This window comes from Verrucomicrobiota bacterium, assembly GCA_016200005.1.
Taxonomy (GTDB): Bacteria; Verrucomicrobiota; Verrucomicrobiia; order Limisphaerales; family PALSA-1396; genus PALSA-1396.
This window is the reverse complement of sequence record JACQFP010000078.1, coordinates 1-57,671: the sequence shown is the minus strand read 5'-3', so window position 1 is coordinate 57,671 and position 57,671 is coordinate 1. Positions and strand designations below refer to the sequence as shown.

Below are 57,671 nucleotides of genomic sequence, written 5' to 3'. Positions count from 1 at the left end.
TTCGCCTGGCTGCCCGTAGTTCAGGAAATCCGTCGGCGGAAAGAAGCAAGCCACCGCTTGCACGGCGCTGCTTTCGCGGTCGACGGGGTCTTTGGCGTCGTCCTTGCCCGGCTCGCCCTGCGTTCCCAGAGTCAGCGAAAGATGACCGCCTGCACTGCCGCCGGTGACGCCCAGATGATTTGGATCAACACCATACTTCGCCGCGTTGTGACGGATGAACCGCACGGCGCGGTGCATGTCCTGGGTAATCTCGGTCACTTGAAATTTCGGTTGCGACCCGTGAACCACTGCAAAGATCGTGTAGCCGCGTTCCAGAAACGGCATGTAAGAGTTCGGATTGATGGCGTCGTGACTGGAAAACCACCCGCCGCTGATCACAAAAATGATTCCGAAGCCGTTGGAATTGGCCGGCTGAACCACATCCAGCGTCAAAGCCGTGCCGAACTTGCGCCCATAAATCACATCCTCCGTGCGCTTGAAATCCACCTTGGTTTGTGACCATGTCGTGGTGATCGTGAGCAGCGCAAGACAGCCAATGAGCAAAAGTTTTTTCATATCGTTGGGAGGAAAGTAAAGGGGACCCGGCGCTTGATGGCGAGTGTGAATTTGGCTGTCGCCGGGTGCATCGTTGGAGTTCAAGCTTCAGCTTGTCCAGCGGGCACGGAACAACCTGAAGGTTGAACTCCAACCCGGTCGCGCCTAGACATTGAACTTGAAGAGCATCACATCGCCGTCCTGCACCACGTATTCCTTGCCTTCCATCCGGTAGAGTCCTTTTTCCCGGGCGGCGGCGACGGAGCCGCAATTTACGAGGTCATCGTAGGCAACTGTTTCGGCCTTGATGAACCCGCGCTCGAAATCCGTGTGAATGACACCAGCAGCTTTAGGCGCGGTGTCGCCCGCGTGGATGGTCCAAGCGCGGACTTCTTTTTCACCGGCGGTGAAATAAGTTCGCAAACCAAGCAAATGATACGTGCTGCGAATGAGCGCGCCGACGCCTGATTCGTTCACGCCGAGTTCCTTCAAGAATTCCTTTGCCTCCTCCGGCGAAAGGTCGATGAGGTCGCTCTCGATTTGCGCGCTGATGACCACCGTCTCGCAAGCGTGATGCGTGCGCGCGTATTCGCGGACCTTGGCCACGTGCGGATTGGCGTTGGCGTTGGCCAGATCGGACTCCTTCACGTTCGCTGCGAATATGGTCGGCTTGTCCGTCATCAGGAAAAAGCCCTTGGAGACAACCTTTTCTTCGGGCGTTAGATTCAAAGTGAGCGCCGGCTTTCCGGCATCGAGGTGCGGCTCCAGTTTTTTCAGCACGGACTCTTCGGCAATTGCCACCTTGTCACCGCGCTTGGCGTCCTTGGCAACGCCGGCGAGCCGCTTCTTCACCGCTTCAAGGTCGGCCAGCACCAGTTCGGTGATGATGGTTTCAATGTCGCGAATCGGATCAATCGCGCCGGCGACGTGATGAATGTCCGGGTCTTCAAAGCAGCGGACGACCTGCACCATGGCATCCACTTCGCGGATGTGAGTCAGGAATTTGTTTCCGAGTCCTTCCCCTTGGGACGCGCCTTTGACCAGACCAGCGATATCAACAAACTCAATCGCCGCCGGAATGATGACGGAAGTTTTGGCAATCTTCGCGAGAGGTTCAAGCCGTGCATCCGGCACGGTAACGATGCCAAGGTTCGGGTCAATGGTGCAAAAAGGATAGTTCGCCGCCTCCGCCTTGCGCGTGCGCGTGACGGCGTTGAACAGGGTGGATTTGCCGACGTTGGGCAAACCGACGATTCCAGCTTTAAGCATAATGATTTTGAAAGGAATTCAACGGGAAGTAGAATCGTCCCACGGATTGAAAACGGGATGAAAGAAATCGACCTGATTGCGCGTGACAACGGTCAAACCGAAATGGATGGCCGTCGCCTCAATCTGGCTGTCGAGGACTGATAAATTGCGTCCACGCTTTCGGGCCTCAGCCACGAGGCGTCCCCATTCAACCGCAACCCCCTCGGTGAAATCCAGAATCTTACCCGCGTAATCCTCACGCAAAAATTTCAAAGCGCGTTCAAGCGAACGACGCCGTTTGCCTTCCGGCAATCTTTCCAGCCCAGCGACCATTTCACCGACACTGATCGCGCTGAGTGCGGTTTCCGGTTCGTTCACCTCGAGCCAATCGAACAGACCAGCGAAGGGCGACGGTTTGGTGAGTTCGGAAAGCGCATTGGTATCCAAAAGCCATTTCACCAAGCCACCTCCCGCACGCGTTCGGGACTCCGTTCCAAGGACAGTCCGTGTAATCGCCGCAAATGCCAGGCCAGCGACCTTTTCGGCGCGCGGACGTGTCGGAGCAGGATGTCGCCGTTGGAAAGCTCGAAGAGCAGGAAGTCGTCGCCGGGCCGAATCCTGTGCCGTTCACGCACGGGTCGCGGAATCACAACTTGGCCCTTGCTGGAGATCGTTGTCGTCACGAAGTAAGAATGTCTTACTCTACAGATCTGTCAAGCGGGCCGTTTCATTTTGCCGGGTCAACAGGCGTGGAAAAGCAAAATTGGTTTCCTTGAGTCCCCTGCACAACATCGCGAAACATCTTTCTTAATTGTTCAAACCCTTGATCGAACGCGTCGGAGATTGGCAGCACGGTCTTCCACCATGACGGATCACGGTTTGGTGAGCCGGAAAAAGCGGATGCCGACAGCCGGGCCGATGGTCACCGCATTCTGGCCGTTCACCGGCACAGGTGCGTTGGTAACATCTGTCCAGGAGGCGGGCGGCATCAGCGCGTCAATGGTTTGAAGCTTGAAACCCGTGGCTGAAATGGGCCAGGTGAGAACCACGTTCGGGTTCGAAAACGAAATGTTCAGATTTACGGAGTTCGTTCCGCCAATGGTGAGGATGCCGGTGGCGCTGGTTGCCGATTGCGCGTCCGGGTTGATCACGGTCACGGTCCGGGCGCCGGACGCGGCGTTCGTGGCGATGGTCAAATTCAGCGTCACGTGGGTTGGGTCCGTAAACACCGCCTGGTTGACAGTCACTCCGCCACCCGTGACGGTGACCGAGAGATGATTGGGAAAGCCCGGGCCGGGATCAAAAAAACCGGAGCCATCGGTCGAAACGCCGGAGACGGTTACATTCACACCGGTGTCGCCCGGCAGCACCGAGGCCGGGTCGCAACTGCTGGGTGTGGCCGGCGGCGGCGCTTGATACTTGATCACGCGAATGCCCCAGACATTTTGCGCGCTACAATATTCCTGAACGGTCCAGAACGTCATGTCGTCGCTGGGATCAACCGTGACGATGGAATAATCGCCCCAGCGATAGGGATTGGAAATGTCTCCCGGGTTGTACGAAGTGGAACTGGCTTTCGCAACGATGGGCGCACGAAGGGTGCCCAAAGCATCGTCCGCCAGCCGTTCGGCCAGCGCAATTTCGGCAAACTCGTTTGCGCCCGCCACACTGCATCCGAGCAGCGCATGGCCCTGACCGGACATCGCGCAGGTGGGAATCCAGAAACTGCGCAGAGTCGAACTGGCGGGATCGAACAGCGTACCGGATTGCCGCAACATCGGCGTGGCGGTCAAATTGGTGATCTCGTACCAGCGAGCGCCGTCACGGCCGCCACTCGAACTGGCCACGCCGCTGGTGTTCACCTGGATATTGTGCGCGGTCCACAGGCTGCCTTTGTGCATTCGCGCCGCAAATAATCGATCGTCGAGATCATCCAACGCAGGCGAACTGCCTTGCGCGGGAACCCCGCCGAGCGGAGACGCAGTCGCCGGCACCGTGAGATTCAAGTTGCCCGAAATGGCCGGTGTTCCGCCCGGATTGGTGACGCGACGCACGACCAACTGCCCGAAAACGGATTGCGCCACACCGATAAAATATCCCTCGGTCGAGGCCGGATCATCATTGTCCACACCTTGCGGAGTGGTCGGGCCGCCGGAACTGCTGACGGAACTTATTCGCCTGAAGGCCGTGACGGTGAGCGTTCCGGTCAACAGATTGGATTTATTAATCACGAAAGCGGTGGATCCCAGCCGGCCCACCCCGATGGCGGTGAAGACATTCACACCCACATAAAGAGCGTGGCGGTCCACGCCCAACGTCGGGTAATCGGCAAAGTCCCCCAAGTCATCATTCGGCACTGTCCCGACCATGTCGTGCTCGAACTGGAAAAAGGTAAAACCGGAACTGCCGGTAATCGTCGGGCCAGAACTGACCGCGATGAGGACGCGATTGACGGTGGCGACGTTGATCATGACCACCCACCAGCGGCCGGTCAGCCGGTCGTAACGGACGCGCGGATCGCTGGTGCCAGAGTTGTTGCGGACCGACTGAAAGAAATTGTCCGTGGTGGTGTTCAACGGCCCGAGGTTGCCGTTCTTATCAAACACTTTGATCCGTCCATTTACACAAAGCAAAATCTGGGTGGGACTGACGTCGCCCATGCTATCGGGTGGGAAGAAATTGGATTCCGTCAGGTCGGTGCCCAGGAAACTGGTGGTGACATTGTTGGTATCTGTTCCAGCGGCCGGATTTCCACTCGACGGCCCGGAAATCGGAAAATGCGCGGCGTAAGGGGAGTCCGGGTTCTGAGGCAGATTATTGCGGTCAGAAACCGACCGGGGCAACATCCGGTCCGGCTCGATCCCCAACGGATCGTCGCGCGCCATGATTGCTTCGATGGTTTCAGTAACACCCGATTCGCCTTCCCACGGCACGCCCGGAATGTCGCCCTGACTCCAGCCGGTCAACGGCCAAAGCCCGATGACGAGCAGCAAAAGCAACAGCGTTTTGTGGATGGCCGGGCGCACACAATCCTTATTTGAATAGCAATTCATGGCATCGGTTTTGTTTGTGCAACTCCTATTTGAAGACTCATGCTGCCACGTCAGCGACAAGAACGCAATCCTCTCATCAACCGCGTCAATCTCTCAATCACCAATCCCGGCCTGCGCGACGCGCTCGCGAATGGTCTTTTTGAATTTCTCGATGCCTTGATCAAACGCAGCGGCGATGGGCAGCACGGGCGTCTTGCGAACCTTGCGTTTGAACTTCCTCAAGTTTTCCTCGGCCACGGTTTCGTCCATTTTGTTGGCGACGACAAGGCGCGGCTTTTCCAGCAACGCGGGATCGTAAAGTTCCAGTTCGCTGAGGAGTTGCTGGTAATCGTCCCACGGCAGGCGGCCATCGACACCGGCCATGTCGAGCAGCAACACCAGAATCTTACAGCGCTCGATGTGGCGCAAAAAAGCGTGGCCAAGGCCGACATTGTTATGCGCGCCTTCAATGAGGCCGGGCACGTCGCAAACGGTGAGCCGATGAAAATCGGGATACTCGACGATGCCGATTTGCGGATGCAGCGTGGTGAACGGATATGGCGCGACCTTGGGGCATGCGTGCGAAATGGCGGTCAGCAAGGTCGATTTACCGGCGTTAGGAAAACCAACAAGGCCGACCTCGGCCATGATGCGCAGTTCCAACAAGAACTCGCCCTCCTCGCCCGGTTCACCCGGTTGGGCAAAGCGGGGGGTCTGGCGCGCGGCCGTGGCGAAGTTGCGATTGCCCAAGCCGCCGCGTCCGCCTTTGCACAGCACAAACTGACGTCCGTGTTCGGTGAGGTCCGCGACCAGTTCGCCCTTCGACGCGCCCGCTGTGGACGGCCCGGCAGTTCGTTCCTTGCTCAAATCAATTTCCATCGCACTGCCGGCACTGGTGCTGCGCAGCAACGGACGCTTGCTTGCGCTCGTGGCCATGACAGAGCGCGGCCCCTCACCATGAACCGCTCGGACAGTTTCATGTTGCATATGCAACATAAATTTGTCCTGGCGGTTCTGGGGTTCAATGCGCGAATCTTTCGGGGAATTCTCACGCCGACCCCCTCCTCGTCCGACGGGGAGAGGGTGGTCTTCAGGCCAGGTGAGGGGATTGCCGTGGTCTGGTTCACTTTCTGCCACCAGTCGCCAAACCAGAGTGCCGCACGGAACTTTTACGACGAGGTCTTTGCCGGCGTGGCCGTCCATGCCTTTGCCCAGGCCTGCTTCACCCGGTTTGGCAATCAAGCGCGGCAAATAATATTGCGCGATGAGATTATTCAAGTCGTGGTCGGCCTGGAGAATCACACTCCCGCCGGCGCCGCCGTTCCCGCCGTCCGGGCCACCCTTGGGACGATACTTCTCGCGACGGAACGCCACGCAGCCCTTGCCGCCGTGCCCGGCGCGGGCGAAGATTTTGATTTCGTCGATGAACATGATCGTTTGTTGGAGTTCAATCTTTAGATTGTCTCAATGATGGCGGGAAGCGCGGCAAGCTAAAGCTTGAACTCCAACAAAAAAGGCGAGGCCGATGACCTCGCCGTGAAATATTTCAAGGCTGGCTTAGTTGTTAACTGCTTCCGCCGGAATCACGTTGATGCGCTTGCTGCCTTTGTCGAACAGCACCTTGCCATCGACGAGAGCGAACAACGTCCAGTCGCGTCCGGTGCCGACATTCCTGCCGGCGACGAACTTGGTGCCGCGCTGGCGGACGAGGATGCTGCCGGCAGTGACAACTTGACCGCCAAATTCCTTCACGCCGAGCCGTTTGCTGACGCTGTCGCGCCCGTTGCGGACACTGCCTTGACCTTTCTTATGTGCCATAAATTAAGCTTTGATCTCTTTGACTTTGACCACCGTCAGTTCCTGCCGGTGGCCGATGGTTTTGTGATAGCCTTTCCGGCGTTTCATTTTGAATGTCAGTTTCTTATCGCCGCGAATATGCTCGACGACATCGACGACCACGGTGGCCTGCGGCACGGTGGGCGAACCGACCGTGACTTGGCCGTCGTTGTTGACCAGCAATACGCGGTCAAATGTAAACGGCTGCCCGGCGGCGGTGTCCAGGCGTTCGATTTTCAGCGTATCGCCCGCGGCGACACGATACTGTTTGCTTCCGGTTTCCAATACAGCGTACATAATTTCCCTCGAAAGGGAGCGCGATAAGACCAGAACCGCGAATGAGTGTCAACTTTTCATTTCGCTGGGATAGAGGCAACTCTGAGATTGGCTTCACTCAGGCAGGTCGCGAAAGGCTTGTATTTGCTGGGCTGCGCGGACGCGTTCCTGTTCGGAATAATCTTCCTGCGGATCGAAAAAGATGATCTGACTGCCCGAAAACTCGAACTCAAACGGGACATGGATCAGTTTGTTGAGGTGCTTACGCACGGCCTCCTGCTTTTGCGGTGGCACGAACAGGAGAATAAATCCGCCGCCGCCGGCGCCCAGCAGTTTGCCGCCGAGTGCGCCCGCGGCCCGCGCCGTTTCGTAAAGTCCGTCCACCTCGGAGTTTGAAATCTTGTCGCCCAGACTGCGTTTGGCGACCCAGGTTTCGTGCAGCAGTTCGCCGAATTTCGTCAAGTCCGCTTTGCTGCTCAAAATCTCACTGCTTTGTTCCACCAGATCCTTCATGCGTGTCAACAGCGCGCTCTTGGAGTCCATGCTGGTGACGTAACTCGCCGCGATGTTGGAGGCCGTTCGCTGGATGCCGGTGTAGAACAACATCAGGTGGGAACTCAACTCGCGCAAACGACCGGGCAACAGCGTCAGCGGTTGAACGGACACCTCGCCGCTGGGCAGGAATCTGATTTGATTGACTCCGCCAAACGCCGCGCAGACCTGGTCCTGCGACCCCACGGTTTCCCGCAGGAGGTCCTGTTCGATGTGGATGCTCTCGCTGGCGAGTTGATATTTGCCGGTGATTTGACCCTGCAACCCGCGCAGCGCGTGCAAAAGCCCCACGGTGAACGCGGAACTCGAACCCATGCCACTGCGCCCTGGCAGGTCGCCATCGTGGTGAATCTCCACGCCGCGCTCCAGCTTCAGATATCCCAGGATGGCGCGCACGGCGGGATGCGCAATTTCCTCCGGCTTCTGGCACATCTCGATTTTGGAATAGACAACGCGGATGCGGTGCTCGAAGAACGGCGGCAGGTAACGGCAGGTCAGATAGCAGTATTTGTTGATCGTCGCCGCCAGCACCGCGCCGCCGTGCTGGCGATACCAGGCCGGGTAATCCGTCCCGCCGCCAAAGAACGAGATTCGGAATGGTGTTCGACTGATGATCATGGGCTTTAAGGTATCACGCCGGTCAACCCATGAAGAAAATCAGCCATTGGAAGGCCGCCACGCTCAGACAACTTCAAGCCCATCCCAACACCGCTGCGAGTCATGGTGGCCGCTTTGTGCTTCGAACAGGTGTGTTGTGTTGTCGGCTTCACGCTGGATAGGTCCGGATCAATTTTCAATCGGTCGCGAATTCATCGATATGTTGCCGGATAAATGAATCCGCCAAGGCGAGCGAGTCCGGCGTGCCGATGTCCAGGAACGGCGCCTGCGTCACGCACACTTTCAACCCCGCCTGGCGCGCCGTCAATGCCGGGAACACGTCCACCTCGAAACTCAATGGCGCACGAGCCGGAAATACTTCGATGGCCGACGCACGAAACAAATAAACTCCCGCGTTGATGATACCGGCGCCGGGTTTCTTCTCGTTGAAGCTGCGCAACCCGCCTTCTGCGTCGAGCGTGATTGTCCCATAACGCGAGGCATCCGCCATCGGCACACCGAGAACGACGCCTTCGACGCCCGAACCACTCAAGGTTCGAAACATGTCGCGCAACGGCGCCAAAGCCAGCGAGTCCCCATTCAACACCAGCCACGCCACCGGTTCTCCTTTGGACACCCGAACCGCATTGAGGAATCCCCCCGCCGTGCCCAGAGGTTTCGCTTCTGCCACACAACTCACTTTCACTCCTTTCACCGGCTGCGGCCGAAAATGGCGTGCCACCATTTCAGCCAGGTAGCCGGTGGAAATCACGAGGCGGCGAACCCCTTGCCGCGCCAGGTAACGCACGACCCATTCGATAAACGGTTTTCCCGCAACGGGCGCCATCGGCTTGGGGAGGTTCGGCAACAGATGCTGAAGGCGCGTGCCGAAACCGCCGGCGAGAATCACGGCCGTCACTTGATCAGGAGAAAGTTTCACAGCAGCGCCACGCGATTCAGACGTTCGAATAAATCGTGTTGCGCAAAATGGTGAAACCCTTGATCAACTCCTGAATGCCCCGATCCAGATTCCACTCCGGCTTGAAACCCGTGGCGGCGATGCGCGTGTTGGAGACGATGTAATCCCGCTTGTCCGGGTCCTCCCCAATGGGTGCTTCGAGATAAACGAACTTGGGCAGATGCTCTTGGATCACCGCGCAGAGTTCCAGCTTGGAGAGGTTCGCATCATCCAGCCCGACATTGTACGGCTTGCCGCGCATCGCCTCGAAATGGTTCAGCCCATGCACAAACACGCGGGCGACATCCCGGATGTGAACGAAGTTGCGTTTGAAATGCCCTTCAAAAATCACCACCGCACGATCGTGGACGGCGCGATAAACAAAATCATTCACCAACAAATCCAAGCGCATCCGTGGCGCCATGCCGAACACCGTGGCCAGCCTGAAACTGATGCTGTTCTCGCGTTGGAGAATGGCTTCCTCGGCTTTGACCTTCGTCACGCCGTAGAGCGAGATGGGCCGCAGCGGAGAGTCTTCCGTGCAATGCGTGCCCTTCTCGCCGATGCCGTAGCCGCTATTGGTTACGGGCATCAGGAAGCGCTGCGTCTTCCCTGCCAGGCGGCAAAGCATCTCCACTGCGTCCTGATTCGTGGTTTGCGCGGCGACCTTGTCCTGATTGCAAAGCGGCGCGCCCACCAGCGCCGCCAGCGGGATGATGACATCGGCTTTCGCCACCAGCGGCTTCACGATCGCTTCCTCCCGGCAATCGCCGCGCGCCACGTGAAAGGTCGAATACTGACAGCAATCAGTCAGGCTGTTCTGCCGGAAACAAAAATTGTCCAGCACGGTGACTTCGTGACCGAACGACAGCAACGTGGGAGTCAACACCGAGCCAATGTAACCAGCGCCGCCGGTAATGAGAATGTTCATCGTGGGCTGGGTACTTAACGGTTGGGCATGGCAATCGGCAACCAAATTTGTGCGGCCCGCCCTGGAGGTTCGGGGCGTCAACCTTAAGCCATTGCGAAACCGGATTTGGCCGACGGCGAGTCTGACACACCCAGCTCTACCGCAGGCGTGATGGACTAACTGGACTAATGTGGTGGCAATGTAAACGGTGAATGTTCACGAGACGAAAACCAACTTTTCCAGCCTGCTGGCCAAACTGGAAAAGGACAGAGAAACCATCATCATCTGCCGCAATGGCGAACTGGTGGCCGTCCCCGGCCAGACCGCTGCGGCCAATCTCCAGCGAGCGCAGGGGAGCGCACGCGCCCTCGCGTGCATCGGTCAGCGCCTCGCTGAACGAATCCGATGCAGTGGAAAATGGTTTCGACGAGGCGTCGAAACCGACACGCGAGGCGCGTGTGCTCCCCTTCCTTGAACGTGCGGCCGATGGCCATCGCTTCGCCCACGCTCTTCATCTGCGTGGTGAGCGTGGGGTCGGCCTGCGGGAATTTCTCGAAGGCAAAGCGCGGAATCTTGGTGACGACGTAATCAATGCTCGACTCGAAGCTCGCGGGGGTTTCGCGCGTGATGTCGTTCTTGAGCTCGTCGAGCAGGTAGCCGACGGCGAGTTTGGCAAAGGAAACCTTGCTGCCGGTTACGCTGGAACTAATTCACGACGGCGGGAATTCGCTTTCTTGTGAACCGGAAATTGCTTTTTCGGTTTGTAAGCAGGCAAAGCAAACGAACCCGTCGGATTGCCTGCGGAAAAAGGATGCTTCTCCTCAATCTTCAGCAGGCTTTCCCACGTCATTTTCATTTTGCGAACTTTCTTCATGCGAAAACTTTCTCACAAATTTTCAAGCCACGCAAGCGGCATCATCGCCAAGCCACAAGCTCGAACTGTCGAAGACAATGTTGGCGCGTGCGGCCTCTGATGAAGAAGTGGTCGGCCACATTCCGAACCGCCAAGGTCTTCACATAAAACTTGGCGGAATTCTTGGTCGCCTCGCCCCAAATGATTTTCAAGCCGATGCCGCTGGCCATTTGAACGAGCGAATACAACATGCCCGCGCCGACGCCCTGCACTTCGCCACCGGCTGGGCCAATGGCGTTCGGGTGCGACGCTGCGAAATCCAGCACGACATGATGACACCACGTTCTTCGGCAAAAACAGAATCCAAGAATCGGCGAAGGTTTGTGCCATGCGGCACGCGCAAGCATCACAAATACAACCTCGGTGCTTGCATCCTTTTGAATTGCGCGCTTGATCTCCTTCAAAGACACCGCCGTTCGGCCAATCGCCCGGTAGGTTTTCCATCGCTTGTTTGCAAGCTGGCAGTATTCGAGCGCATCTTGAACGTGCGGATTATTACGTAGCTGTTCTGGAGATGGAGAGCGCCAACGAGCCAACCGGGTCAGGTCGCGTTGCGTCGCGAAAGTGAATTCGACAGGCAAATCATCGTTCCCGACGCGCACGCGAAATTTCATGGTGACGATTTGATAGCTGATCCGCCGATGAATGGAAACCTTGTTCTGACGCGAGGTGATTTTCCGTGCCGATGCGCCAGGGTTAGCCGTCGCCGCCCAGGCCGCTGCGGCCAATCTCCAGCGAGCGCACTGGGGAGCGCACGCGCCCTCGCGTGCATCGGTCAGCGCCACGCTGAACGAATCCGATGGGGGCGAAGGTGGTTTCGACGAGGGCGTCGAAACCGACACGCGAGGCGCGTTTGCTCCCCATCCTTGAACGTGCGCCCGATGGCCATCGCTTCGCCCACGCTTTTCATCCGTAGCGGCGTCTCGGCAGAGCGCCGCAAACTAAAAGATTTCTTGAATGGCGGCTTTCTGCCGAAAGCCGCTACGCCGGCTTGTGGGAATTTCTCGAAGGCAAAGCGCGGAATCTTGGTGACGACGTAATCAATCGTTGGCTCGAAGCTGGCGGGGGTTTCGCGTCCCGCCATCGCGGGATCGTTCTTGATTTCGTCGAGCAGGTAGCAGACGGCGAGCCTGGCGGCGAGAATCGCCAACTCGACAATTCAAGCCAAAGCAAATAGCCTCTCTGGCAGTCAATGAATTACATCAGCCAAATCATCAACTGCGTCCGCAAGGCGCAGGAGATTGCGACTGAACATGGATTCAAAAATTTGCTCCAGCCGGGTCTCGTCAAGGAAATGATCGTTGCAGGCCACCTCCCTGGGCATGAAGTTCACAAAACAAAGCACGAACCAGACGCTTTCGACTCGACGAATCCTGACCGAAAGTTTGAATATCTTACCTGCTCCAAAGGAAAGAAGAAGGGCACATTCCAACTAGACAGGATGTTTAGCAAGACACCTGAAAAGCGGGCAAAATCTTTGGACCGCATCACGCGCAACACCGCCATTTACTGCGCGGTTTTCGATCAGGACAGCCCAATGGATGTTCTCGTGATATATGAAGTTCCGGTGGATTTGGTTTTGAAAGAAGTAGAAAGGAAGCTTGATGCGAGCAAGAACGATATTTCCCACATTGGACTCAGCATCAAGTGGGCTGAACAAAATGGAAAGGTTGTTTACACCAAGCAGGCTTGAGAAGTAACGGCGTGTCCGTTCCGGCCCACAGTGGAAAACTCAAACAGATTTTCCGACGATTCGACGCCGTTTGCTGTCTTAGTCATTCGCACTTCGGCAAGTCGGCAGTAGTCTGCATTGATTTCACAGGCAACAAATTTGCGGCCAAGCCGCTGGCAAACTACGGGCACAGTTCCCGAACCGCAGAACGGATCGAACACCAAGTCAGCCGGATTTGAACTGGCCTTGATGATTCGCTCCATCAGCTTTTCCGGTTTCTGAATCGTGTTCAGCATTTCCCGGCTGACCAGTTCCTTCGACTTGTAGGTGAGTTGCTTGATGTCGCCCCACACGTCGCCGGGATTCTTGCCGTCGGGATGGAACACCGTCTTGCCATATTTGCCATTGCGCACCGACGGCACGCGTTCACAGCGCAGCCGATGCTCCAACTCCACCAATTGCGGCACGCGAATGTCGTCAAGATTGAATGTCTTGGCTTTGCCCTTGGTGAAGTAGCAGATCACGTCGTAATTGTTCGTGTAGGAAATGCGGCCCTGCGCGAGCCGGCTTGGCTGATACCAAACAATTTTTGACTGCAATGTGAGAAACGACCGGTAATCAATGAAATCAATGCAGTCCGGCTTGCCGCACAGATAAGCCGCGCCGCCGGGCTTGAGCAGCCGGGAAAAAGATTTCAGCAGTTCGAGATTGAAATGCTGGATGTCCGCCACGTTGTCCCAATCGTGCGTCGTGACCGCGTAAGGCCCGTCGCAAACGATGAGGTCAACCGACGCATCGGGCAACTCGCGCATGAACGAACGCGCATCGGTTTGGTGAATTTTGCCGGAGACTGAATCAAGCTTGCGCATGAATGTTTTGTAGCACACAGGCCGCGCGTTTGAAACATCTTCTTGCGGAGCGCGACTGTGTCCGCAGGACCAGTCGCAGCGGGTGGATGGGCGGAGGCGGTTGAAAATATTTTGCGGCGTGGGTTTGCGAACGTGCTGCGGCTGGGCTTTGCCACAGCCGGGCTCCTGACGCGGAATTTGTGGGGACGGTTTCCCAGGGTAGCACCGAATGCTTTCGGGGCAACCGCTGGGCTGATGGATTGGACTGGGAGACGGCGAAAAGAATTTTCCGCAGTCAAAGGCCCGCAAGGGCCGAACGAGCGGGCGCGAGTGAGTCCGCCCTGTTGGGATTCGCGAGCGGAGCAGAGAAGGGATGCACTAATGACTAGTCAGTCTTCGTCCAGCGTTGTATCACCGCTTTCGCAATATGCCCTGCTGTTCAAGCAAGGCCCTAAACGTCTGTGCATTAGTCCCACCCTTCGAGATTGTCTCTTGAATGAATTTTTGCGCTTCGTCATCTCGACCTGATTTGATCAACGCAGCGGCCAAAAGGGCGTTCATTTCAGGCCGCGGATCATTCTGAACACCGGCACGTGCCCATTTCAGACCGACTTCATTCTCGTTTACCATCAAGGCACTCTTTGCCCCAGCCTCATACATCATAGAGACTCCGTCCTTCGATAAAACGACATCACCTACGGAGGCTTGCATCCCTTTGGTCATAGCAGCCGATTCTTCATAGCGCCGCACACAATCGCGAGCGATGTCGAAGGCTTCTTTGGGTTTTCCTTTTGAGAATAGAGCCACAAGGTTTGTCACACCATCGATCAACACGGAAGCTCGACCGAGAACAAAACCGCCGGTCATAATTCGGCCGTCTGGCAATTGACCAAGATCAGAAGTCTTTCCCTCCAAAGCTCGCAGTTTCTTGTCCGCAATCGCATTTTCATTTCTGAGTTCGCCCAAGAGACGCTTTGCGTCCGCAGATTCTTTTGCTACCAGGTCAATCGTGGCTGCCTGCGCCTCCACTCTTTGACGGACGGCTGCAATTTGGTCGGCGTCTGACTGCGCCTGCGTGACCGCCGCTTTCAGAGTTGCCAGTTTACCGAAGCTTAACTCCGAAACCCGCTTGTTCAGCACCAGCGCAACTCCAATAAAACATGCAAGAACCAAGAGGGCCAAGCCGCTTCCTGGTAATTTTCGACCTTTGAAAAACCTCCAGCATCCGATCCCCAATGCGAGGACGATCATCAATAGACCAACGAACTCTGCCATAGGGTTGGGAGCATAGAACACAGCTTCGCGCGTGTTAAGCTGATTTTAATTCAGTTCATCGCCCCCGCCAGTTCCTCCTCAAAATCCACAATTTCTTTAATCTGCACCAAGAACCAGCGGTCTATCTTGGTCAGTTGGAAGATTTCCTCAATCGTAAATCCGGCGCGCAGCGCGTGGCGGATGAAAAAGATTCGCTCGGCGTTGGGGACGGAGAGTTTTCGGGAAATCACGTCGCGGGGAAGGATGTCTCTGTCTCCGTAAACTTCTGTTCCAATTCGCCACGACTTTCCATCACCGCCGAGTCCGCTGCGGCCGATTTCGAGGGAGCGGAGACATTTCTGGAGAGACTCTTTGAAGGTTCGCCCGATTGCCATTGCTTCACCGACGGATTTCATCTGGGTCGTTAGGGTTGGATCGGCCTGGGGAAATTTTTCAAACGCGAACCGGGGGATTTTTGTCACCACGTAATCAATGCTCGGCTCGAAGCTCGCTGGCGTTTCGCGCGTGATGTCGTTCTTGAGTTCGTCGAGCAGGTAGCCGACGGCGAGTTTGGCGGCGATTTTCGCGATGGGAAATCCGGTGGCCTTGGACGCGAGTGCGGAGCTGCGGCTGACGCGCGGGTTCATCTCGATGATGACCATGCGGCCATTCTCCGGGCTGACGCCGAACTGGATGTTCGAGCCGCCGGTCTCGACGCCGACCGCGCGGATCACTGCGAAGCTCTGGTCGCGCATGATTTGAAATTCCTTGTCGGTCAGCGTCTGGATGGGCGCGACGGTGATGCTGTCGCCGGTGTGGACGCCCATGGGATCGAAGTTCTCGATGGAACAGATGATGACGCAGTTGTCGGCCTTGTCGCGCATGACTTCCATCTCGTATTCCTTCCAGCCGAGCAGGGATTCTTCGATGAGAATTTCGTTCACGGGCGAAAGCTCGATGCCGCGTTTCGCGATCTCCTCGAATTCTTCGCGGTTGTAACCGATGCCGCCGCCTGTGCCGCCGAGGGTGAACGCCGGGCGAATGATCAGCGGGAAGCGACCGATCTTGTCGGCCACGGCGCGGGCTTCGTCCATGTTGTGGGCCGTGCCGGAGATGGGCACGTCGAGGCCGATGCTCAACATGAGGTCTTTGAAAATCTGGCGGTCTTCGCCTTTCTGGATTGCCTCGGCCTTTGCGCCGATCATTTCAACGCCGTGTTTTTGCAGCACGCCGGAGCGGTGCAGCGACATGGCGGTGTTGAGTGCGGTCTGCCCGCCGAGGGTGGGGAGGAGGACGAGTTTATTTGGAACATTGGGGAGCACGCGCGCCTCGCGCGTTGTCGAAGCCGCCCCGGCTTCGACTTTTCCCGAACGCGAGGCGCGTTCGGGTGCGCCCGGGGCGGGCGCGCTCCCCATTGCAACCGGGACGCCCATGCGCTTCATCTCCTCCAACTCGCGCACGATGATTTTCTCCACGCACTCGGGCGTGATCGGCTCGATGTAAGTGCGGTCGGCGAACTCCGGGTCGGTCATGATGGTGGCCGGATTGGAGTTGACGAGGACGACGCGGTAGCCTTCTTCCTTGAGGGCTTTGCAGGCTTGCGTGCCGGAGTAATCGAACTCGCACGCCTGGCCGATGATGATCGGGCCGGCGCCGATGATGAGGACGCTGTGAATGTCGGTGCGTTTGGGCATCTCGCTGAATTTACGATTTATGATTTACGATTTACGATTCGTAAACACATCGCAAAACGGCGGAGAGTGAAACGGATTTGGCCGCGCTTGTCATTTTCTTTCTCCGCTCCTTTAGTTCACTTTGCGCGTTGCGTTTTTCCGGCAGTGCGGTTTACTGGTCAGACAAACCATGAAATTGCGACTTTATTTCAGCCTGACGCTGTGCGCTGCACTCGCCACCCAAGCTGCTCAATTCAAGTTTCCCACGCAAACCTTCACCGTGCCCGACGGGTTCGAGGTCGAACTGGCTGGGGGCACCAACCTGGCCCCGCGTCCGGTCAGCGCCAGTTTCGATGACCACGGCCGGCTTTACGTGACCGACTCGTCCGGCTCTAACGCAAAGCCGGTTGAACAACTCAAGGACCCGACGGCCCGCGTGCTGTGCCTCGAAGACACGGACTGCGACGGCAAATTCGACAAGGCCACCGTGTTTGCTGACAAAGTGATGTTCCCGCAAGGTTGTCTGTGGCATGACGGCTGGGTTTATGTGGCCGCGCCGCCAAGCATCTGGCGCTTCAAGGACACGAACGGCGACGGCCTCGCCGACGTGCGCGAGGAGTGGTTCAAGGGCGGCACACTCACCGGTTGCGCCAACGACATTCACGGGCCTTACCTTGGCCCGGACGGTTACATCTATTGGACAAAGGGCGCGTTCGCCGAGCAGACCCACAAGCTCGGCAACGGTCGCACATTGAAAGACAAGGCGGCGCACATCTATCGTGCGCGGCCCGATGGCTCAGACCTCGACGTCATCATGACTGGCGGCATGGACAACCCGGTCGAGGTCGCCTTCACACCTGAAGGCGAGACAATCTTCACGAGCACGTTCATTGATTTCAGCCAGCCCGGTTTTCGCGACGGCATTGGTCACGCGGTCTATGGCGCGGTGTTCGGCAAGATTCACGACGTGATCGAAGATGGCCGCGTGAAACGGGCCAGCCCCGAGGTCATGCATCCGTTTTACCAGGCCGGCCCCGCTGCCGAATGTGCGCTCTGCCGTTACGAAAGCGATGTCTTTGGCGTTGGATTTCGCGACAACTTTTTCGCCACGACTTTCAACCTGCGCAGGGTGACGCGACACATCCTCAAGCCGAATGGCGCGACTTACGCGAGCACCGACAGCGATTTCCTCGTGTCCGATGGCGTGGATTTCCATCCGACGGATGTCTTGCCGGACGCCGACGGCAGCCTGCTCGTGGTGGACACCGGCGGCTGGTACAAACTTTGTTGCCCCAGTTCGCAACTCGCGAAGCCGGATGTGTTGGGCGCGATTTACCGGGTGCGAAAATCGGGAGCGCCAAGGTTGACTGGCAAGGGTCGCGCTGCGGCGTATGCAAAGCTGGTCAGGCCACCAACTCTCGACCTGAAAAATCCGTCGGCCGTATTGCAAAAAGCTGTTCTGACTGCACCGCAAAAAAATCGTTCCAAGTTTGTCAGCGTGCTTTCCCGTTACCGCTCAGAGCCGGATGAGCAAAACGCTCATGCGCTACGAGCCGCCGCCGAGGGTTTAGGCCGGATGGGCGACAAGAAATCCGTTCCTTTGATGCTGGATGTGATCGCCGTTTCGGGCAAAGATCGCGTACTCGAACAAGCGTTGATTCGCGCCTTGATTGACATCGACGCCGCCGAACCAACCCGCGCCGGACTGAAATCCGACCAACCGAACGTCCGCCGTGCCGCTCTCATCGCCCTTGATCAGATGGACGGCAGCGACCTGAAACCGACCGAGGTCGTGCCGTTCCTGACCGCGGCCGACGAGCGCATGAGCGGCACAGCGAATTGGATTCTCGGTCGCCACTCCGATTGGGGCGGCGAACTCGCCGGCTGGTTTCGTGAACGTCTCACTGCGCCCGGAATTGCCGATGCCGAACGCAAGGCTTTGAACAGCCAACTCCGCATCGTCACGCGCGCCGAGGCCGGTCAACAGTTGCTTGCCGATTCAGTCACGCAGTCCGGATTCCGTGACGACACGCGCGTCGCAGCTTTGGATGCCATATCCAACGCTGGTTTGAAGCAACCACCGGAGAGCTGGAAGGCGGCGGTGCAGTCGGTTCTTTCGGGAAACGACTCCGCCTCGAAACCGTCCGCCGTTCGCGCCGCCCGCACCTTGAACAGCGACACAAACATCGTCGCGGCGCTGAGGGCGATTGGTCACGAAACCAAACAAGCCGGTCAACTTCGACTGGACGCGCTCGTGGCATTGCCGGCCGGCGCTTCGCTCGACACCATTGAATTTGATTTCCTGCGCGCCAGCCTTGCCGCCGACAACGCGCCGACCACTCGCAGCGCTGCGGCGGGCGTGCTCGGGCATTCGAGGATCGAGGCGGAACAGCTTGCGGCGCTCACCGACAACTTGAAGTCCGCCGGGCCGCTGGAATTGAACAAACTGTGCGAGGCCTTCGACGGCGGTGGTGATGACGCGCTGGGAACAAAGTTCGTCGCCTCGTTGCGCGAATCGAAGAGTGCGAAGGGACTGATCCCCAGCCAGCTCAGACCACACTTCGCGAAATTCCCCGAAGCCACGCAAAAGGACGCCGAGGAGTATTTCGCGACGCTCGACGTGGATGCCACGAAGCAGGCCGCCCACCTCGAAGAATTGCTCAACGAGTTGAAGACGCTTAACGGCGACATCCGGCGCGGACAGTTGGTGTTCAACAGCACCAAGACCGCCTGCCTCACCTGCCATGAGATCGGTTATGTCGGCGGCCACGTGGGCCCGAGTCTCGGCAACATTGGCAAGATCCGCACCGAACGAGATTTGCTCGAAGCCGTGATCTATCCAAGCGCCAGTTTCGTGCGCAGCTTCGAACCGGTGGTCGTCGTCAATAAAGCGGGGGATAGCTTCAGCGGCGTGCTGCGCAAAGACGGGGCTGACGAAGTCGTGCTCGCGACCGGGCCGGACACCGAGGCGCGCATCGCTCGGGCCGACATCGCCGACATCCGACCGGGGACGATCTCGGTGATGCCGCAGGGTCTCGACGCGCAACTGAGCAAGCAGGAAGTTGCCGACCTGATCACGTTCTTGAAGTCGATGAAGTGACTACTTAACCGCGGAATGATTCCGGGGCAAACGCAGACCTTGCAGGCTTGGATCCGTGCGCCGACGACCCGCAGTACGTGGAGTTACGATTGCGGGCGGAGATCTATGAACCGGGTGATTCGCGCGACGTGAACATTTCGATTGAGAAATTTCTCGGACGACCCCGCTCCATCGAGCCGTTCCTCAAACAAATTGGAATTGGGAAGAGCGAATGACCCGGCGGCAAAGAAGGTGACAAGGGTTGAACCGACCGTTGACGTCCGGCAGGAAAGTGACAATGTAGAAGCGACATGAAAGTTCTGATTCTATTCATTGGATGGTGCATCTTGTTCGTGTTGTCCTGGCCGGTGGCGCTGCTGGCATTGATTCTCTTGCCGCTGGTCTGGCTGGTCTCGTTGCCGTTGCGTCTCATTGGCATCACGGTAGGCGCACTGTTCGCCGTGATTCGAGCCGTTTTGTTTCTCCCCGCTCGGTTGCTCGCGGGCAGGAAATGCGTATATCGTGCCCGATGAATTTGAGTTTGGCGCACGATGGATGATCGCAAGTAACGTCGCGGGCAAACCGATAATGCGACAATTCAACACCATCTATGCGTCAACCGAAACGACACATCATGGAAGCAATCGTCGGTCTTTTACTGGTATGACTCGAGTCGTAGTGCAGATGTATTGCAAATTCACGAGCTAGGGATTATGGACACGACTCCCACACATCCGTATTACCGTTCGCTCCGCATTTTGTTTTGCTTGTTCGAGACGCTGCTCATTGCTTGCGTAGTTGTGCTCGCTTCGACAGATCCGCGCAGAAGGTTGCCAATAAGCGAAGCAGCAGGAGTTACGGTTTGGTTTTCATTCATTGGCTTGTTTATAGTGTCTTTTCTTTTGAGAAGAGTTGCGCGCTGGTTGGCAGTGGTTGGTTGGATTACTTTATTTGGAGGATTTTGGTATCTTACGCTTACGCCCGTGGTTTGATTTTATGCTAACCGGAGCGCTGCGGCTAACTCAGCACATGCCCTCCCTCCCGTCGAGCTTGACTCTCCATTCAAAGTCCCAAGTATGAGAGGGGACACATGAATAATCTCAAGCATGTCCTGGACTTTGGCTGGCCCTATCTCCGGCGCTACTGGCGCCGGCTCACGATCGGAATTCTGTGTGGCATGGTGTTCGGGCTTGCCAATGGCAGTTTCATCTGGGCAGTCCGCACGCTGACGGACCGTTTGACGCCCCGCGTGGAACTCACGGGGCAGGGTAATCCGGTCGGCGGCAAGGTCCACAAATCAAAGCACGTTCCGTCCGCCTTCCAGGAACAGTTGAAACAAATCAACGCCAAGGTCAACGCCGCGATTGATCCGTGGTTGCCGCTCGCCGGCGGCACCCTGGGTTGGCAACGCGTGCTGGGCGGCTTGTTGTTTCTGCCGCTGCTGGTCTCGGTTCGCAGCATCGCCGATTACTTGAGCGGCTATTGCATGGGTTGGGTCAGCGAACGGGTCATCAACGATTTGCGCGGCGACGTGCTGGAAAAACTCAGCACCCTTTCGCTCGATTACTTCAACCGTTCCACCACCGGCGACATGCTGACCCGGATCAACGTGGATACCATGAACCTGCACCGCGCGTTGCGGGTCGGCTGCGCGGACCTGGTCAAGGAGCCGTTCAGCATCGTGGGGGTTTTTACGGGCATGTTGTTCGTGGACTGGAAACTGACGTTGTTGACGCTCGTCTTTCTTCCGCTCTGTCTCTTCCCGCTGATCGTCCTCGGCAAAAAAACGCGCCGCGCCAGCCGCCTGGGCCGTAAAGCCAATGTTTCCCAGAACAGCATGTTGGTGGAATTGTTGACCGGCATCCGGGTCATCAAGGCGTTCAGTCTGGAAGCCGAGCAACTCCGCCGTTTCCGCGAGTATTCCAAACAACTCATCCACCACGGCATGAAAAGCGTGCAGGCCAAGGAACTGGTCAATCCCCTCATTGAAGTGATCTCCATGCTCGGCCTGGGCATGTTGGTGGTTTACGTCTTTTGGGCGGCGCGGACGGTGCCCGATCTCGTGGCCTTCCTCACCGGGCTGATGATGTTTTTCCTGCCGATAAAAAAACTGGCCGGCATTCACATTCTGTTCGAGCAAGCGTCGGCGGGTGTGGAACGGCTGATCGAAATCAGAAACGAACAGCCGACGGTCAAGGAACCTGTTATTGCGAAACCGCTGTCCCCTTTCAAATCGCAAATCACTTTCGAGAACGTCAGCTTTTCCTACCGACAGGAACCGGTTCTGCGCGACATCGCCCTTGCCATACCGCGCGGTTTCCGGCTCGGCATCGCTGGCGAAAGCGGTTCCGGCAAAAGCACCCTCACGAATCTCATCTTTCGGTTTTACGATCCCACGAGCGGCGCCGTCAAAATCGACGGCCTGAACTTGCGTGAAGTTTCCCTGCTCGATTTGCGCCGGCAGATGGCGCTGGTCAGTCAAGAAATCGTTCTCTTCAACATGACCGTGGCGGAGAATATCGCTTGCGGCAAACCGGATGCCACGCGGGCGGAGATCGAGGCCGCCGCCCGTGCCGCCTACGCGCACGATTTTATCGTGGAAAAGGAGCAGGGCTACGACACGCCCATTGGCGAACGCGGTGTTGAATTGTCGGCCGGCCAGCGACAGCGTATCGCCATCGCCCGGGCGTTCGTGCGCAACGCGCCCATCCTCGTCCTCGATGAAGCGACGGCGTCGCTGGATTCGCAGTCTGAAGCCGAGGTGCAGGCGGCCATTGATCGGCTGGCTGAAAACCGCACGGTGGTTTGTGTGGCTCATCGTCTTTCCACCCTGGCCGCGATGGATCAAATCATCGTCCTGTCGCGTGGTCGCATCATTGAGCAGGGCAGTTTTTCGGAACTCCTGAAGGCGGGCGGAGAATTTGCCGAAATGGCCAATCGACAGGGAATTTTCACACAACCCGCCGGGCAATTGGAGAAAAAGTCTGGCGTGAACTAATTGCCATAAAAGATTTCCGGATGGAAAAGTGAACAGCCCCTCACCCGGCCTTCGGCCACCCTCTCCCCATCGGATGGGGAGAGGGACGGGGTGAGGGGGGTGTCATTCTAAGCGAAGTAAAATTCCGGTCGCGCTTTATTTTCGCGCCAGAAAATCCCCTATGCCAGATGCTGAAGATCGCTGCCTTTGTTTTGGTCAGCTTTTTCGCACGCCGGTGATGATGCTCTTGACATGTTCCAACTCCACCCACTCGTCAGTGCTGAAAATCTTGCGCGCGGCTTCCGCAACTTGAGTCAGTCCAAAAACCGGATGCGCATCGTGGAGCGCGACGCGCGCGCGCGGCTTCAAAAATGGAGCCCAGTCGGTGTAGTCCTCGTAGGCGCGATCGTGATTGCCGTCGATCCAGAGGAAATCAATCTTACGATTCCAGTTTTTGACGACTTCCTGGGAATAGCCTTCGATCAACTCGACATGCTGCGCCAGGCCGCTTTGCTTCAGACGCTGTGCAACCTGGTCGCGCGAGGGTTTGTTCTCCAGACGCACGGCGTGATCGGTGCGCGCCGCTTGCAAATTCAAGTCAGAGGCAAACGGATCGATGGCGTAAATCTTGGAGCCATTCCCCGCGCAACCAGTGGCGAGGTAGCTGGTGGACAACCCACCGTAACAACCAATCTCCACGATGACTGAATTCGCCGGCAACGCCGCCGCCCATTGATAAAGCATGCCGGCTTCAGTGTGCCGGATCATGCCGCCGTACCCGGCCTTGTTGAACCGGTGTCCGTGGAGCAAGCCGGCCAGATTGTGATAAACCGGGCGTGAAAAACCGGCGATGATCTTTGGACCAGAGCGCCGGAAAGCTTTTTCGAAAAATTCAGTGTTGTTCAAATGATCATTACTCCTTTTGGTTCAACCAGCCGACGGCCGGCCCGCTCGTTCAAACACTGCGACGTGCAAGGTGTGAACGAGTGGCAATTGGGCGAAGTCTTTCACAAGCCGGAAGCCGTTGGCCTTGAAGTAGCTCTCCACCTCCGACAACAGCGTCGGATATTTTTTGGACTTTTTGCCGCCGATGCTTGCCGCCAATTTATTGCGCACCGAAGTAATTGATACCGGACTGAAATACGAAAGCACGACGTTCTGCCCTGCCACGCGACAAAGCTCATTCACCACGCGGCGTCGAATATCCCCGTTCGGAAAATGGTGAAACAACCGGAAGCTGACAATCGTGTCGAAATGCCGGTCGGGATAGGTCAGCTTTTCGATGTCCTGTTGCTCCACCGGGCCGGGCAAACCGTTCTGGGTGAAATTTTCCCGGGCGATCTTGACCATCGCTTCGGACAAGTCAGCCGCGGACATCTGGTAACCCAGACCGGCAAGGTGAATCGAAACCCGCGCACCACCGCACGGCGCATCCAGCACGCGGTGCGTTTTGGGAATCAGAGCGAACGCGCGTTCCAAGAGGCGCATCTCGGACGCGTGTTTGCCGGATTTGCGCTGTTGATATTTGCGCGAACGCTCCTCGCTGTATTTGATCCGGCCGGCGTAGGCAGCCTCTTTTCCGCTCATGGTGTTCCTTGCTTAAGATTGGCAACCGTGTCGCGTTGATAATTGAGCGCCGGCGTACTGTCGTCGGAGTCCAACTGGTAGCCCAGTTCGATCATCCGTTTGCCGGCAAGCTGATTAAACAAGCGCAATTCATCCGCGCTCAATTCCTTCCGCCAGCGATGCACGGCCTGGGTGGTCAGCGGCTGGGTGGCGGCGGCGTTGGCAATGAACCGCGTCGGGTCGCGGGACGGCTCGTCTTGGGAGTGATATTCCAACATGGCGGCATGCCACGGTTCGTTGATGAATTCGCAAAGCTGGCGCAGCGTCGGCTCCAAATCCGTCACCAGCTTCTCGTAATGAATTTCCAGATACTGCGGATGACCGCGCCAGCACATTCCGGCCTCGGTGTCGCGCAACCAGCTTTCAATGCAAGGCCGAAGCGGTCGGCGGACGTTGGTCACGACCTGCTGGCCGTTCATCATGCGAAACTTTGGATGCGTGCGAATGGAGCAAACCGCATCCCGCCCGTCGCGCACGAGGTGAATGAATTTCGCCGAAGGAAAATGGCGGAAGATGAAAGGCAGATAGGAAACATTCTGCGGCGTCTTTTCTGCCCAACGGGTTTTGCCGCGGTTCGCGGCGTATTGCGTGAGGAACAACTCGACAAAGTGAGCGTGATCTGTCGCGCGCTCGTGCAATTGCCAAATTTCTTCGACCGGAAAATCGAATCGACGAGAAAGTTTTCCCGGCAGGAATCCGCCGGTCAGCAGACTGGTTTCCGGCCCGCAAGCGATGTGCGGATGGGAGTCCAAAATAACCCGCAGGAGTGTGGTGCCGCTACGTTGCGAACCGCCAATGATGATCGGGGACTGGGTGGAAACGTGGCGCGACGCCCGGCGACGAAGCCAACGGGCGAGGGACGAATTGCTGGTTGCGAGCGTTCTAAACATGGACGTGTGCTTCCGCGCTTTCCGTGAAACGGTAAGATGTTGCGTGTGCCTTCGCAACATGGAAGTTCGCATCGTGGGAAACCACAACCAAAGTAGCGCGGACTTCCAAGTCCGCTGTATCGCGGGCTTCCAAACCCGCAGGCCGCAGAAGTCTCAATGCGCTGCCGACTTGGAAGTCGGCGATACAGCCGGTTTGGAAACCCGCGCTACCGGCAGTCCTTTCCCGTCGAATGGCCGCAACGTCAAGTTGTGCCCCTCACGCGATTGCGAGCACATTGCGGTTGCGCAATCGGCATGAGATTTTTAGGATGCGGCGCAAAACGGAAACCGATTTCCCCAAACAAACTCATGCGGGTTTATCTCAGCACAGTGGTGCGCGGCGCGCCAGCCGGGCAGGCGGGCGAACTCATCGCGCTGGATTGGAAAAGCAAAAAAGTGCTTGGCCGCGCGCCGCTCGCACCAACCAATCCGCCGTTGGACGATCCCAATCCGCGGGGTGGCGGGCGCGGCGGGCGCGGCATCGTGCTGCTGCGGGAGGAATTGTTTGTGGCCACTTATCATTCGCTGCACGGGTTTGATCATGCCTTGCGGCCGACGCGCATCATCACGAACCACAATTTTGCCGGTCTTCACGAGCTGAAACTGGTGGACGACGGGATCTGGGCCAGCTCGACGGCGCTCGGCGCCGTGCTCAAAGTCGGATTTGACGGGCGGGTGCTTCAGTCCTGGTGGGCGCACGAAGACCCGGTGATCCGCGAGAAATTCTCCGCGCTGCCGTTCACCGTGGAGAAGGACAAGGACAACCGCCTGGCTTATCTGAACGGCTTTTCCAAATTGCACCTGAACAACGTGGAAGTGCACAAGGGCCAGGTCTATGTCTGCTTCAACAACCACGGCGCGATCATTCGATTGTTTCCGACGACGGTGATCGCGCACGATCCCGAACTCAAAGGTTGCCACAACGGGCTGGTCACCGATGACGAAGAAGTCTTGCTCAACGACAGCCATCACCACGTCGTGGTCGTGTTTGATCTTCACACCGGCCACGTGAAACGGCGGATCAATCTCGCGGACTTTCCCGAAGTGGCGAGGTTGAAGCACCTCCGGGGCTGCCGCGACATCGGTTGGCGCGCACGCCTGCAGAATTTCGTCATGCGACAGCGCGTGGCACGACCGCTGTTCACGCGCGGGATGTGCCTGCTCGACGCGTCGCGCATTCTTGTCGGCGTGTCACCGGCGACCGTGCTCGAAATCGATTACAAGCAAGGCCGTTTGCTTGACTTATGCCAGTTGTCCAACAGCGCCAATGAATGCATTCACGGGCTGGAAGCGGCGCCCTCGGTGGATTTCCCCTTCCCGATTTCATGAGCCGGGAGATCAACCAACCGGTCAAGCAACGCCGCACGACCGACGAGGCCGCGCGAAATTACGTCCAGAGCCGCGACCCCAAACGCTACAAGCGCACGGCCGAGGAGGAAGGGATTGTTCGTGGTTGGTTGAAACTGCTGCCCAAAAACGCGCTGCTGTTTGATTGCCCGTGCGGCGTGGGTCGCTTCGTCAACACAGCCTTGGAAATGGGTCTGCGCTACGCCGGTGGCGACGTGGCGGTGCCGATGATTCAACAGGCGATGAAAGTTTCCACAGCGCAGCAGGTGATCGGGTTTGCCGCCAGCGACGCCGAGCACCTGCCGCTGGGCAACAACTCGGTTGATTGCGTGATGTTGTGGCGGCTGCTGCATCACATTCCCGATGAAGCGGTGCGCAAGCGGATGTTTCGCGAAGCGGCGCGCGTCAGTCGCGGCATGGTGCTGGTCTCCTTTCACCATCCGCTGAGCTTCACGTTTTTGCGTCGGCTGGTAAACCGGGTCTTCACCAGCGATTGGGAGATCAGCGACATCACGCATTGGCGATTGCGGCGGGAAGCGGCGGAATGCGGCTTGGAAGTGGTGGAAACGAAGAGCTTTGGAAAATTTGTATCGATCAACTGGTTTGCTTATCTGCGGAAGATTGGCAGGTGAGTCGAGGGACGAGCACCTTCCGTCTTCGGATTGCTTTCGGATCTCGGATTCCGAACTTCGGACTTTCCGTATTAGTTTGCCTCGCACAGAACGCGGAAGCCGCGGATGTCGGGAAGATCCGCCGGATCGTCGCCGTCGCGAACCGCGGACTTGATGCTGTACTGCCGCGTGCTCCACCCGCCTCCTTTGTAAACGCGGCAATGACCCTTGGCGGGGCCTTGCGGATCAACCGCCGGTTCGGCTTTGTAGCGGCTGAACCAATCGCTGCACCATTCCCACGAGTTGCCGATCATGTCGTAGAGCCCCCACGGATTCGGCGGATACGTGCCGACCGGCGCGGTGTATTCGAAGCCGTCCATGATCCAGGTCTCGTGGTCCCATTTCAAGCCGGCGACGTTGGCCTTGTTGCCGTCCCAGTAGGCGTCGCCCCAATACAATCTGGTTTCCGTGCCGGCCTTGCAGGCGTATTCCCATTCCGCTTCCGTTGGCAGGCGATACACGCGGCCTTCCTTGGCCGAAAGCCAGCGACAAAATTTCTGCGCCTCCTGCCACGTGACAGGTTCAACCGGATGATTCTCGCCGCCGCGACGGCGTTGATATTTGGGGCGTTTCTTTTTGTGGGCCGGGTCGAACAACTCGTACTCCTTGTTGGAAACTTCAAACGCGCCGAGAAAATATGGCTTGGTCAGAGTTACCCGATGGCCGGGCAGGTTGGGAGTGTGGAGGCGCACAGCCTGTTGCTCGGTCAACCCCATGAGAAAACTCCCGGCTTCGATGCGCACCAGCACGAGGCCGATGGAATTTGTGTAATAGGTGATCGGAACTTTTTTCATGCCGTCTGGCGTGGCCACTCCCGTTTGAACGACCGCGGATTTCCACGCGACTGGCTGTTTCGGCCAGCCCGAACGATCCAGCGGTGGCAGGTCCTGCATACTGGCCACCGGCCCAGGCCAGACATAGCGATCGTGCCAGTTTTTCCAGGCTGCGAAGCCGCCCACCCCAACGAGCAACAGAAAAATCCAAAGCGCAGTGCGAAATTTTCGTTTCATGGAAAAAAGAATTTGATGGGGTGACGTTAGAAGAACCAACTGTGGGATGCAAGGTTGGGCTGGTGCCTGATCTCACGGCAGAACGCGACTCACCGCAACGGGTATATGCGTCCTTTGGATCAACTCGAACGATTGCCACGGCTGCCCAAGATTGTCATTGCCAACCGTCCTTTGCCATTCCACTGTCTATCCAGTCAGCTTTACTCACCATTCTTGGCGTCTTCGCAAGGCTTCTGAGCGAACTTGATTCGGCCAACGCAATGATCATTCGCACATCAACCCATGAAAACGCGCATTCAAAATCTGTTCCTCCTGCCCGCACTGATCGCCGGTCTCGGCTTGATACCGGCGGGCCGGGTGGCGGCGCAGACCTTCACGACGCTGCATAGTTTTACTAACGGTAGTGACGGAGCTTTTCCGTATTTTGGGGGTGTGATCATCTCGGGTAGTACCCTGTATGGGACGACAGCGTATGGTGGGAATAACGGCGGGGGCACGGTGTTCAGAGGCAACACCGATGGCACGGGTTTTACCAACCTCCACAATTTCAACCTCAACTTGAGCAGCGACGCAGCCATTCCCTATTGCGATTTGATTTTGTCGAGCAACACACTTTACGGAACGGCAGGGCATGGTGGCCCCTCGGCCTGGGGTTCGGTGTTCGCCGTCAACACCGATGGCACGGGTTTTACCAACCTGTATGGTTTCACAGCACCCTCTGGTTCTCCTTCAATCAACAGTAATGGAGCTACTCCGGATGCCGGATTGATTTTATCAAGCAACACGCTGTATGGGACGGCGTTTTATGGCGGCAGCGCGGGCAATGGCACGGTGTTCGCCGTCAACACCGATGGCACCGGTTTTACAAACCTGCATAGTTTCACGGCAACCTCGGGTTCGCCTTCTACCAACAGCGACGGAGCTAATCCGCATGCCGGATTGATTTTATCCAGCAATATTCTTTACGGGGTGACATACGGCGGCGGCAGTTTGGGCAATGGCACGGCGTTCGCCATCAACGCCGATGGCACCGGTTTTACAAACCTGCATAATTTTGCTGGCGGCAGTGACGGAGCCAATCCCTATGCCCGATTGATTGCATCGGGCAACACCTTGTATGGTACGGCACAGGCTGGCGGCAGTGCAGGCAATGGAACCGTTTTCAAGTTCAACAAGGATGGCACGGGTTATACGAACCTGCATGTTTTCATTTACATCGACGGCGTCCGTCCTCTCGCCGGATTGATTTTATCGGGTAACACGTTGTATGGCACGACACAGTTTGGCGGCATTCCAGGATTTGGCACAGTGTTCGGCGTCAAAACCGATGGCACGGGTTTTACAAATCTGTATACTTTCACGGAACCCTCTGGTCCGTTTCCTTTTATCAACAGCGACGGGGTGCAACCGGGTGCAGGACTGACTTTGTCGGGCTACACCTTATATGGGACGGCTGGTAATGGCGGCAGTTCGGGCTATGGCACGGTGTTCAGTCTCTCGTTCGCGCCGCAAGTGACATTAATTCCTTCTGGGTCGAGTCTTGTTTTCAAGTGGCCGACCAATGTGGCTGGTTTCGATTACACCGGGTTCACTTTGCAATCCACCACGAACCTTGGTGCATCAGCGTTCTGGACCACCGTTTTGCCCGGCCCTGTCGTCGTGAACGGGCAGAACACCGTGACCAATCCCATCTCCGGCACAAACACGTTTTATCGGTTAAGCCTGTAATCAGAAGAATCAACCAATGAAAACTCGCAAGGGAAAGGAAAGGGGTCGGTTCTTGATATTGGCTACTCGCGGCAGAACTCGCCTTGGCGTTGAACCGCTCGCCCCGTCCGAAAAGCGGTGCTAAAGACACGCGCAGTCCAAACGCTTCGCGACTGCCGGGCGTCCTCGAACCTCGCGAAGCGCCGGGACTGCGGTCGTGTTTACCGCCGCTTTCCTACGTGTTCAGATAGTTTGTCACGACCTCCCTCACCCCGGCCCTCTCCCGACGGAGAGGGAGTGGCTTTCGTCCCTCCGCTCATTGCTCGGTGACTCTCCTGCCGACTCCAGCGCCCAATCTTCCAAAGAACCGGCGAACGATTCACCCTCTCCTTGTGGGAGAGGGCCGGGGTGAGGGCGAGCGTTCCAACCATTCGCGTCTTGATTCCATTCGAGCGACCGGCACGGAGACGCCAAAAAGCTCTCCAGTTTTCCCCGCACCACGCGCGACGGACTACAAGCCAAACCAAAGCCGGACGGCGGAATCGAGTTTCACCAAATCCGTTTCACGCAACTGGCCGAGATGTTTGCGCACCAATGCCCCAGACACGGAGGCCACGGCACGTTTGGCGAATGACGGATGAATCAGGCCCGCCTCGCGCCAGAATTGAATGGGAAACTCTCCGGGCCGCAACGCATCGCCCACCGAAGTCACTGCCACAACCAGCAAATCGTCGGACGGATAATGCGGACTGACGATTACGGCCGGGCGAATTTTGGCCGACGATTGGTCGGAGAAAGGAAACGGCAGCAGTACGACGGCGCCGCGATTATAGGTGGTCGTAGTCGGCATCGAGCGGGTTGTCCCAGATCGCTCGGAACGCGTGTTCGGACAAGCGCGCGAAGTCACCCACCAAACCATTCTCCATGTCGTCTGCGTCCGGCGCGATGACTTTGACCTTGGAGTTGGGTTTCAAGCTGGCCGGTTCGTCCAGCACAATGAACTTGCCGTCAAAATGCGCGTTTAGCGTTCTCACGGTTGCACCTTAGCTTTTATCCGTTTGGTTCTCAAGCGGCAAATTGTTCACGGTCGCTAGTGGCAAGTCGCCGAGAAGCGAAAAGATCTTCTCCAGTTTTCGCTGCGCCTTGGCGTGTTGGCGACTTTGCGTTGAATTCCGCCCCCTCAAAGCGCCAGAGGGCTGGCGCACTCCGCGATGCTTCGCGAGGTTTAGAGATCGTTGAAAAACGCGCCAGCGTCTTGGACTGCGGTTGCCCTTTACCGCTTTTCACCGCTGCGCCAGTCTTCCTCACCGATTCTTTTCCGTGTCTTCGCGCAAAGCCAGCGGTGAAGGTTGTTCCACTTCCGCTGCCGAACCACAAGTGAGAGAAGCTGTAGCGGCAAGGCGCTTTGGCCGGGATCATCGCCCGTGCCGCGCACCCTCAGGCCAGAATCGCTTTGACAACTTCGCCGCTGACGTCGGTCAATCGGAAGTCGCGGCCTTGAAAGCGGTAGGTCAGTTTTTCGTGGTCGATGCCGAAGAGGTGCAACATCGTCGCGTGCAGGTCGTGTACATGCACCGGGTTTTCCACGGCGCTGTAACCAAGTTCGTCGGTGTTGCCGTAACTCATGCCGCCCTTGATGCCGGCGCCGGCCAGCCAGAGGGAAAATCCCTTGATGTGGTGGTCGCGTCCGTCGCCCTGGGCCATCGGTGTGCGACCGAATTCGCCGCCCCAGACGATCAGTGTGTCGTCCAACATGCCGCGCTCTTTCAGGTCTTTGACCAGCGCGGCGGTGGCTTTGTCCACGAGACCGGCAGTGGTCTTGACACCGTTTTTGACGCCGCCGTGATGGTCCCAGCCGCGATGATAAAGCTGGACGAAGCGCACGCCGCGTTCGGCAAGCCGCCGCGCCAGCAGACAGTTGGCGGCGAATGAACCGTCGCCGCCCTTGGTGCCGTACATTTCGAGAATGTGCGCCGGTTCGTCCGAAACATCCATCAAGCCCGGCACGCTGGTCTGCATTCGGAAAGCCATTTCGTACTGGCTGATGCGCGTGGTGATCTCCGGGTCGTGCGCCGATTCATTGAACAGACCGTTCATGGAGTTCACAGTGTCGATGATCTCCTTTTGTCCGTCCAGCGAGACGCCGTCGGGTCGTCCGACGTAATTCACGGGTTCGCCCTTGGAATGAAATTGAACTCCCTGAAAGCGGCTGGGGAGAAATCCGCTATGCCATTGACGGGCGGCGACCGGCTGGTCCTGTCCGCCGCCGGAGGAAATCAACACCACGAAGCCGGGCAGATCCTCGCATTCGCTGCCGAGCCCGTAGAGCAGCCAGGATCCCATGCTGGGACGGCCGGAGATGGACGTGCCGGTGTTCATGAATGCCTGGGCAGGATCATGATTGATCTGCTCGGTGTGCATCGAGCGAATGATGCAGATATCATCGGCGATGCTCCCGATGTGCGGCAGGATTCTGGAAATGTGTTGACCGGACTGGCCGAATTTTTCGAACTCGTACTGCGGCCCGAAACAATTCAGCTTCGCCCCTTGCAGTTGGGCGATCTGCTGGCCTTTGGTGTATGATTCGGGCATGGGTTGCCCGTGCATCTCGGCGAGCTTCGATTTGTAGTCGAGGGTTTCGAGATGCGACGGCCCGCCGGCCATCGTGAGGAAGATGATGCGTTTGGCCTTCGGCGCAAAATGCGGTGGGTTCACAACGCCGAGCCATTTGCCTTCTTTGGTTTGCACCTGCTTTCCAGCCGCCCGCGCCAGCGGGTTCAGCAACGATGACAACGCGAGTGTGCCGATGCCCATTGTGGCGCGACCGAGAAAAGTCCGGCGCGAAGCTTGAAGCTGGAGCATTTCAAAAAAGTTCATGGTTGAGGATTGGGTTTGTCACGAACTACAAAAGGAATATCCCCTCACCCTGCCCTCTCCCCATCGGATGGGGAGAGGGTGGTCGCAGGCCGGGTGAGGGGTTAGCGTGAATTTCATTTCAGTCTGCGATTGGCTTAATAGCGCGCGATGGTTTCGTTCAAGTTGAGCATGACGCGGGCGATTGAAGTCCAGGCCGCCAGTTCGGCGACGTTCAGTTCCTTGTTCGCAGGCCATTCGCCAACGCTCACCAGTTTCTCGGCGGAGTCTTTGTCGGCGGCATAGCGGTCGAGCTGTTTGCGATACAGTTCGCTCAACTTGCGCTTTTCTTCGGGGCGCGGTCTGCGATCGAGTGTGTGATCGAAAGTCCAATCGAGGCGGTCATCCACACTTTTGCCGCCGTTGGTGATGATTCTCGCGGCGAAGACGCGCGCCGCTTCGACGTAGGTTGGATCGTTGAGCAAGACCAGCGCCTGCAAGGGAGTGTTCGAGGTGATGCGTTCCACGGTGCATTCTTCGCGCGTGGCAGCGTCGAACGCCACGAGGCTGGGATGCACAAAAGTCCGACACCAGAAAGTGTAGAGACCGCGACGATACTCCGATGCGCCGTGGTCATTGGTGTAGGTGCGCTTGGGAAAATTCAACTGGTCCCAATAGCCGGCGGGTTGATACGGCTTGACGCTTGGCCCGCCGACGTTGTCCGCCAACAGTCCGCTGACGGCGAGGGCATTGTCACGCACCATCTCTGCGTCGAGGCGGAAACGCGACTGGCGCGAGAGCAAACGATTGAAGGGATCGCGCTCGCGGAGTTTCTCATCGGCGTCGGACGATTGGCGGTAGGTGCTGGACATGACCATGAGCTTGATCATGTGTTTGATGTCCCAGCCGCTGTCCATGAATTCCACCGCGAGCCAATCGAGCAACTGAGGATGTTGCGGCCACTCGCCTTGCGCGCCGAAGTCATCGAGCGTTTTAGAAATGCCGGTGCCGAAATAAAGCTTCCAGAGTCGATTGACAAAGACGCGGGCGGTCAACGGATTGTCGCGCGAGATCAGCCACCGCGCCAGGTCCAGTCGCGTGAGTCGCTCGGTTTTGTTTTCGGAGTGCGCGAGGAAGTGCGGCACCGCGGGCGTGACAACGTCGCCGGCGTCGCTCATCCAGTTTCCGCGCGGCAGCACACGCATTTCTCGCGGCTCGACGGCGACGGTGACCAACGACGTCGGAACGGTTTCCCGGAATTCTTCCTTTTGTTTTTTGGTTGAGATCAGTTCTTCGCGAACGGAATCGAGTTCGGGAGCGATGTTGAGGTAGTATTTGGAGAGCGCTTCTGCCTGCTCGGCGCTGCGATCGTCCTTTGGCTTTCGCAGAGTGTCGATCGTCTCATCGGACAACCCGGATACGGTGAGGACGGGGTTTCGCAGCGAGATCAACGCCAGGCGGAAGCGGCCGATGTTGTGGTGTTTGAACTTGGATTCGTGTTTCAGGCGGACGATCAGCGTCGTGTCGGGTCCACCTGCCAGCGGTTTAGCAAAGATGAAGGCAGCCTGGTGATTGGTCGTGCTCGAACCGCCGTCCACCGCCCAGCCGGTATCGCGTTTGCTGTCGATGGCGGCTGCCACCGGGAAATCCTTTTGCGAATAATCGGCGATGGCGGTGGCGATCTTCACGGGTTGGTTCGTGGCGTCTTTGGCTCCGGGCAGTTCAACTTCAAAGCCCGTCAGGACAAAATTACCACCTCCGCGCGACAGGCTTTGGTTGTCGAGACTGGGATCGGTCATCGCCTCCAGCCGGATGGCGGTGATGTGTTCACGGTCGGTGCGCAGCGTGATGGTATAAGTGTCCTTGTCCGGATTCTTGCCGCTGACCAGAACGGAAAGGTCCTCCTGGATCGTCAATGTTGCGCCATTTGTTGAAGCGAGCGTCTCGGGTTTCAACGGCAACCAATCGAGACGGCCCGCGTCAAGGTCGCGGAGGGTTCCGGTTTCCCAGGTGGATTGAGCGGCGTCCAGTTGAGCGGTCGGCGTCACGAGGGTTTTTTCGAGATCAGCGATCAGGGTGTCGAATCGTTTCAGTTCGGCGGTTTGCGCTTCGTTCCCCACGAGGCTGGCTTCCGGTTTTCCGACGCCCTGCTCTTTGATGTCGGCAAAGAACGCTTCGAAACTGTAAAAGTCCTTCGTGCTGTAGGGATCGAACTTGTGATCGTGGCACTCGCAGCAACCCATCGTCGCGGCCATCCAGGCGGTCGAGGTGGTTCGCACGCGATCGGCGGCGTATTTGGCCAGATACTCCTTCGCCTGCGCTCCGCCTTCCTCCGTTGTGCGGTTCAATCGATTGTACGTTGAGGCGATCTTTTGTGTGGTCGTGGCGTTGGGGAGCAGATCGCCGGCGAGCTGCTCGATGGTGAAACGGTCGAACGGCAGGTTTTGGTTGAACGCATCGACCACATAATCGCGGTAGGGATAAACGCTGCGATAATTGTCCGCGTGAAAACCGTCCGTGTCGGCGTAGCGCACCACGTCGAGCCAATACATCGCCATGCGTTCGCCGAAATGCGGCGAGGCGAGCAATCGATCCACCAGTTGTTCGTAAGCCTTGGGAGACTTATCTCCGGCGACGGCGCGGACCGCTTCCGGAGTTGGAGGCAGGCCGGTGAGATCAAAACTCAGGCGGCGAATGAGCGTTCGTCGGTCGGCTTCAGTCGCCGGTTTTAGCTTTTCCTTCTCCAGCCGCGCCAGAATGAACGAATCAATCGGGTTGACGATCCTAGTTTTGTTGGCGGACACTTTTGGCACGTTCGGGCGCTCCGGTTTGATGAACGCCCAGTGCGCCTCCCATGGGGCACCTTGTGCGACCCAGCGTTTCAGCAATTCGACTTCTGGTTTTGAAAGCGGCTTTTTTCCGGAATCGGGCGGCGGCATCACCTCCTCCGGGTTTCGAGAGGTGGTGTGCTTGATCAATGGACTGCTGGCAACGTCGCCCGGGACGATGGCTTTCTTGATCGCCTCATCGCGCAAGTCCAGTCGCAGTTTTCCTTTGCGCGCATTCTTATCCGGCCCGTGACAGGCAAGGCAGCGATCCGACAGAAGCGGCCGGACGTCACGGTTGAACTGCACCTTATCCGGGAGCGCGTTTGGAGTTCTCGCGGCGAGAATCTGCGCGAGCGACAGGCAACTCAAGAGCAATAACAACCGCAATGCAAGGCTCTGTTTCATTCGAGGTGAAATTCCTGACTGCCTTCGACAGCCCGGACTTTTTTGATGTCGTCTTAATTTCACGGGAAACTCTCTGTCACAATTTCCATCCCTTCCGATACTCGTTGCGGATGAACTGGTCGGCTTCCGGACAGTTCCTCGCTTTCATCGTCACCGCGTCCCATTCGATTTTTTTGCCAACGCGCAATGCCAGGTTTCCGAGCAGCACCGTTTCCGTCAACACGGCCGCATAATCGAAGTTGGATAGCGCGGGTGGGCCGCCCTTGCAGGCCAGAATCCATTCCTGATGATGGCCGGGCGAGCGGCGGATGGTCGGCTGCGGTCCTTTGAGATCCGCAAATTTTTCCTTGGGCAGCAACACGAACTTGTCCGCGTGCCAGTCGGGCGCGAAGAGTTTGCCTTTCTCGCCGACGAGCAGCGAACCGTTGGTCGGAATCGGTTGGCCATCAAAAAGGTCTGCGACCGGTTTTTTACCGCCATCGTACCATGTCAGTTTCACTGGCGGGAGACCGCCACGCGCCGGAAATTCGTAGTGAATGATGCTCCATGCTGGCGCCGTCTCGGGGTGCTGCGGCGGGGCTTCCGCTTCGACGCTGATGGGGTAGTTCAGTTTCAACGCCCAGAAAGCGGCGTCGGCATTATGACAGGCCATGTCACCGAGCGCGCCGGTCCCGAAACGCCACCAGCCGCGCCATTGGAAGGGAAGGTAGGCGGGATGGTACGGGCGTTCGGCAGCCGGTCCCTGCCAGAGGTCCCAGTCCAGGCCCGGTGGAACCGGTGGCGTGTCCGGCGGCCGGTCAATGGCCTGTGGCCAGATGGGGCGGTCACTCCACACGTGGACTTCGCGCACTGCGCCGATGACGCCCGCCTGGACGAGCTCAACGGCGCGGCGAGTGCCGTCCATCGCGTGGCCTTGATTGCCCATTTGCGTGGCGACCTGGTATTTCGCGGCAGTCGTCCGCATGAGGCGGGCTTCATAAATGGAATGAGTCAAGGGCTTCTCGCAATAGACGTGTTTGCCCAGTCGCATCGCCGTGATGGCGGCGACGGCATGGGTGTGATCCGGCGTGCTGACGACCACGGCGTCGAGACTCTTCTCTTTTTCCAGCATCACGCGAAAATCCCGATAACGCTTTGCCTCCGGAAATTTACCAAACGAACTTGCGGCGCGACTTTCATCCACGTCGCAGAGGGCAACAATGTTTTCGCTGCTGACTCCCGCCAGGTTGTCGCCGCCCCGACCTCCCGCGCCGATGATGCCGAGGTTGAGTTTGTTGCCGGCAGAAATGTTCTTGGCGATCACCGCGCGTGGCTGGCCAAGCTGGCAGCCGGAAACCACCAGCCCGGAACCAATCACCGTCGAAGCCTTGAGAAACTGGCGACGAGAGAACCGACATCGAGACCTGGACATGAACCCAGATTGAACCCGTCGCGCGGCAATAGTCAAATCAGTAACCATTTGAAAATCGTGGTGATGGGTTGAAGCATGTTCGCAGCAACTCTTTTCGCTTGCAAATAGGGCCGGGAAAGCAAAGCCTCCTGAGCAAGACAATAATCTCCAACGAAGGACAACCATGAAAAAACTTTTTGGATACATCCCGGTGGTTTTAACCTTGGCGGCCCTGGTCACGCCCACGACATTGGCGGACGAGGCGGACGCGTTGAGCGGAAAGTGGACACTGAAACGAGCAAACGATCAGGGTCAGACACTGACCCGCGTGCTCGAGATCAAGAAAAACAAATTCACCTTCAGCATGATGGGTGCGGATGACAAAATCGCGTTTTACGCCGAAGGCGACATCAAATTGGAAAAACTGGGTCCGTTCAACTCCCTCAAATTTGTGAACATGAAGATCGGGCAGTCGCCCAGCGACACGCAGGCGTTCGATGAGGAACGGGCTGCCATCTATCAACTCGAAGAGGGCACGTTGACGATGGCATCGAATTTCGACGCGGAACGGAATCAGAAGCCCAGTCTGGACGTTTATACAAAAGTGGCTGCGACCGCGACCGCGGCTGCGTCGTCCAATGAAGCCAAAACACTCATCATTGACAAGGTGGTGATGCACCAAACGCCCCAGGTCGCTACGTGGTTTTTTTGCTTCGAAGCCAAGACCGACGGCGCGATGCAACGATATCGCGTGCCGAACCAGAATTTTGACAAGGACGGCGTCACGATTCAGATGGACCTTAAAGTGCCGAATGTTCGGGCCGGCCAGACCTGCACCTTCAAATGCCAGCTTGATGACGTGGAAGACGACGTTTGCACGGATGACATCGACAACACCAGCAGCGGCAAGTTTACCACCAGTGAGAGTGGCTCACAGGAGTACAAGCCGGAAGACCGCTGGCGTTATACCGTGTATTGGCACTTGAAGTAAGCGGTTAGGCCGCGCGCCCTTGGTTGGAGCTTGCTGCCGGGGTTGCGGCGACTTGAAGTCCGACAATTAGACAGGAATTGGATTGCTTCAATAAATGATTGCAATTTTTTCGGTTCCATACCAGGCTACCATTACCCAGAAAAGTATGGGATTATTGAAAGCCACCATTGCCCCGCACTCGCAAATCCGTAATCGGTGCCGCGCCTTCACCTTGATTGAGTTGCTCGTCGTCATCGCCATCATTGCCATCCTGGCTGGATTGCTGTTGCCCGCGCTCAGCAAAGCGAAGCAGAAAGCCCAGCGCATCGCCTGCGTCAGTAATTGCAAGCAACTCGGATTGGGGCTGCTAATGTACACTCAGGATAACGGCGAGGTGATGCCTTGGTGTCAATGGTACAACAGTTACGGCCCAAGCTGGCTTTACATGCCGGTTGCTGGGCGCGCGCCAGACCCATTCAAAACCCCGTCGGAAATTTCATACGTCGAACAGGGCCTTTACTGGTCTTATATCAAGAACCGGCAGGTTTATTATTGTCCGACGGATCCGCCGGATACAAATCGACTCAACTTCAAGAAGCGGATCCAGCGAGTTTCCAGCTACATCATGAACGGCGCCGTTTGCAGCTTTGGGCAGTACACCAAGCCGAAGTGGAAAACCAGCGACTTCCCTCCGACAGCCTACGTTCATTGGGAACCGCCTGTACAGGATTTGGGTGGCTACTACGCTTACAACAGCGGTCAGGACGCCAGCCAAAGGCCCGACGCCCGAGAAGGTCTAGCAGGGGGACCAAGTGACTCAGCTAAACGGCACGTTACGGGTGGGGTGGTCATTGGTTTCGACGGGCGTGCGCTCTTCATTTCCTTCAAGAAATTTATCGACGAAGCCAATAATCGTCCTGGCCTTCTCTGGTGTAATCCCGGCAGCAGGACCGGCGACTAACTTTAGAAAGTCGCCGGCGCTTGGGCAATTTCATCTTCATTCACCCTCCCAGTCACTGTACGTGTGTTGACAACCGGTCGAGTCTGAATCTACGTTGACCCATCACGTATGGTCTCGAATATCCGAAGTCCCCTTGAAAAACTGGCGGGCTGTAATCATCTGGCCCGGTTCACGGACAAAATCCGCCTGCATCTGGCGGGGAAACTGCCGGAGGATTATCAAATGCCTCTTTTTCACGAACGCGGCGTGGACGGTTTTTTCATGCGCCATTTCGGTCTGACCAAAGAGGAACTGCTCGAAGCGGTGCAGCACTCAAATTACGACGACGACAAAATGGTCGCATGGTTTGAAACGCGCATCGGCAACGACGAGCAAAAGAAGAAAAGCTGGAACGAACTTTCCGTGAGCCTCGGCAAACCCGGCCAACCCATGCATGACACGTTGGCCTGGGCGAGGAAGAAGTACAATTTCCAGTGCGACGACCCGAACATCGACAGCGTCTTCAAAACCATCGAATGGGACGAGGGGAGGGTTGCAACCTGATCGTGAAGCGTGGCCGGCCGTGGCCACGCGAAGGCTGGAGTTCACGCTTCAGCGTGTTGCGGACAAGCTGAAGCTTGAACTCCAGCGCGCGGACATTGCTGTCCGCGCTCTAATCATTCACTCGACCTCGGCGATTTTCACCAGTTGCTTGCCAGTGTTCTGGCCTTGCAACATGCCGATGAATGCCCGCGGCGCATTCGCGATTCCATCGGCAATCTCCTCGCGGATTTTTATTTTGCCCGCGTTGAGCCATTCCGCCATCTGCCGGAGTCCCTCGGCATAGCGGTCGGCAAACTGAAACACCAGAAAGCCTTCCACGCGCGCCCGTTTCTCGATCAGCTTCCAAAGAAAGCGCGGCCCCACTTCCGGTTTGGCCAGATTGTATTGGGAGATCTGACCGCACACACAAACGCGCGCCTTCACGTTGATCAGCTTGAACACCGCATCCGTAATCGCGCCGCCGACGTTGTCGAAATACACATCGATTCCTTTCGGACACAATTCCTTCAGCTTCTTGAAATAATCATCGGTGGTCTTGTAATTGAAGGCGGCATCGAAACCCAGTTCGCGCACCAGGTAATCGACCTTCTCATCCGAGCCGGCAACGCCCACCACGCGGCAGCCTTTGATCTTCGCGATTTGTCCGACCATCGAACCGACGGCACCCGCCGCGCCGGACACCACCACAGTTTCACCCGATTGCGGTTTGCCGATGTCCAATAATCCGAAATAGGCCGTCAGTCCCGGCATGCCGAGCACACTCAACGCCGTCGAAATGGGCGCAAGAGTCGGATCAATTTTTCGCACCCCCTTGCCGTCGGACACCGCGTACTCCTGCCAACCGAAGAAGCCCTCGACAAAACCCCCCTTCTGAAACTGCGGATGATTGGATTGCATCACCTGCCCGACGACTCCGCCGACCATGACCTCGCCGAGTTTGACGGGTGGCGCGTAGGACTTCACGTCGTTCATCCGACCGCGCATATAGGGATCGACAGAGAGATAAAGCGCGCGCACCAGGATTTCGCCGGCCGCCGGCGTTGGCATCGGCGACTCGACGAGCTTGAAATCAGATTCTTTAGGAAAAACCTCCGGTCGCCGGGCTAGAACGATTTGTCGGTTCACGGGGAAAGATTCGACTGTCAATTCGCAGCCTGCTTTGTCGCGCTATCATTGGCGGCGGAAGCAGCCGGGGCGGCGTTGGTCTGCGGCAGTTCGGCGTAGTTCAAATAGCCGATGAACATTTCATCGAACGTCTGCTCGCCGAAGTGAACCAGTTTGGTTGGATCGGGATTGGCCGGGTTTTGCGGCGAATTGTCAAACGCCCCGGTGCAGATCAGTTTGGTGCCGGCGGGCATCCGTTTGGGTTCGGCGAGCCGGTACGTGGTCTGCCAGTTGAAATCGTAATTGGGCACGGAGAGCAAGCGTTCCCGCTTGCCGTCGGGATAAACCGCTTCGTAAAGGCAACGCGCACCTCGGAAATGCATGTGCGGACTCATCTCATAAAGCAACGAGTCGCGTTGGAACGTGAAACTACCCTGAACTTCGTAATTGGGGTCGCCAGGCGGAATGTCCAGTCGCGTCTGTGCCGCTGCGCGGGTCTGAAGTTCCATCGGCGGTTTGGTTTTTGACAAGTAGAGACCGATTTCGGTCTGATCCTTTTCTTCTTTCCCGGTGGCCGTGTAATGAAGTTGAAAAATAAACAGCGCGCCTTTGGGTAGGAATTTCCCGGTGCCTTCCGGGAAGGTGGTCTGCTCGGTGCCGGGAACGTAGCCGGTAAAGAAACCGTCGATGCCGCCTTTATTGTCCGGCTGCGGGTGTTCGGCATCTTTCGGATACTTCACGAAGACCAGGCAATGGTGCAGCACCTTGCGGTTGCTCGCCCGCACGACCGCTGCGCTGAGCCAGGCATCTTCGGGGATTGGCGATTTAACAATCATGTAGCGATACGGGAAAACTCCGGTCGCCTCAACAGTCACTTCTTTTGGAATCTGAACGATGTAGTCTGGTTTGCCCAAGGCCCACTCCTCGGTCGTCTTTGATGGTTGCGCAGCCAGCGGGTCGTTGCCGGCGCCGCGCGGCTTGCCTTGGTCGATCCACGTCACCAGAGTCTGAATTTCTTCGGAGCTGAGCGAACGGTCGTTGGCGAACGCGCCGTGGTGCGGATCGGCGTGCCACGGCGGCATGCGCTGTTCAAGCAGCACTTCCTGGATCGTGGAAGACCAACCCTTGACCTTCTCATAGCTCGACATGGCAAACGGCCCGATGTTGCCGTGACTGTGACAGGTCACGCAGTGCTTCTGGAGAATGGGCGCCACCTCTTTAGCATAGGAAACAGTCTTGCCTTCCTTGGGCGTGATCGTCACGAAACTGACGGCGCAGCCTTTGACCGGCGTAGTGCTGGGCGAAACCTTTTTGCCGGCCAGAAAGTTTTCCAGCGCATTCGCCAGGTAGGTTTTGGGCGGCTTGACTTTTTGCGTGCCGTAACCGAGCCGATCATCAATGGCGCCGCGATAAAAGATTTTCCAATCCTTGGTGCTGATGGCAATGGCTTCCGCCGTCCGGTTCGCGGTCAATGACCGGGCGACGAGCTGGTTCTTGTCCATCAGGATGGGCAGATCAATGCTGAACTCCTTGGCTTCCTCCACGCTGCTGGCCTGATCATCCTGCGAGTTGGGGTCGAGCAGCCAGAACACCACCTTTTTGTCGGCGAACCGGTCGCGCAACGCTTTGATCGTCGCGATGCTTTGCCGGACGATCGGGCAACCATTCCCCGCCACGACCAGCACCACAACCGGCGCCTGGGTCTGGCGATAAAGTTCGTGCGACTTGCCCTGGTGATCGAGCAGCCGGAAATTCTCGACGGTGCCTGCGGCCTTTTCCGGTTTTTCCTTCGCCGAATCATTCCTCGCCGTGACTGGAAAAGTCAGTAACGCCAGCAACACGAAACCCATTGTGGTGTTTCGAAACAAGATTTTCTTTATCCTCATGACAATGTTCTAACGGCTGAAGGCCGTGGCAAGTTACGCGTAAAGACGCTGAAGGCAACTTTTCTGTTCAAGAATTCAGCGGGGCCAGGCACCGTCCGACAGGTCCCGCAGCGAAAGTTTGGCGGGATCGACGATGACATGTCTGACCTTGACACGTTTCCAGGTGTAAGTGATATGAACGAGTCCATCCGCAGTTTGAATCACAGCAGGGTAGGAGTATTCGCCCGGTTGATCTTCCAGAACCAATGCCGCCTTCCAGTCTTTGCCGTCCTTGGAAACCGCGACGTTCACGGGCGAGCGGCCTCTCGAAGTGTGATTATAGACCAGCAAATGACGGCCATCGGACAACGTCACCGCGTCGATGCCGGAATTCGGATTGGGCAATGCGGTCGCAGCCAGTTCGCTCCAGGTTTTGCCATCGTCGGAGGACCAGCTCTCGACAATTTTCCTTTGCTGACTGCGACAGAGGATTTGCAGGCGTCCATCCGTGTGAGTGAGAATGGTGGGTTGGATCACGCCGAACGGCCCGTTGACCGGCACGCTCTTCTGCCAGGTCTTGCCCAAGTCACTGGAGCGTTCCAAGTGGACGTGCCAGCCATTGTCTTCCGTGCTGCTGGGAGAAAGCAGATCACCGTTGGCGAGTTGGATTGGCTTGTTCTTGATCGGACCGAGAATACCTTCCGGCAAGCGCCGCGCCTCCGACCACGTTTTGCCGTCATCACTCGATGTTTTCAACATGCCCCACCAGTCGCGCGGATTCGGACCAACCTTGTAGAACAACAGCAATGGCCCGCTCTTGGGCTGGAACAGCGCAGGATTCCAACACGCGAAGCGTTGCGTCGGGCTTTGCACGCCGTTGGCGGCTTCGACCGGCGGCGTCCATTTGCCGCCCTCGTGCCGCGCGACCCAGATGCCCACGTCCGGATTTTTCTCGCCTGTGCCGCCGAACCACGCGGCCACGAGTCCGCCTTTCGTTTCGGCAATGGTCGAGGCGTGACATTCCGGGAAGGGCGCTTGTTCGTAAATGAATTCCTTGGTCACGAGTCCTGGTTGTTTGAGCAACTCGCCTCCTGAGGAACCACCCGGCTCGGCGGCAGTCAATGTCATCGAGATGAATCCAACGGCCAGGCAGGTCATCGAAGCAAGCGGGATTTTTATTTGCATAAGCGGAAAATTTTTTCCATTTGTGTTTGTGATTGTGATGATGAAATATGAACCACGTTGAAGCAACTTGATCCCATGTTCAATATCATTCGTCGTCCGGATTGGTTTATTCCAGAGCGGCACGTTACGCCGGAATCCGTGTTCCTGAATCGCCGCCGCTTCCTCAAGCAGATGGGAGTCACGAGCGCCGGCTTGATGTCGTTGCCGCTCCTCGGTTGTTCGAAAGAAGCGGCGAATCCACCTGCTGCCGCCACCGCGACACCGGAGCCGAAACCGTCCGGCTCGCCAGTGTCCCCCGGCAAATACCCTTACCCGCGCAACCCGGAGTTCAATCCCGGCTGGCCGTTGACGAATGAAAAGATCGCGGGCACGTACAACAACTTCTACGAATTCTCCACGACCAAGGACCGCGTGCGCCAACTCGTGGACAAATTCGTCACCGCGCCGTGGCCGGTCGAAATCAGTGGCCTTGTTGAAAAACCGATGACGCTCGACGTTCAGGAATTGATTGTGACGATGCCGATGGAAGAGCGGGTCTATCGCTTTCGTTGTGTGGAAGCGTGGGGCATGATTGTTCCTTGGACCGGTTTTCCGCTCAGCAAACTCATCGAAAAAGTTTCTCCCAAACCGGAAGCCAAATTTATTCGATGGCAGACTTTCAATCGTCCCGATCAAGCGCCGGGCTGGGCCAGGCTGATTCAGCAAGGTTATCCGCTGCCTTATACCGAGGGCCTCCGGCTGGATGAAGCGATGAATCCGCTGACGATGTTGGTCACCGGCATTTACGGCAAGCCGTTGCCCAAGCAGCATGGCGCACCCATCCGCATCATCGTGCCGTGGAAATACGGCTACAAGAGCATCAAGTCGATTGTGAAGATCGAGTTCGTCACGCAGCAACCGGCGACCTTGTGGGAAACGCTCGCGCCGGACGAGTATCCGTTTGAATCCAATGTCAACCCCGCCGTGCCGCACCCGCGCTGGTCACAGGCGACGGAACGCATGATCGACAGCGGCGACCGCGTCCGGACGCAGCCTTACAACGGTTACGGCAGCTACGTGGCGAAGCTGTATGCGAAGTGAAACGAGGCGACCGCTACCCTTGCCAATCGGATGGGAGCCGGACTGGGGTGAGGACCTCCGATGAAGTGCTCTGCTCCCCTCTCAACTCTCAACCAACGGCCCTCAACCGCTTCTGAACCGCTGATTGACGCGGATGAACGCTGATTCACAGGGCTGACAACCCGACAGATAATAGCCCAGGCCATACGCTTTGAACGAAGAGCGGCTGGGGGTGAGGAGTTGAATGTTTCGCGTGAAAACCTTGAAATTCTAGCCAACTTTGCGCATTTGAAAATGATGGCAATGAAACTGGCTTGCGTGTAACAGTCTGAAAGGCAACCAAGTGATTTCAACGACCGAACAGGCAATCAATGGCACGAACCGACCGTCTAACCGTTCGGAACAAAGCCTCGCCGTCCAATGCACCCCGCCCACTGCGCCGGGTGCGGTTGATTTGTGCTGCGGTTTGGGTGGGCTGTCTCTGGCCGCCAAGAAACTAGGTGTGCAAATCGTCGCCGGCGTGGACGTCAATTCAAGCGCTCTCAAGACGTTCTCCAAAAACTTCCCTGCCACCAAAGCTTTGGAAGGAAGCGTTCGTTCCAAAACAATTCTCGCGGAATGCGCAAAGTTATTAGAACCATTCAAAGCTGCAAACCAGCCAACGATAATTCTTTCAGGGCCGCCATGTCAGGGTTTCTCCGCTGCCGGTTCTCGCGATCCCGCAGACCCGCGCAATCAGGTGCTGGTTGCCGTTGCGCGCGCTGTCTCAAAGCTACAGCCTGACTGTGCACTGATCGAAAACGTCTCGATGTTACTCGCAGACAAGCACAGTGATCGAATTCGGAAATTTGAGCAAATAATTCAGCAGGGCGAGTTTCACATCACGCACATCGTTCTCGACGCATCGGAATTTGGAGTGTCACAGAAACGGAGACGCGCATTCTTTTTAGTGACCAAGCAGCCCATCGATGAGCATGTCGTTTTGGAGCGACTGGAGGAATTCAAGACCGATCCCGTTGGCGCAAGGGAAACGCTGAATGGATTGTCCGATCCCAAAGTCCGTCCCGACGACTACGACGATGACAAAGATTACGGTGGCGTTGCCAATCATTTCGCCATGCGGCACTCTGAGCGAGTGATGAAGAAGATTGCGGCCATTGACCCAGGCACTGGCCCGATGTCATACCGCCGCCTGCATCCGACTCGCCTTTCGAACACGCTTTTTTCCGGCCACCGAGCGCCGCCTGCACACTTCAAAGAACCGCGCAGCATAACCGTGCGAGAAGCTGCCAGACTTCAGGGATTCCCGGACAGTTTCCGAGTTTATGGTTCTTTCGCCAATCAGATGGAACAAGTGACCAACGCTGTGCCGCCTCCGCTTGCGAAAGCAGTTCTATCCGTACTTGCCGAGTTGGCCGACATTCCTGTCTGCCTGCATGGCTAAATCCAAAACCACCCCGGTAGAGCAGCCACTCGCGGAGCAAATTCGCGCGTCAGAGAAGTCACGAATGCCGGTGGAGACAATGCTTGCCACCGACGAGCGCGTGCTGGCTCGCATCACAGACGGCATTTATCGACAGCCTTCTTCGGCTTTGCGCGAACTAATCTCTAACGCATACGACGCGGATTCGGCAGAGGTAGTCATACTGACTGATGCACCGCGATTCGCGCAAATTTCCATCCGTGATAACGGGCTTGGCCTATCTCCCGAAGTGTTAGAGCACCTCATCAAACATATCGGTGGCAGCGTGAAACGGAGTGAAGAAGGCAAGGAGCTAGGTGTCACGGCCAAGACTGACGAAAACCGCAGCCCAGGCGGGCGTCAACTGATTGGGAAGCTCGGCATCGGTCTTTTCTCTGTTGCGCAGTTTACGCGACATTTTCTCATCATCACAAAAACAAAGGGCGACACCCACCGGACAATTGCGGACATCACGCTTGGCTCAGTCGGCGGGCAGCAAAAATTGCTTCCACTAAAGGAAGGCGGGCGGCGCGAAATCGAAACGGGACACGCACGCATTTGGCGCGAACGTGCGACCGACCGGAATTCTCACGGGACAGAAGTCAAATTGCTCGATCTGCTTCCGCGCACGCGCGCCGAACTGGCAAGTGATGACCTTTGGACGAAGATTGACTATGAGAAGGCGGAGGCCGAAGTCGAAAAGACAAAGCCGCCGGCTTGGCACATCGGTCGCATGAAGCCGAAGCAGGAGGAACTGCTCGAAGTGCAACCACAATTGCCGTGGGACGAAAACGATCAGCCGCGAGAGCGTTTTGAAAAGTTTGTAAACGCTGTGCGTGATGCCGCCGTGGAAACCGAGTCAGTTGACCTGGATATTTTCTTGGATCGATATCTGCAGACGCTCTGGACACTCTCTGTTTCTGCGCCACTCGAATATCTTGAAGGGCATCCGTTTGATTTAGCTGGCGACGAGGAATTTGTGTTCTTTGAAATCGAAAACCGTGCGCGTGGACAGGCTAAAAAACTCAAACTTGAAAATGGTGAAACCCCGCGAAAGGCCCTGCGACTCAAAACTCCCAACGGTGCTCCGGGAGAAAGGTTCGACGTGTTTATTGACGGCGTGCAGTTGTTTCGCCCGATTCTCTATCGAAACCTCCCGAAGACAAAGACCGCTGTAAAAAACCCATTGTTGTTCATAGGTCATGACTCCCAGAAGTTTGAGAAGAAGCACGTGGAAATGAGCGGCGGACCATTGGTGTTTGAAGCGTATCTTTTTTGGTCACCCCGAATTATTCCGAAGCAGCATCAAGGGGTAATCCTGCGCGTCGGCAATGCCTCGGGTGCGCTTTTTGATAGGACATTCATGGGATACCAAGTGTCAGAGCAAACGCGCACCCGGCAAATCACCGCAGAGATTTTTGTGCGCGAAGGTCTGGACGGGGCAATAAACATCGACCGCGAATCTTTTAACTACGCGCATCCACACTACCAATATCTCGTCAAATGGCTGCACTCTGCGCTGAGACAACTTGCCAACCGCCACAAAGAAATTGGCAGCGACGTACGATCACACAAACTTGTGACGCAGGGAAAGAGAGTCCGGGAAAAAGTTGAGGAAAAGGTCGAAGCAGCTTTGAAAGCACGTGGGGTGGAGGACGTTCCTGAAGTTGTTTTGCTTGAACCGGCCAAGCAATCAGAAGCGCGAAAGCTACGCAGCGAAGGCATGATCGCTCTCAGGAAAAATGTAGTGCTTCCGCCGTCTCCAGCGAAATACACCACTTCAGCGGAAGGCGAGAGGCGAAAACTGGCTGAAAAGAAAGCCGTCGCTGTTGTTCAGCTTCTGCACGGATGGGGATTGCTTGAAAGGCTGTCGTTCGATGAGCAGGAAAAACTTGTTCGCGACATTCTCGAGATCGTTTTACTGGAAGGTTAGCGCATGAGTTCCGAAGGGTCTGACTTTGCTGATGACATCATACAGGACGAGCTGCCTGCACATACAGAGCCGCCGCGGGACAAGTTTCTTCCGTGGCATCGGGTGAAAAAAGAATACATCCGGCGTTTTCAGTGGAACGAGCTGACAGCGCGAATGATTAAGCGCTATTGGCGACAACAGCTACAGCAGGATGAAGGTGAATGGTCGCTTGATGAAACCTCCAGCGCCGGGGTTAAGTTTGATTTGCCCGCAAACGTAGGCTTGGATCGCCCGCTCCGGTGTCTCGTAATCCCTGGCGAAGACCTGCTTGATGTTCGCGCCCTTTGGCGCGATGTGAACGAGTTGAATTGTTTCATTCGATATCTTGGTTTCAACGAAAGCCAAGGCTCGGATCAGAAGGGAACGCGCGTTCACGTCGCTAACAATGCCGTAACTTCCCTGCTGCGTGTGGCAACAAATTCGCGCGTCTTACAGGACCGCTTTGAATCTATCGCTTTGCCTGAATCGCAGGCACTCCGATACTTGAAGGAATACGGACCGTATCACGTCGTGAATCTCGACCTATGTGGTTCGATGTTTCCAAATACTGCCAAAGCCCCGACCGAATACTACGACGCTTTGTATCGGCTTCTCTCCTACCAATTCGAACACCAGAAAACCGAGTGGCTGCTTTTTATTACTACGATGGTTGAACCCGCAGTCGTTCACCCGGAAGGCCTGCAAACCCTGTGCGGTCCGACCCGTGACAATTTTACCAAGCACAAAGACTTTGCCGACCAAATTAGGAAGTTCCTGCCTGAAGAAGCTTTTCGGAGTGCCGCGACTTCACTTAACCTGTCGGCACTGAATGAGGATCACCTGGTGCAACTGTTTAGCGTTGCGCTTGGAAAGTGGCTGTTGGCGCTGTGCCAAAGAGCTAAGCCTCAGTGGACAATTGTTATGCGCAAGAGTTTTCGGCACTGCATAAACAAAGATAAGGGAGCAATCATGCTTTCACTCGCGTTCGCACTAAGGCCAAACATCGCCCCACCTGTGGATGAGAGCGGAATGACAAAACTAAGCCTGCCCGCAAAGAAGTATCCCGACGAGCGTGAGTGCGCGGTCAAGCTTGCCGAATTGGTTTCTATAATTTGCGACATTGACGAGGAACTCGCCGCAAATCCCGAACTCAAAGCCGAGTTGCGAGATGCACACGCTAGTCTGCTCGAATCGGCGGGCTACGACCGCGCCGCATACGTTAAGTGGGTTGACGATGGTGAAATCGTTGAGATGAAGTGACCTTTACAGCAAATGGCCGACGTGTTTTCCATCCGAAAGCGTTCCGACGTGATGTCGCGGATTCGTTCGAGCGGCAACAAGGACACGGAACTGACACTCGTTCGCCTATTCCGCAAAGCGCGCATCTCCGGTTGGCGTCGGTGCTGGCCTCTCATTGGAAAACCAGACTTCGTGTTCCGTGAAGCTAGGCTGGCAGTTTTTGTGGACGGCTGCTTTTGGCACGGCTGCTTGAAACATTCCAAGCCACCACGAAGCAATCAAACTTACTGGCGGGCTAAGATGATTCGAAACAAAACCCGTGACCTTTCCGTGTCTCGCACTTTGCGGAAAAGAGACTGGCGTGTGTTGCGAATCTGGGAGCATGAGCTTGCCCGCAAGAATGAAATTCGTTTGTTGCGGCGCATTCAAAGGGCATTGGTTTGAATCGTTGATGGTTTACCCAGGGCGGCGCAGACTTCATCTCGCTTGCCCTGGGTTATCATCTGTCGGCCTTCAGCCCTTTCAATCAGCGTTCATCGGCGTTTATCAGCGGTTAAGAAGCGGTTGAGGGTCGTTGGTTGAGAGTTGAGAGGCGTTTTCGGACGCAAAGACAGGAGACAGTCGCCGCCTGTTTTGATATTGGTGGCTCATGCAAAAGAACCGCCTCGAAGCGTTCAGTGATGGTGTCATTGCCATCATCATCACCATCATGGTGCTGGAATTGAAGGTGCCGCAGCCGACTGAACAAATGCCGCACCCGGATGAACTCGCCAACCTGAAACCGTTGCTGCCGGTGCTATTGAGCTACGTTTTGAGTTTCATCTACGTCGGCATCTATTGGAACAACCATCACCACATGTTCCATTCCACCAAACACGTCAGCGGCGGCATCCTGTGGGCGAACCTGCACCTGCTCTTCTGGCTGTCGCTTTTTCCCTTCACGACGGGATGGATGGGCGAGAACCACCTCGCGCCCACGCCCACGTCCGTCTATGGCGTGGTGCTGCTGATGGCGGCCATTGCTTATTACATTCTGCAACGGACCATCATCGCGCAGCAGGGCCGCGACTCCCTGCTCGCGTCCGCCATCGGCAGCGATTGGAAAGGTAAGCTCTCTCCGGCGCTCTATCTCATCGCCATCCCGCTCGCGTTCGTGAGTCCGTGGATTGCGAGCGGCTTGTATGTGTTCGTCGCCCTGCTGTGGCTCGTTCCCGACCGCCGCATCGAGCGTGTGCTGGAGAAACGTGGAGACTAAACCATGAACCATTGATCGGCTTTCGTATATTTTGTCCGTTGACGTTTCATGGTCGCGCTTCCGCCGGAAGCAGATTCAGCACGAAATCGTAAATGGCTTGGGCGTGTTGCAGGGCTTCGTCGAATTCTTCGCGCGTGGGCATCGGTTCGTCCGCGCCGCCGGGATAGCGAAACGCGGAGGCGTAAGGCGTCAAGACGGCCGCCGGCTTTACGAGTTGTTGAAAGTCGGGATTCAGTTTAGCGGCCTGTTCCGCCAACTCCTCGATGTCGTGCGTTTTGGGAAACGGATCGTCCTTCGATTGCAGCCAGGCCTTGACCGCTTTCTCCGCAGCTTGCTGGCAATGGTAAATGGCCGCATCCAGGAGTGGATTGTCCGCCGTTGCCAGGATTCGCGCGGCCTGCAAGTCGTGGCTCGCGCGCGTCAGCCAGTCGCGGACGAGGTCCGTGGTGGCCTCATCCATAAAGTTTTCGGCCTTTGGCGAGAACCTGGTGAAAGAGGGAGGCGCGCAGGTGTTTGTAACGATCCACCTGGGCGCGCGTGGGAACGAGCACGTCCTTTGCGAAACCAATCCCGCGCAGACAGCGATGAGCGCGCTGCATTCGTTTGATACTGCGTTCGTCGCTGCGGGGAACGATCACCATCAAATCCACGTCGCTGTCTTCGGTGGGCACGCCCCAAGCGTACGAACCAAAGAGCCAGATTTGCTCCGGCTGAAATTCCGCGACCAGTTTTTGGGTGGCGGTTTGCAGCAAACCTTCGTTGATCGCTTTCATGGTTTCTTTTTAGCACAAGGCAGGCGCGATGGAAAGCCCCGGTTTAACCCTGTTGTTCTTCGCCGCCTCCTGAGGCAGTATTTCCTCGTGCGGCTCGCGAGCGTGGCCACGCCCATTCTTGTTTCAGTGATCCGAAAGTCTTTTGGCGGAAACCTCAATCGGCACTTCGGGATTGAAGGTTTCATTTGCTTCGCCTTAACTTCGCGGCATGTCCGTCCCCGTCCTGAGTGTTGCGCAGATGCGCGAGTGGGAGCAAGCCACCTGGGCCACCGGCCAGACCGAGGCGGAGGTGATTCGCCGCGTCGGCCAACTCGTCGCCCGGCGCGCGCTGCAACTCACTCATCCCGGCGAAACGATTCTTATTCTGGCGGGCAAAGGTCACAACGGCGACGACGCGCGTCTGGCCCAGGAGCATCTAGCCGGGCGCGAGGTTCCTTTGTTGAACGTGACTGATCCAGCAGCGGCGCTGGTCGAATTGAAGTCGTTACTGAAACACCGTCCGGCGCTGATCGTTGATGCGTTGTTCGGGATCGGTCTGAATCGGCCGCTGGATGAACATTGGATCAAACTCATCGATTTCGTCAACGCGGCTGGAGCACCGATTCTCGCGGTGGATGTTCCTTCCGGTCTGGACGCGGACACGGGCGAAGTGTTTGGCGGGGCGATTCAAGCCTCGATCACGCTGACGCTCGGTGCGCCCAAACGTGGGTTGCTTGTGCAACAAGCGTGGTCGGTGGTCGGTCGGCTCGAAGTTGCGCCGGATATTGGTTTGGTTGCGTGTCCGCACATGAGTGAGTTGAACTGGACATTGCCCGATGATTTCACCGGTTATCCGCCGCCGCGACCGGCAGCGGGCCACAAGGGAACGTGCGGTCATTTAGTCATCATCGCGGGCAGCCGCGGTTTTCATGGTGCGGCGGTGCTGGCGGCGCGCGGCGCGCAACGCGCCCAGCCCGGCTTGATCACGCTGTTAACTTCGGAAACCGTTTATCAACCCGTCGCCGCCCAACTGCAAGCCGTCATGGTTTCCACGTGGCAACCTGAACCTCGATTGCCCGCGACGGCGAGCGCGATCTTGTTTGGTCCGGGCCTGGCCGCCGCCGAAGTGCCGGACGAATTGAAAATTACGTTGCGCCGGCTTTGGAAAGATTCGCCGCTGCCGATGGTGGTTGACGCGAGCGCGCTGGACTGGCTGCCGGTGAATTCAACAGTGCCCAAAAACGCCGTCCGTGTCATCACGCCGCACCCGGGCGAGGCCGCAAGGTTGTTGAAGGCTGATTCGAAACAGGTCCAATCCAATCGCCCGAACACATTGCGCGAAATCTCGAAACGATTCGGAGATTGTTGGGTGGTACTGAAAGGACATCAATCGCTCGTCGGTCGAAGTGCCGGGGAGATTTTCATCAATTCATCGGGCAATCCTTATCTGGCGCAAGGCGGCAGCGGCGACGTGTTGGCCGGGTATTTGGGTGGGTTGATCGCTCAACCGGCTTTGCAAAGTGACGCCCTGAAAACCATCCGCTACGGCGTGTGGCAGCACGGCGTTTCTGCCGATCGTCTCAGCGATGAGCACAGCGCCTGGACGGTGGAGGACTTGGTGGAACAGTTGAGCCGCAACATTCATGGAAGCGCGTAGCGTGAATTTACTTCCTTTGCCTGCGGCCATTTGTTAGGAGAATTGCCTGTGCGCAGGTTTTTTACAATTTTGGCCCTCGTGTCGTTATACGGTCTGCTCGGTGACTTCGCCCGGGCCGAGACCTATCAACTCAAGGACGGACAAACGATGACGGGCGAGTTCGTTTCCTCAGACGAGAGCGGCGTCGTGATCAAGCTCGGCGACAACAAATACTCGGACCGAATCCCGTGGAGCAAATTCTCGCAGAGCGACCTGAAAGAAATCAGCAAGAAGAACGCCAAGGCCGCCCAGTTCGTCGAACCGTTCATTGAGTTGACGCAGGACGAGAAGATTCAAAGGAAGGCGATCACCATCAACGAAGTGCCGCGGCTGGAACGTCCGGTGGCCGGATCGTTGATCGGCGCGTTGTTTTCGTCAGGCATCGGCCTGTTCATCCTGTTTGTTCTTTATCTGGGCAACCTTTACGCGGCGTTTGAGATTTCCAACTACCGTGCCCGACCCGTGGCGTTGGTGTGCGGCGTATCCGCCGTGGCGCCTGTCATCGGGCCAATCATTTTCCTTTCCCTGCCGATGCAATTGAAACCAAGCGGAGAATTGACGCAAGCCGAGGAAGAAGCATTGCTGCCGGAAGCGCCGCCTGAAGAATACGCCGAAACCGCGAGCGGAGCGCCCGTGGCTGACACCGGCGGGTTGCATATCGCAAGATCGGGAACGCACCCGGCTCCATCCCAGGATGGAAACGCGCCCGCATCCGCACCAGCGGCGTCTCTGCCGCCTACGGTGGTCTATGAACGGGGCCAGTTCATTTTCAACCGGCGCTTTTTTGAAACGAAATTCTCAGGCTTCTTTGGCGTCGTGCCACGCGGCGCGGAGAAGGACATGGTGGTGGTGATCAAATCCTCGCGCGGCGAATTCACCGGCCAGCGCATCAGCCGGATTGCCGCCAACGAAATGCATTTTCAAGTGGACAAAGGTCAGGCTTCCGAAGAAGTCATGATCCCGTTTATCGAAATCAAACAAGTCCAATTGAAACACAAGGACGCTTAAACTGCGAAACGCCACCCAGCCAGTTCGAGTGCCGCGATCAGTAAAAAATCGGCGAAGCAAAACGCATTGCAATCAAATCTATGAAGTATCGCGCAATTCTATTGTTCGGGGCACCCGGCGCTGGGAAGGGAACGCAGGGCAAAATCCTCGGCACCATTCCCAACTTCTTCCATTTCGCCTGCGGCGATGTGTTTCGCAACATGTCTGTCGAAAGTGAAATTGGCCGTGTCTTCATCGAGTATTCCAGTCGCGGCGAACTCGTGCCGGATGAGCCGACCATCCGGCTCTGGCGGCAACACATCGAGAACATGACGCAGACCGGCCAGTTCAACCCCGCCACGGACACGATGGTTTTGGACGGCATTCCCCGCAATCTGGCGCAGGCCAAGATGCTGGCCGACACGGTCAAGGTGCGCGCGGTGATTAATCTGCATTGTCCGGATGTCAACAAGCTGATCAAGCGACTCCACCACCGGGCGCTGCGCGAAAACCGGCTCGACGACGCCAATTTGAAAATCATCCGCAACCGCCAAAAAACCTACGACCTTCAGACGAAACCCGTGCTGGATTTCTACGGGAAGAAACTCGTCCACAACGTCGATTCGACGCAAAAGCCCGTCAAGGTGTTGAGCGACATTTTGCGCATCATCGCCAAACTCTAGGAATACCCATGCCGCAACAGTTTGGTGAACTTACTGCCAGCGAACTCTATTGTCCCAAATGCCGGCGCTCACAACCGGTCCGGGAAAAGTTGCTCCTCGTTTTGCCGAATGGCGAGTTACACGAATATCTTTGTGCCGCGTGCGCGACCTCGCTCGGCAAACGCACGGTGACCGGCGCGGCGCTGGTGGCGCCGCTCCCGGCCACCGCCCGACCGGCCCGGCCGCGACGACTGTTGCGCCCGTGAACGGCAAAAAGTATTCGCGCTTTCCGCGTGTTGCGCTTTTACTTTGGTCCCTGACCAATGTCACCGCTGCGAATCATCTTCATGGGCACCGCGGAAATTGCCTGCGCCAGCCTGGCGGCGCTGGCGCAACGGCCGGAGTTCAAACCAATCGCGGTCGTCACACAACCTGACCGTCCCAAGGGTCGTGATCTGAAGTTGCAACCCTCGCCGGTAAAAGTGCTGGCCGCGCGACTCGGCGTGCCCGTTCTGCAACCCCACCGCGCCCGCGACGAGAAGTTCGTTCAGGAACTGCGGCAGTTGCAACCCGACCTGATCACCGTCGCGGCTTACGGCCAAATCCTGCCGCCCGCGATTCTGGAATTGCCGCGCTTTGGCTGCCTGAATGTCCACGCGTCGTTGCTGCCGAAATATCGCGGCGCCTCGCCGATTCAATCCGCGATTTTGCATGACGAATCCGAAACCGGCATCACCATCATGAGAATGGACGCCGGCTTGGACACCGGCGACATTCTCACCCAACAGGCGACAACCATCGCTGCGACCGACGACGCGGAAACTCTTCACGATCGGCTGGCGAACCTAGGAGCGGATTTGCTGGTCCGCACGATTCCTGATTACGTCGCCGGAAAAATTAAACCGCGAACGCAGCCAGCCGAAGGTGTCAGCTACGCTCCGAAGATAACGAAACAAAACGGCCGCCTCGATTGGACCCAGCCCGCGCGAACACTCTGGAATCGCATCCGGGCCTTCACGCCGTGGCCCGGAGCGTTCACTTATCTTGCCGCTCAACCGAAACCGCACCTGCTCAAAATCTGGCAGGCGGACGTTGTCGAGCGCCCAGGTCGGCCTGGCGAAATTATGCTGGCCGACAAATCGGGCATCATCGTTGCGTGCGGTGGTGGCGCCTTGCGGATTCTCAAACTGCAACTCGAAGGTGGACGCCGGCTGACCGCGCAGGAATTTCTCGCCGGCCATGAGTTGAAACCTAGCCAGCGACTGGACTGAATTCCACGGTGTTGGAGTTCAGCCTTCAGGCTGTCGGGGTCGTCACACTGGCGACCCTCCGTTCGTATTCTTCCGCACCGACCATTCGCGGAACGGCGTGACAGACTTTTTCGAAGCCGGGAAAGTTCCAGAGGTTCGGAAAGGCTTGGCATTGCTGAGGTTTAACGGGCTGCACAGAACAATCGTCGCCATCGAGGAAAATACATTCGCCATCTGGCTTCTCCTGCAAAGAAAGTCCGCGCCGATCTTTCGCGAGCCGGGTAAATTGCTGGATGAAATCGAACTCTGTCAGATTCTTGAACGCGGCCAGCCGCGCGATTTCCTCGTCGGACAAGCGCACCTGTCCCGGCCAGCGACAGCAGGCCGTGCACCGCTGGCATTCGTAGAAAACTGGCATGGGGACAATCTAATTCGCGCTTCAGTCCATGCCAAGCTCTCCAAAGCGTCACACAAGTTGAGCAGTTCCAGATTCTGTTTGGTGCCAGATGCCGGCGTTCCTTGACAGGAATCCCACGACTGGGAAGATCGCGTAAACAACAAGTCCGTAACCAATCAGCCATTCCATGAACGCCCAGTTTCCCTTCTGGCAGTCCGGCGCGGTGATTTACAGCTTGCTCTCCGTCGCAAGCGCTTTTCCCGCGCCGCCACCGGTCGAGAAAACCTACCACCAACAGCCCCCGCAGATTTCTCCGTTAAAATTGTTGTTCACGGACGAACAGGACGTTTCCGATGTCTGGGGCAAGCTCACGTTCGGTGCCAACCCGCTCCGGCCCCTGGGTGAGTGCGAGGATCCCGGATTTGAAGTCAAATGTTGCGTCCCGCGCCTCGACGGTAACTGGGAAGTTTACGGCTACACGGGTGGGCATGACATCTACGGCGAGTCCGGCGACCCGACAAAGAAACTGTCGCGCTGGAACATTCATCACGCGGTCACGCGAGACGGGGTTCATTACGAAGAACGCGAAGTCGTCTTCACGAGCGAGCCGGGCGCCTGGACACATTATGCCACCATTGCGCACAATCCAGTGCGGAACGAGTTCGTCTGCCTCAAAGGAGTTTTGCTGCGCGAAGGATTCTGCAACAACACCTATCACAGCAGCGATGGCCGGCGCTGGACGCCCGGCACGAACAATCCGGTTTATTACGATGGCGATTCGTGGGGACAATTGTGGAGCCCGCGACTCCAACGCTTCGTGACCACCACCAAGAGTTTTCAAATTGTGAAGAAACATCTGCCCGATCACGGCAACACCCGCACTGGCCAGGTGCGCCGGGTCTGTTCGGTGCGCTGGAGCGAGGATGGCGACCACTGGGAGCCTTCCGACCCGGTGTTGATTCACAACGGCAGTCCGCTTCTGCCAGTCGATCTGCTCGTCACACCGGACAAGGACGATCCGCCGGACCTGGAGTTTTATCGTGGTGTCGGGTTCGGTTATGCCGACCGTGTCGTGGTGCGAGCAAAGTTGGAGAGGGCTGTGCGAGCAAAGCTGGAATGATGAGGGCGCCGCTGCTGTTTTACTTGAGGGGTGCGTTGCTGAGGCGCAAAGTGTCCTCGCTTCAGCGGAGGATAGGGCTCTGCGGGGA

The 57,671-nt window shown here is 57.1% G+C and carries 51 protein-coding genes and 5 pseudogenes (1 of these 56 running past the window's edge); 24 read left to right on the top strand and 32 right to left on the bottom strand.

Annotated features, from left to right (window positions below; all coding sequences use genetic code 11):
- The 12 genes and pseudogenes from HY298_25115 to HY298_25060 form a co-directional block, all read right to left on the bottom strand.
- On the bottom strand, window positions 1-555 hold the beginning of the coding sequence (locus HY298_25115; protein ID MBI3853538.1) for an alpha/beta hydrolase. It extends 687 nt beyond the left edge of the window; 555 of the gene's 1,242 nt are visible here — the first part of the coding sequence; its start codon is at window positions 553-555; its stop codon lies off the left edge, out of view.
- 144 nt (window positions 556-699) lie between these two features.
- Window positions 700-1,803, bottom strand: coding sequence for a redox-regulated ATPase YchF (ychF, locus tag HY298_25110; GenBank protein MBI3853537.1), 1,104 nt, complete (start codon window positions 1,801-1,803; stop codon window positions 700-702).
- 18 nt (window positions 1,804-1,821) lie between these two features.
- Window positions 1,822-2,241, bottom strand: a complete 420-nt coding sequence (locus HY298_25105) for a PIN domain-containing protein (protein MBI3853536.1) — start codon at window positions 2,239-2,241, stop codon at window positions 1,822-1,824.
- Window positions 2,238-2,465, bottom strand: a complete 228-nt coding sequence (locus HY298_25100; protein ID MBI3853535.1) for an AbrB/MazE/SpoVT family DNA-binding domain-containing protein — start codon at window positions 2,463-2,465, stop codon at window positions 2,238-2,240. Before HY298_25100 ends, HY298_25105 begins: the two co-directional genes overlap by 4 nt.
- A 189-nt stretch (window positions 2,466-2,654) precedes the next feature.
- A complete protein-coding gene (locus HY298_25095; protein ID MBI3853534.1) occupies window positions 2,655-4,835 on the bottom strand; it encodes a hypothetical protein in 2,181 nt (726 codons plus the stop codon).
- Window positions 4,836-4,928: 93 nt separating this feature from the next.
- Window positions 4,929-5,810 carry a 50S ribosome-binding GTPase gene (locus tag HY298_25090; GenBank protein ID MBI3853533.1) on the bottom strand — a complete coding sequence of 294 codons (882 nt, stop codon included), beginning with the start codon at window positions 5,808-5,810 and terminating at the stop codon, window positions 4,929-4,931.
- 141 nt (window positions 5,811-5,951) lie between these two features.
- Window positions 5,952-6,245: pseudogene (locus tag HY298_25085) on the bottom strand (GTPase ObgE).
- 126 nt (window positions 6,246-6,371) lie between these two features.
- Window positions 6,372-6,632: a 50S ribosomal protein L27 gene (gene rpmA, locus HY298_25080; GenBank protein ID MBI3853532.1), complete on the bottom strand. Its 261-nt coding sequence runs from the start codon at window positions 6,630-6,632 to the stop codon at window positions 6,372-6,374.
- Between the two features lie 3 nt (window positions 6,633-6,635).
- Window positions 6,636-6,947: a 50S ribosomal protein L21 gene (gene rplU, locus HY298_25075; GenBank protein ID MBI3853531.1), complete on the bottom strand. Its 312-nt coding sequence runs from the start codon at window positions 6,945-6,947 to the stop codon at window positions 6,636-6,638.
- Between the two features lie 93 nt (window positions 6,948-7,040).
- Entirely contained in the window at window positions 7,041-8,096 is a 1,056-nt protein-coding gene (locus HY298_25070; GenBank protein ID MBI3853530.1) for a kinase, read from the bottom strand.
- A 175-nt stretch (window positions 8,097-8,271) separates the two neighbouring features.
- Entirely contained in the window at window positions 8,272-9,015 is a 744-nt protein-coding gene (locus HY298_25065) for a nucleotidyltransferase family protein (protein ID MBI3853529.1), read from the bottom strand.
- A gap of 16 nt (window positions 9,016-9,031) precedes the next feature.
- Window positions 9,032-9,964 (bottom strand): SDR family oxidoreductase, encoded by a 933-nt coding sequence (locus HY298_25060; protein MBI3853528.1) that lies wholly within the window; start codon window positions 9,962-9,964, stop codon window positions 9,032-9,034.
- Between the two features lie 187 nt (window positions 9,965-10,151).
- Here HY298_25060 and HY298_25055 point away from each other — a divergent pair, with 187 nt between their 5' ends.
- Together HY298_25055 and HY298_25050 are read left to right on the top strand one after the other, a co-directional pair.
- The gene (locus HY298_25055; protein ID MBI3853527.1) at window positions 10,152-10,418 is read left to right on the top strand and encodes a type II toxin-antitoxin system Phd/YefM family antitoxin; all 267 of its coding nucleotides are present in this window, start codon (window positions 10,152-10,154) and stop codon (window positions 10,416-10,418) included.
- 194 nt (window positions 10,419-10,612) lie between these two features.
- Window positions 10,613-11,359, top strand: coding sequence for a hypothetical protein (locus HY298_25050; protein MBI3853526.1), 747 nt, complete (start codon window positions 10,613-10,615; stop codon window positions 11,357-11,359).
- Window positions 11,360-11,718: 359 nt separating this feature from the next.
- On the opposite strand, the pseudogene HY298_25045 reads toward HY298_25050, so the two are convergent.
- A pseudogene (locus tag HY298_25045) lies at window positions 11,719-12,006 on the bottom strand (hypothetical protein).
- A 42-nt stretch (window positions 12,007-12,048) separates the two neighbouring features.
- Between HY298_25045 and HY298_25040 the strand changes: the two are divergent.
- On the top strand, window positions 12,049-12,549 hold the full coding sequence (locus HY298_25040; GenBank protein ID MBI3853525.1) for a hypothetical protein: 501 nt from the start codon (window positions 12,049-12,051) through the stop codon (window positions 12,547-12,549).
- On the opposite strand, the gene HY298_25035 is transcribed toward HY298_25040, so the two are convergent.
- The 4 genes and pseudogenes from HY298_25035 to HY298_25020 all read right to left on the bottom strand — a co-directional run bounded on the left by HY298_25035 (window position 12,531) and on the right by HY298_25020 (window position 16,324).
- On the bottom strand, window positions 12,531-13,397 hold the full coding sequence (locus HY298_25035; protein ID MBI3853524.1) for a site-specific DNA-methyltransferase: 867 nt from the start codon (window positions 13,395-13,397) through the stop codon (window positions 12,531-12,533). The two genes, HY298_25040 and HY298_25035, sit on opposite strands and share 19 nt — an antisense overlap.
- A gap of 390 nt (window positions 13,398-13,787) precedes the next feature.
- Window positions 13,788-14,651: a hypothetical protein gene (locus tag HY298_25030; GenBank protein ID MBI3853523.1), complete on the bottom strand. Its 864-nt coding sequence runs from the start codon at window positions 14,649-14,651 to the stop codon at window positions 13,788-13,790.
- Between the two features lie 50 nt (window positions 14,652-14,701).
- Window positions 14,702-15,931, bottom strand: a pseudogene (carB, locus tag HY298_25025) (carbamoyl-phosphate synthase large subunit).
- Between the two features lie 150 nt (window positions 15,932-16,081).
- Window positions 16,082-16,324, bottom strand: a pseudogene (locus tag HY298_25020) (carbamoyl-phosphate synthase subunit L).
- Window positions 16,325-16,493: 169 nt separating this feature from the next.
- On the opposite strand from HY298_25020, the gene HY298_25015 reads away from it, so the two are divergent.
- From HY298_25015 to HY298_25005, 3 genes are all read left to right on the top strand, one after another.
- Window positions 16,494-19,403, top strand: a complete 2,910-nt coding sequence (locus HY298_25015) for a c-type cytochrome (GenBank protein ID MBI3853522.1) — start codon at window positions 16,494-16,496, stop codon at window positions 19,401-19,403.
- A 290-nt stretch (window positions 19,404-19,693) separates the two neighbouring features.
- Window positions 19,694-19,915 (top strand): hypothetical protein, encoded by a 222-nt coding sequence (locus tag HY298_25010; protein ID MBI3853521.1) that lies wholly within the window; start codon window positions 19,694-19,696, stop codon window positions 19,913-19,915.
- A gap of 557 nt (window positions 19,916-20,472) precedes the next feature.
- Entirely contained in the window at window positions 20,473-22,380 is a 1,908-nt protein-coding gene (locus tag HY298_25005) for an ABC transporter ATP-binding protein (protein MBI3853520.1), read from the top strand.
- 195 nt (window positions 22,381-22,575) lie between these two features.
- Here the strand turns inward: HY298_25005 and HY298_25000 are convergent, their stop codons facing one another.
- Genes HY298_25000 through HY298_24990 form a run of 3 tightly spaced genes read right to left on the bottom strand, consistent with a single transcriptional unit; the run spans window position 22,576 to window position 24,875 of the window.
- On the bottom strand, window positions 22,576-23,265 hold the full coding sequence (locus HY298_25000; protein ID MBI3853519.1) for a class I SAM-dependent methyltransferase: 690 nt from the start codon (window positions 23,263-23,265) through the stop codon (window positions 22,576-22,578).
- A 21-nt stretch (window positions 23,266-23,286) separates the two neighbouring features.
- The gene (locus HY298_24995; protein MBI3853518.1) at window positions 23,287-23,946 is read right to left on the bottom strand and encodes a class I SAM-dependent methyltransferase; all 660 of its coding nucleotides are present in this window, start codon (window positions 23,944-23,946) and stop codon (window positions 23,287-23,289) included.
- Entirely contained in the window at window positions 23,943-24,875 is a 933-nt protein-coding gene (locus tag HY298_24990; GenBank protein MBI3853517.1) for a sulfotransferase, read from the bottom strand. The genes HY298_24995 and HY298_24990 overlap by 4 nt, the downstream gene beginning before the upstream one ends.
- A gap of 348 nt (window positions 24,876-25,223) precedes the next feature.
- Between HY298_24990 and HY298_24985 the strand changes: the two genes are divergently transcribed.
- Together HY298_24985 and HY298_24980 are read left to right on the top strand one after the other, a co-directional pair.
- A complete protein-coding gene (locus HY298_24985) occupies window positions 25,224-26,243 on the top strand; it encodes a hypothetical protein (GenBank protein ID MBI3853516.1) in 1,020 nt (339 codons plus the stop codon).
- A complete protein-coding gene (locus tag HY298_24980; protein MBI3853515.1) occupies window positions 26,240-26,893 on the top strand; it encodes a class I SAM-dependent methyltransferase in 654 nt (217 codons plus the stop codon). Before HY298_24985 ends, HY298_24980 begins: the two co-directional genes overlap by 4 nt.
- A gap of 71 nt (window positions 26,894-26,964) precedes the next feature.
- On the opposite strand, the gene HY298_24975 is transcribed toward HY298_24980, so the two are convergent.
- Window positions 26,965-27,942 carry a formylglycine-generating enzyme family protein gene (locus tag HY298_24975; protein MBI3853514.1) on the bottom strand — a complete coding sequence of 326 codons (978 nt, stop codon included), beginning with the start codon at window positions 27,940-27,942 and terminating at the stop codon, window positions 26,965-26,967.
- A gap of 282 nt (window positions 27,943-28,224) precedes the next feature.
- On the opposite strand from HY298_24975, the gene HY298_24970 reads away from it, so the two are divergent.
- A complete protein-coding gene (locus HY298_24970) occupies window positions 28,225-29,670 on the top strand; it encodes a hypothetical protein (GenBank protein ID MBI3853513.1) in 1,446 nt (481 codons plus the stop codon).
- 490 nt (window positions 29,671-30,160) lie between these two features.
- On the opposite strand, the gene HY298_24965 is transcribed toward HY298_24970, so the two are convergent.
- The 5 genes from HY298_24965 to HY298_24945 form a co-directional block, all read right to left on the bottom strand.
- Window positions 30,161-30,499: a type II toxin-antitoxin system PemK/MazF family toxin gene (locus HY298_24965; GenBank protein MBI3853512.1), complete on the bottom strand. Its 339-nt coding sequence runs from the start codon at window positions 30,497-30,499 to the stop codon at window positions 30,161-30,163.
- The gene (locus HY298_24960; GenBank protein ID MBI3853511.1) at window positions 30,477-30,683 is read right to left on the bottom strand and encodes a hypothetical protein; all 207 of its coding nucleotides are present in this window, start codon (window positions 30,681-30,683) and stop codon (window positions 30,477-30,479) included. Before HY298_24960 ends, HY298_24965 begins: the two co-directional genes overlap by 23 nt.
- Window positions 30,684-31,086: 403 nt before the next feature.
- Complete coding sequence (locus HY298_24955) at window positions 31,087-32,511, bottom strand: DUF1501 domain-containing protein (GenBank protein ID MBI3853510.1); 1,425 nt, start codon at window positions 32,509-32,511, stop codon at window positions 31,087-31,089.
- A 149-nt stretch (window positions 32,512-32,660) separates the two neighbouring features.
- Window positions 32,661-35,735, bottom strand: coding sequence for a PSD1 domain-containing protein (locus HY298_24950; GenBank protein MBI3853509.1), 3,075 nt, complete (start codon window positions 35,733-35,735; stop codon window positions 32,661-32,663).
- A 76-nt stretch (window positions 35,736-35,811) separates the two neighbouring features.
- A complete protein-coding gene (locus HY298_24945; protein MBI3853508.1) occupies window positions 35,812-37,146 on the bottom strand; it encodes a Gfo/Idh/MocA family oxidoreductase in 1,335 nt (444 codons plus the stop codon).
- A 163-nt stretch (window positions 37,147-37,309) separates the two neighbouring features.
- Here HY298_24945 and HY298_24940 point away from each other — a divergent pair, with 163 nt between their 5' ends.
- The 3 genes and pseudogenes from HY298_24940 to HY298_24930 all read left to right on the top strand — a co-directional run bounded on the left by HY298_24940 (window position 37,310) and on the right by HY298_24930 (window position 39,599).
- A complete protein-coding gene (locus HY298_24940) occupies window positions 37,310-38,116 on the top strand; it encodes a hypothetical protein (GenBank protein ID MBI3853507.1) in 807 nt (268 codons plus the stop codon).
- Window positions 38,117-38,261: 145 nt separating this feature from the next.
- Window positions 38,262-38,453: pseudogene (locus HY298_24935) on the top strand (type II secretion system protein).
- 711 nt (window positions 38,454-39,164) lie between these two features.
- Window positions 39,165-39,599 carry a DUF5069 domain-containing protein gene (locus HY298_24930; GenBank protein ID MBI3853506.1) on the top strand — a complete coding sequence of 145 codons (435 nt, stop codon included), beginning with the start codon at window positions 39,165-39,167 and terminating at the stop codon, window positions 39,597-39,599.
- Between the two features lie 117 nt (window positions 39,600-39,716).
- Here the strand turns inward: HY298_24930 and HY298_24925 are convergent, their stop codons facing one another.
- The 3 genes from HY298_24925 to HY298_24915 form a co-directional block, all read right to left on the bottom strand.
- Window positions 39,717-40,724, bottom strand: a complete 1,008-nt coding sequence (locus HY298_24925) for an NADP-dependent oxidoreductase (GenBank protein ID MBI3853505.1) — start codon at window positions 40,722-40,724, stop codon at window positions 39,717-39,719.
- A 17-nt stretch (window positions 40,725-40,741) separates the two neighbouring features.
- The gene (locus HY298_24920; protein ID MBI3853504.1) at window positions 40,742-42,589 is read right to left on the bottom strand and encodes a redoxin domain-containing protein; all 1,848 of its coding nucleotides are present in this window, start codon (window positions 42,587-42,589) and stop codon (window positions 40,742-40,744) included.
- 75 nt (window positions 42,590-42,664) lie between these two features.
- A complete protein-coding gene (locus HY298_24915; GenBank protein MBI3853503.1) occupies window positions 42,665-43,726 on the bottom strand; it encodes an exo-alpha-sialidase in 1,062 nt (353 codons plus the stop codon).
- Between the two features lie 102 nt (window positions 43,727-43,828).
- On the opposite strand from HY298_24915, the gene msrP reads away from it, so the two are divergent.
- From msrP to HY298_24885, 6 genes are all read left to right on the top strand, one after another.
- Window positions 43,829-44,833, top strand: a complete 1,005-nt coding sequence (msrP, locus tag HY298_24910) for a protein-methionine-sulfoxide reductase catalytic subunit MsrP (GenBank protein ID MBI3853502.1) — start codon at window positions 43,829-43,831, stop codon at window positions 44,831-44,833.
- Window positions 44,834-45,155: 322 nt separating this feature from the next.
- Window positions 45,156-46,256: a DNA cytosine methyltransferase gene (locus HY298_24905; GenBank protein ID MBI3853501.1), complete on the top strand. Its 1,101-nt coding sequence runs from the start codon at window positions 45,156-45,158 to the stop codon at window positions 46,254-46,256.
- Window positions 46,249-48,207 carry an ATP-binding protein gene (locus HY298_24900; protein ID MBI3853500.1) on the top strand — a complete coding sequence of 653 codons (1,959 nt, stop codon included), beginning with the start codon at window positions 46,249-46,251 and terminating at the stop codon, window positions 48,205-48,207. The genes HY298_24905 and HY298_24900 overlap by 8 nt, the downstream gene beginning before the upstream one ends.
- A 3-nt stretch (window positions 48,208-48,210) precedes the next feature.
- The gene (locus HY298_24895) at window positions 48,211-49,485 is read left to right on the top strand and encodes a hypothetical protein (protein MBI3853499.1); all 1,275 of its coding nucleotides are present in this window, start codon (window positions 48,211-48,213) and stop codon (window positions 49,483-49,485) included.
- A 12-nt stretch (window positions 49,486-49,497) separates the two neighbouring features.
- A complete protein-coding gene (locus tag HY298_24890; protein ID MBI3853498.1) occupies window positions 49,498-49,908 on the top strand; it encodes a very short patch repair endonuclease in 411 nt (136 codons plus the stop codon).
- Window positions 49,909-50,113: 205 nt separating this feature from the next.
- Window positions 50,114-50,719: a DUF1211 domain-containing protein gene (locus tag HY298_24885; protein MBI3853497.1), complete on the top strand. Its 606-nt coding sequence runs from the start codon at window positions 50,114-50,116 to the stop codon at window positions 50,717-50,719.
- 46 nt (window positions 50,720-50,765) lie between these two features.
- Here the strand turns inward: HY298_24885 and HY298_24880 are convergent, their stop codons facing one another.
- Window positions 50,766-51,179, bottom strand: a complete 414-nt coding sequence (locus HY298_24880; protein ID MBI3853496.1) for a HEPN domain-containing protein — start codon at window positions 51,177-51,179, stop codon at window positions 50,766-50,768.
- The gene (locus HY298_24875; GenBank protein ID MBI3853495.1) at window positions 51,172-51,492 is read right to left on the bottom strand and encodes a nucleotidyltransferase domain-containing protein; all 321 of its coding nucleotides are present in this window, start codon (window positions 51,490-51,492) and stop codon (window positions 51,172-51,174) included. Before HY298_24875 ends, HY298_24880 begins: the two co-directional genes overlap by 8 nt.
- Window positions 51,493-51,700: 208 nt before the next feature.
- Here HY298_24875 and HY298_24870 point away from each other — a divergent pair, with 208 nt between their 5' ends.
- The 5 genes from HY298_24870 to HY298_24850 all read left to right on the top strand — a co-directional run bounded on the left by HY298_24870 (window position 51,701) and on the right by HY298_24850 (window position 56,087).
- Window positions 51,701-53,128: an NAD(P)H-hydrate dehydratase gene (locus HY298_24870; GenBank protein MBI3853494.1), complete on the top strand. Its 1,428-nt coding sequence runs from the start codon at window positions 51,701-51,703 to the stop codon at window positions 53,126-53,128.
- Between the two features lie 48 nt (window positions 53,129-53,176).
- A complete protein-coding gene (locus HY298_24865; GenBank protein MBI3853493.1) occupies window positions 53,177-54,175 on the top strand; it encodes a hypothetical protein in 999 nt (332 codons plus the stop codon).
- Between the two features lie 80 nt (window positions 54,176-54,255).
- A complete protein-coding gene (locus HY298_24860; protein ID MBI3853492.1) occupies window positions 54,256-54,837 on the top strand; it encodes a nucleoside monophosphate kinase in 582 nt (193 codons plus the stop codon).
- 8 nt (window positions 54,838-54,845) lie between these two features.
- A complete protein-coding gene (locus HY298_24855; protein ID MBI3853491.1) occupies window positions 54,846-55,082 on the top strand; it encodes a hypothetical protein in 237 nt (78 codons plus the stop codon).
- A gap of 57 nt (window positions 55,083-55,139) precedes the next feature.
- Complete coding sequence (locus HY298_24850; GenBank protein MBI3853490.1) at window positions 55,140-56,087, top strand: methionyl-tRNA formyltransferase; 948 nt, start codon at window positions 55,140-55,142, stop codon at window positions 56,085-56,087.
- Window positions 56,088-56,112: 25 nt separating this feature from the next.
- Here the strand turns inward: HY298_24850 and HY298_24845 are convergent, their stop codons facing one another.
- On the bottom strand, window positions 56,113-56,484 hold the full coding sequence (locus HY298_24845) for a YkgJ family cysteine cluster protein (GenBank protein MBI3853489.1): 372 nt from the start codon (window positions 56,482-56,484) through the stop codon (window positions 56,113-56,115).
- Between the two features lie 166 nt (window positions 56,485-56,650).
- On the opposite strand from HY298_24845, the gene HY298_24840 reads away from it, so the two are divergent.
- Entirely contained in the window at window positions 56,651-57,583 is a 933-nt protein-coding gene (locus HY298_24840) for a hypothetical protein (GenBank protein MBI3853488.1), read from the top strand.
- The last annotated feature ends 88 nt before the right edge of the window (window positions 57,584-57,671 follow it).

Bases quoted from the DNA above. Each gene is read 5' to 3' on its own strand.
- ychF (MBI3853537.1), bottom strand. From the start codon at position 1,803: ATGCTTAAAGCTGGAATCGTCGGTTTGCCCAACGTCGGCAAATCCACC.
- HY298_25095 (MBI3853534.1), bottom strand. From the start codon at position 4,835: ATGAATTGCTATTCAAATAAGGATTGTGTGCGCCCGGCCATCCACAAA.
- HY298_25090 (MBI3853533.1), bottom strand. From the start codon at position 5,810: ATGTTGCATATGCAACATGAAACTGTCCGAGCGGTTCATGGTGAGGGG.
- rpmA (MBI3853532.1), bottom strand. From the start codon at position 6,632: ATGGCACATAAGAAAGGTCAAGGCAGTGTCCGCAACGGGCGCGACAGC.
- rplU (MBI3853531.1), bottom strand. From the start codon at position 6,947: ATGTACGCTGTATTGGAAACCGGAAGCAAACAGTATCGTGTCGCCGCG.
- HY298_25070 (MBI3853530.1), bottom strand. From the start codon at position 8,096: ATGATCATCAGTCGAACACCATTCCGAATCTCGTTCTTTGGCGGCGGG.
- HY298_25060 (MBI3853528.1), bottom strand. From the start codon at position 9,964: ATGAACATTCTCATTACCGGCGGCGCTGGTTACATTGGCTCGGTGTTG.
- HY298_25040 (MBI3853525.1), top strand. From the start codon at position 12,049: ATGAATTACATCAGCCAAATCATCAACTGCGTCCGCAAGGCGCAGGAG.
- HY298_25035 (MBI3853524.1), bottom strand. From the start codon at position 13,397: ATGCGCAAGCTTGATTCAGTCTCCGGCAAAATTCACCAAACCGATGCG.
- HY298_25030 (MBI3853523.1), bottom strand. From the start codon at position 14,651: ATGGCAGAGTTCGTTGGTCTATTGATGATCGTCCTCGCATTGGGGATC.
- HY298_25015 (MBI3853522.1), top strand. From the start codon at position 16,494: ATGAAATTGCGACTTTATTTCAGCCTGACGCTGTGCGCTGCACTCGCC.
- HY298_25010 (MBI3853521.1), top strand. From the start codon at position 19,694: ATGAAAGTTCTGATTCTATTCATTGGATGGTGCATCTTGTTCGTGTTG.
- HY298_25005 (MBI3853520.1), top strand. From the start codon at position 20,473: ATGAATAATCTCAAGCATGTCCTGGACTTTGGCTGGCCCTATCTCCGG.
- HY298_24995 (MBI3853518.1), bottom strand. From the start codon at position 23,946: ATGAGCGGAAAAGAGGCTGCCTACGCCGGCCGGATCAAATACAGCGAG.
- HY298_24990 (MBI3853517.1), bottom strand. From the start codon at position 24,875: ATGTTTAGAACGCTCGCAACCAGCAATTCGTCCCTCGCCCGTTGGCTT.
- HY298_24985 (MBI3853516.1), top strand. From the start codon at position 25,224: ATGCGGGTTTATCTCAGCACAGTGGTGCGCGGCGCGCCAGCCGGGCAG.
- HY298_24980 (MBI3853515.1), top strand. From the start codon at position 26,240: ATGAGCCGGGAGATCAACCAACCGGTCAAGCAACGCCGCACGACCGAC.
- HY298_24975 (MBI3853514.1), bottom strand. From the start codon at position 27,942: ATGAAACGAAAATTTCGCACTGCGCTTTGGATTTTTCTGTTGCTCGTT.
- HY298_24970 (MBI3853513.1), top strand. From the start codon at position 28,225: ATGAAAACGCGCATTCAAAATCTGTTCCTCCTGCCCGCACTGATCGCC.
- HY298_24965 (MBI3853512.1), bottom strand. From the start codon at position 30,499: ATGCCGACTACGACCACCTATAATCGCGGCGCCGTCGTACTGCTGCCG.
- HY298_24955 (MBI3853510.1), bottom strand. From the start codon at position 32,511: ATGCTCCAGCTTCAAGCTTCGCGCCGGACTTTTCTCGGTCGCGCCACA.
- HY298_24950 (MBI3853509.1), bottom strand. From the start codon at position 35,735: ATGAAACAGAGCCTTGCATTGCGGTTGTTATTGCTCTTGAGTTGCCTG.
- HY298_24945 (MBI3853508.1), bottom strand. From the start codon at position 37,146: ATGTCCAGGTCTCGATGTCGGTTCTCTCGTCGCCAGTTTCTCAAGGCT.
- HY298_24940 (MBI3853507.1), top strand. From the start codon at position 37,310: ATGAAAAAACTTTTTGGATACATCCCGGTGGTTTTAACCTTGGCGGCC.
- HY298_24930 (MBI3853506.1), top strand. From the start codon at position 39,165: ATGGTCTCGAATATCCGAAGTCCCCTTGAAAAACTGGCGGGCTGTAAT.
- HY298_24920 (MBI3853504.1), bottom strand. From the start codon at position 42,589: ATGAGGATAAAGAAAATCTTGTTTCGAAACACCACAATGGGTTTCGTG.
- HY298_24915 (MBI3853503.1), bottom strand. From the start codon at position 43,726: ATGACCTGCCTGGCCGTTGGATTCATCTCGATGACATTGACTGCCGCC.
- msrP (MBI3853502.1), top strand. From the start codon at position 43,829: ATGTTCAATATCATTCGTCGTCCGGATTGGTTTATTCCAGAGCGGCAC.
- HY298_24900 (MBI3853500.1), top strand. From the start codon at position 46,249: ATGGCTAAATCCAAAACCACCCCGGTAGAGCAGCCACTCGCGGAGCAA.
- HY298_24895 (MBI3853499.1), top strand. From the start codon at position 48,211: ATGAGTTCCGAAGGGTCTGACTTTGCTGATGACATCATACAGGACGAG.
- HY298_24890 (MBI3853498.1), top strand. From the start codon at position 49,498: ATGGCCGACGTGTTTTCCATCCGAAAGCGTTCCGACGTGATGTCGCGG.
- HY298_24885 (MBI3853497.1), top strand. From the start codon at position 50,114: ATGCAAAAGAACCGCCTCGAAGCGTTCAGTGATGGTGTCATTGCCATC.
- HY298_24880 (MBI3853496.1), bottom strand. From the start codon at position 51,179: ATGGATGAGGCCACCACGGACCTCGTCCGCGACTGGCTGACGCGCGCG.
- HY298_24875 (MBI3853495.1), bottom strand. From the start codon at position 51,492: ATGAAAGCGATCAACGAAGGTTTGCTGCAAACCGCCACCCAAAAACTG.
- HY298_24870 (MBI3853494.1), top strand. From the start codon at position 51,701: ATGTCCGTCCCCGTCCTGAGTGTTGCGCAGATGCGCGAGTGGGAGCAA.
- HY298_24860 (MBI3853492.1), top strand. From the start codon at position 54,256: ATGAAGTATCGCGCAATTCTATTGTTCGGGGCACCCGGCGCTGGGAAG.
- HY298_24855 (MBI3853491.1), top strand. From the start codon at position 54,846: ATGCCGCAACAGTTTGGTGAACTTACTGCCAGCGAACTCTATTGTCCC.
- HY298_24850 (MBI3853490.1), top strand. From the start codon at position 55,140: ATGTCACCGCTGCGAATCATCTTCATGGGCACCGCGGAAATTGCCTGC.
- HY298_24845 (MBI3853489.1), bottom strand. From the start codon at position 56,484: ATGCCAGTTTTCTACGAATGCCAGCGGTGCACGGCCTGCTGTCGCTGG.
- HY298_24840 (MBI3853488.1), top strand. From the start codon at position 56,651: ATGAACGCCCAGTTTCCCTTCTGGCAGTCCGGCGCGGTGATTTACAGC.